Here is a 56,806-nt window from a genome sequence, read left to right as displayed (position 1 = left end):
TGTACTTCGAGGTCGGGCCGCTTCTCGATGACGGCTACCACGCTGTCGCATCCGCGTACCAGGCTGTCTCGCTGTTCGAGGAGGTGTGGGCGGTAGCGGCAGATGACTTTCGGCTCGAGGTCACCGGCTCGGTGGATGTCTCAGCGGTCCCGCTCGATGACCGAAACCTCGCCCTGCGGGCTGCACGCATCCTCGCGCAACACACCGGCTACGAGGGCGGCGTTCACCTCACGGTGGACAAGCACGTCCCCGTCGCCGGGGGAATGGGCGGCGGTTCGGCGGATGCCGCCGCTGCCTTGGTCGCGTGCGATGCGCTGTGGCGCACCGACGTGGGATCGGCCGAACTGCATCGGCTGGCTGCCAGACTCGGCGCCGACGTCCCGTTCGCCCTGATGGGAGGAACCGCTGTGGGCCTGGGTCGGGGGGACCGGCTCAGTCCCGCGCTCGCGACCGGTCGCTTCGAGTGGGTCATCGCGCTCGCCGATGGCGGACTGTCCACCCCTGCGGTGTACAGCGAACTCGACCGGCTTCGCGCGCGGGCCGTGTCGGCGGGGCATCCGTCGACGGGCGCGATCCCGCTGGACCGCATCTCCGGGGCTCGCGACGATGACGCAGACCCGGCCGTCGGAACGGGTGTGCTGCACGCTCTCCGCGCCGGCGATCCCGAGGAACTTGCGGCTCACCTGCACAACGATCTGCAGGAGGCGACGCTGTCGCTCCGGCCCGAGCTGCGTGATGTGCTCGAACTGGGGGAGCGGTCGGGAGCTCTCGCGGGGATCGTGTCGGGGTCGGGCCCCACCACCGCGTTCCTCGCCGAAGATCTCGAGTCGGCCTTGGAGCTACAGGTGACCTTGTCTGCCGCGGGGTACACAGCCCTCCACGCTCACGGACCCGTACCCGGCGCACGTCTGATCTGATCTGACCGGGGCGCCGGCGCTTCTGACGCGCGGCGGACACTACCGCCGGATATTCGCTTCGTCCGGAACCGCCCCAGTGTCCCAGGCCTCCGGTAGCGTGATTCGAAGCCGAATCGGCGGTCCCCGACGAACGGAGAACCATGAAGGCTGTCATCGACAACGTCGTCATCGCAGAGGCGTCTCGCGATGATCTCCTCTCGATCGAGGGAAATTGGTACTTCCCGCCGAGCAGCATCGCAGACGGTGCGCTGGTCGAGAGTCCGACGCCCTACACGTGCCCGTGGAAGGGCGTGTGCCAGTACTACGACATCGTCGCCGACGGAGTCACGCACGCCGACGGGGCGTGGGCCTACCCGACGCCATACCCGAGCGCGTTCGATCGCGTCGGGGCCGACTTCTCGGGCTATGTCGCCTTCGGGAAGGATGTGTCGGTCATCGACTGACCCGGTGCCGCCGTGATCATCTTCGACGACGTCACGAAGCAGTTCCCCGACGGAACCCGCGCTGTCGACGGGTTCAGTCTGACCCTCCCCGCGCACAAAACGACGGTTTTCGTGGGCTCCTCCGGATGCGGCAAGACGACTCTCTTGCGCATGATCAACCGCATGGTGGAGCCGTCGCACGGTGTGGTGACCATCGACGGTGAGGACATCGCGGGCAAAGACCCGGTCAAGCTGCGCCGCGGCATCGGTTACGTGATGCAGAACTCCGGCCTGCTGCCGCACTACACCGTCATCGACAACATCGCGACGGTCCCCGTGCTCCAGGGAATGTCTCGCGCGGCCGCGCGCAGCCGTGGGCTCGAACTCATGGACATCGTGGGTCTGGACCGATCGTTCGCCAAGCGCTACCCGAGTCAGCTCTCGGGCGGGCAGCAACAGCGTGTGGGGGTGGCGCGGGGACTCGCGGCTGACCCCAACATCCTGCTGATGGACGAGCCCTTTGGAGCCGTCGACCCGATCGTGCGTGCGGAACTGCAGCAGGAGCTGCTGCGACTTCAGGACGAGGTCGACAAGACCATCGTGTTCGTCACGCACGACATCGACGAGGCGTTTCTGCTGGGCGATCAGGTCGTCATCCTGGAGAAGGGCGCTCATATCGCCCAGGTCGGCACGCCGAGTGAGATCCTCGAGAATCCGGCATCCGAGTTCGTGGCGTCGTTCATCGGCGCCGACCAGGGCAAGCGCTCGCTGCACCTGAAGAAGACCGCTACCGGCACGGCTGTGATCGACGGACAGGGGCGCACGCAGGGCATGCTCCGTGACCCGGATGAGAGCACGCGAGGCGTACCGTCGTGACCTGGGTTCTGGACAACCTCGATCTGATCCTCCAGCTGTCGGTGGAGCACCTCCGCCAGTGTCTGATCGCGATCCTGCTCGGGTTCGTCCTATCGATTCCACTGGGCTTCCTCGCCTGGCGGTTCCGACTTCTTCGTGGCACCGTCGTCACGATCACGGGATTGATGTATACCATCCCCTCGCTCGCGCTGCTGTTTCTGCTTCCCGCAGTCTTCGGCTACGTCGCGTTCAGCGATCTGAACCTCATTCTCGCGTTGACCCTCTACGCGATCGCGCTTCTCGTGCGGTCGGTCGTTGACGGACTCAACTCGGTCGACGAGGGGGTACGAGGCGCATCGACGGCCATGGGTTTCTCCGGGGCGCGTCGCTTCTTCGCGGTTGAGCTTCCGCTGGCGGGTCCGGTCATCCTGGCGGGCTTGCGGGTTGCGGCCGTCAGCACGATTGCGCTCGCCCCGGTCGGGATCCTCGTCGGTGTCTCGAATCTGGGATACCTGTTCACCAACGGCCTGCAGCGCCGCATCATCCCGGAGGTCCTCGCTGGCGTCGTCGCTGTCGTCATTCTTGCGCTCCTGATCGATCTCGTGCTGGTCGTGATCGGGCGGGTGCTGATGCCGTGGACGCGCCGCACGCGGAGACGGCCTCGCGCAGCCTCATCCGCTGTCCCGGCGGAGGCGAACGCATGAACCTCCTCATCGACGCCTGGGCCTGGATCATCGCGCCCGAACAGTGGACGGGCCGATACAGCCTCCCGACGCTGCTGCTGGAGCAGCTCGGGTACACCTTCGCCGCCGTCGGAATCGCGGCTCTCATCGCCGTGCCGATCGGCTGGGCGATCGGACACACGGGGAAAGGACGCGAGGTCGCCGTTGCGGTTTCCGGCGCGGCGCGCGCGATTCCCTCGTTCGGACTGCTGATTCTTCTTGTTCTGGTCATCGGCGTGACGCGTCGCGCCGAAGCTGCGCTGATCACGTTCGTCCTGCTCGCCATCCCCTCCCTGCTCGCCGGCGCCTACACCGGCCTGCAGGCCATCGATCGGGCCACGATCGACGCGGCGCGCGCCATGGGCATGACTCGCTGGCAGGTCCTGTGGCGCGTCGAGGTTCCGCTGGGTCTGCCGCTGTTGGTCGGGGGCCTTCGCACCGCAACGCTGCAGGTCGTCGCAACCGTCACGATCGCCGCCTACGTGAACCTTGGCGGGCTCGGATTCCCGATCATCCAAGGCCTTCCGCTGCGCGCGTTCGATCAGGTTCTGGCCGGATCGATTCTCGTCGCCCTCCTTGCCCTGATCCTCGACGGGCTGCTCGCGCTGCTGCAGCGCGCTGCAGTGCCGCGCGGGCAGCGCGCCACAAGAACCCGGCGCCCGTCAGCCGACCCCGAACCGCGGTCCGACAAGACACCGCCCGGGATTCGCGCCGCCGTGGCATCCAGCCCGTCCGCCTGACGCACCACCAAGACCCCGCACCACCAGATAAGAAAGAGGCACCATGACCACCACACGCACCCTCCGCGCCGCCGCGCTCGCCGGCGCCGCCGCGCTGCTGCTGGCTGGCTGCGCTTCGGGCAACCCGCTCGAAGAGCCCACCGACGGTAGCGGCAGCGGCGAGATGGCATCCGACACGATCGTCGTCGGCTCGCAGGCGTACTACTCCAACGAGATCATCGCCGAGATCTACGCGCAGGCGCTCGAGAACGCCGGCTTCGATGTCGAGCGTCAGTTCAACATCGGCCAGCGGGATGCCTACATCCCCGCGCTCGAGAGCGGCGAAGTGACGCTGTTCCCGGAGTACAGCGGAAACCTTCTGCAGTACTTCGACCCCGAGACGACTGCTCGCACGGCCGACGAGGTGTACGCGGCGCTGCCTGACGCGCTCCCGGAAGGACTGGTCGTGCTCGACCAGTCCAGCGCGACCGATCAGGACTCGTATACCGTCACGTCGGCGTTCGCTGACCAGTACGGTCTCGTCTCGATCGCTGATCTCGCGAGCGTCACCGAGCCCCTGACGCTCGGCGGCCCGCCGGAGCTGGCCGAGCGTCCCTACGGGCCGACGGGGTTGGCTGACGTCTACGGTATCGACGTCGGGTTCTCGGCCACGGGTGACACAACGTTCGAGGACCTCGAAGCGGGCACGATCAACCTCGCCAACATCTACACTGCCGACCCGCGCATCCAGACTGCGGGCCTGGTCGTGCTCGAAGATCCCGAGGGGCTCTTCCTTGCCTCGAACGTCGTCCCCGTCGTGAACGCGGATGTCGCTGACGAGATCGCCGACGTCATCAATGCCGTCAGCGCCGCCCTCACCCCCGAGGGTCTTGTCGCCTTGAACGTGCAGAGCACCGTTGACGAGATGTCGCCCGCCGACATCGCGTCGCAGTGGCTGCAGGAGAACGGCCTGAGCTAACGAACCCCAGCGACAACGAAGCGGCTGCTACCCGAGCGAGGGTGGCAGCCGCTTCGGCGTTCGGTGGGTGGTGGGTCAGCGGCCGAACAGGCTCGCGAAGAATCCCTTCGACGGCTCGTTCTCGTGTCCAGCGCAGCGCTGGGCTTTGGGGACGCCGGCGAGGGCCTGCTGCACGTGTTGGCCGCATCCGCCCCACGTGACCTTTCCGCACTTCCGGCACGTCGTTTGATAGCACATGGTGTCTCCTTCACTGGCTGCGCGGGCAGCACGAATAGCGGTCCGTCACGGTGACGGGCCGAGCGATGAGTGTCAGGTGATGCGGCTCAGGCGAGGGAGAGGAAGAGCTTCTCCAGCTCCTCCTGCGTCAGGCCCTCGGCCTCGGCGGTGCCGTCCGGGTCGGCGACGCAGTCACGCATCGCGGCCGAGATGATGGCGAACCCGGCGCGGTCCAGCGCGCTGGTGACGGCGGAGAGCTGCGTCACGATGTCGCGGCACGTGTCGCCGGCCTCAACGGAGGCGATGACCGCGTTCAGTTGCCCCTGCGCGCGCTTGAGCCGATTCGTGATGCGCTTGCGCGTTGCCGCCTGCTCCTCGGGGGTGCCGGTGATCATCATGCGTGGACCTCTTCTCTGACAAGGATGCTGGCGGCCTCATCGCCCCACCACTGGCGGAGGGTCTGCGTCCCGCCCGACAGGGAGAGCGCGTCAAAGCCGTTGCCTACCAGGATGCGGTAGGCGATGTTCGATCGGACACCCGCCGCGCACAGAGCCGCGATCGGGCGACCCTGCGCGGCTTCGCGCACCTCGTCGAGGCGCTCGCGCAGTTCGGTGTGTGGAATGTTCAGTGACCCCTCGATGTGGCCGCTGGTGTATTCGCGGGGCGTGCGGACATCGAGGATCAGTGCGGTGTCCCGCATCTGGTCGAGCTCGTCGGCGTACCAGAGCTTCAACCTGCCGTTCTCGACGTTCTCGGCGACCATACCGACGAGGTTCACGGCGTCTTTGGCCTGGCCATACGGCGGGGAGTAGGCAAGATCGAGATCCATGAGGTCGGTCGCGGGCAAGCCGGCGCGAATCGCTGTGGCCAGCACGTCGATGCGCTTGTCCACGCCCTCGTAGCCCACGGCCTGCGCGCCGAGGATTCGCCCGTCGCGCTTCGAGATGTGCACGATCAGGTGCACGGTCGAGGCGCCGGGAAAGTAGCCGGCGTGCTGCATCGGGTGCAGGTGGATCGTCGTGTAGTCGATCCCTGCCGCATCCAGGCTCGCGCGGTTCGCGCCGGTCATCGCCGCTGTGATCTCGCCGACCCGCACGATGGCGGTCCCCACGGGCTGCGGGATGGGACGGCCCCCGGCCATACCGAAGATGTCGTCGGCGATGAGCCTCCCGGCGCGGTTGGCTGGGCCCGCAAGCGGCACGGGACGCTGGATGCCGGTGACGGCATCCGTACTGATGACCGCGTCGCCGGCAGCCCACACTCCGTGGGCGGAGGTGCGCCCGCGATCATCGACGACGATGGCGCCGCGAACGGTCTCGATCCCTGCCGCCTCGACGAACCCGGTATCGGGGCGAACGCCCACGGAGAGGACGACGAGGTCGGTCGGGATGCGCGTGCCGTCCGCGAGGATCACCACATCCTCGGTGTCGCCGACCTCGACGCTCTCGGCAGCGACACCGGCGTGAACACGGATGCCGAGTTGACGCAGTTGCGTCGTCACGACCGACGCCATCTCACGCTCGAGGGGAGGAAGCACGTGTGGGGCCAGCTCGACGACGTCGACCTCGAGTCCGCGGTGACGCAGGGCTTCGGCGGCTTCGAGGCCGATGAACCCGGCGCCGAGCACGACCCCACGTCGAGCACCGTCATCGACCCACTTCTTCAGCGTTACGGCGTCCGCCACGGTGCGAAGTGTCCGCACTCGCGGTGAGTCGAGCCCGGGGAGCGGCGGCCGGATGGCAACGGCGCCGGGTGCGAGCACGAGTGCGTCGTAGGACAGTTCGTCGACGCCGGATGCTGACGCGACAGTGACGGTCTTCGCCGTCGTGTCGATCGCTGTCACGTCGTGCCCTGTCCGCACGTCGAGGTTCAGGCTCGCGCGCAGCGTCTTGGGAGTGTGCAGGAGGAGCGACCCCTCGTGGGGGATCTCGCCGCCGACGTGGTACGGGAGGCCGCAGTTCGCGAACGAGACTTCGGGGCCGCGCTCGAGCACGATGATCTCGGCTGACTCGTCGTGACGGCGGGCGCGGGCGGCCGCGCTCATCCCAGCGGCCACGCCGCCTACGATGACGATGCGCATTGAGCACTCTCTTTCTTGCGGGGGAGGGTGCTCCGAATATACCCCTAGGGGTATCAGGAATGCAATTCGCCTGACCTCTCGGCGGCGATCTGCGCAATCCTCTCGACGACGATCCGAACGCCGCGCCGTGCCCCGGTGTCGCGGCGGGTCAGCAGGTCGACGTGGCGTCCAAGCCTCACGTCCTCGATCGGCAGCAACACCACCTGATCGGCGAAGGAGGGGCCGAGACCCGTGTATCGCGGTAGGAGACCGATCGTGTTCGTGCGAGCGATGATCGCCGCGGCGACGTTGAACTCGTTGACCCGGTGCGCGATTCGCAGGGGCCTGCCTGTGCTCGCCGAGACTGCCTGCGCGAGCAGTGGCTCCAGGGGAAAGCCCTCGTGCGCCGCGGTCCACACCTCGTCGACGACCTCGGACAGGCGCACCGACGAACGCGTTGCGAGGCGGTGCGACACGCTCACTGCCACATCGAGCGGCTCATCCATCACAGGAATGGCGTTCACGCGCGCACTCTGCCAGGGCGCCGACCCGAGCGGTCGGTGGGCGATCACGATGTCGTAGTCGGCGGCGAGGAGCGGAAACTCCTCGGTCGACACATCCTCGTCCCGGACGTGTACCTCAGGACCCGAGGGATCTGACGCGGATTGCTCGATGAGGGCGGGAAACCACGCCAGAGCCGCGCTGTGGAAGGCGGTCACTGTCACCGCCTCGTTGCTGCGGGAAAGAAAATCGTCGACAGCACCCTCGGTGCGCGCGAGCGCGGCGAGAACATCTTCCGCCGCATCCGCTACCCGCGCACCGGCGGCGGTGAGGGCCAAGACGCGACCGCGTTGCTCGGTGAGCGCGATAGGGGTCGCTCGCTGCAGGGCGGCCAGCTGTTGTGACACAGCAGAGGGGGAGATGTGCAGAGCGTGGGCGACGGCCGTCACCGATCCGCGGTCGCGCAGCTCCCGTAACGTTCGGAGATGATGCACGTCCATTAAGCAATGCTTACACATTGTTGAAACAAGCTCCCGTTGTTCTGAACTGAACGCACGGGAGAGGGTGAGCTCATGGTTCCTCATCGATTCGCGCCCGATGCCGTGTTGCTCGCCGTAGCGATCGTCTGGGGTGGTAGTTACCTCGGCGCGAAGGATCTCGCTGAAGCGTCGTCCGTCGCTGCGGTCCTGTGTCTGCGCTTCCTGCCGGCGGCATTGGTCCTGCTGGCTGTCGTGACGTGGCGCCGCCAACTTCGCGTGTTGGGAACCGTCGCGGCGCCGGGGGTGATCCTCGGTATCGTGCGGGCAGCGACAATCGCCCTGGAGACGATCGGGGTGACTCTCACCAGCGCCACCAACGCCGGTCTTCTCATCGGCCTATCGGTGCTCATCACCCCCGTCATCGAGTCCGTCGTCACTCGCCGGGCTCTGTCGGTCCGGCTCATCGCCTCCGTGTTGCTCGGCGTTGCCGGTGTCACTCTGCTGGTCGGGGGGTCGGGTCTGTCAACGCCCAGCGTGGGCGACATCCTCATCCTGTCCGCAGCCCTCACACGCGCAGCTCTCGGGGTGGCGGGCGCGCGCTTCGCGGTGTCGGGGGCGCGCGTCGTGCCCCTGACGACGATCGAGCTGGCTCTCGGCGCGCTGGTATTCACACTGTGGGGTGCGGGTCCCGCCCTCGCGAGCCTTCCTCAGTTCACGCCGGGAGACTGGGCTGTTGTCGCGTATCTCAGCGCGGGATGCACCCTCATGGCATTCCTCGGGCAGCTCTGGGCCACCAGCCGCACCTCCGCGACGCGCGCCAGCATTGTGCTGGGGACTGAGCCCGGCTGGGCTCTTGCGATCGGCGTCTTCGTCGCAGGCGACACACTGGGCGCCACAGGCATTGGCGGAGCCGCTGTGCTCCTTGCCGCGCTCATATGGGGAGCACACGCCGAGCGCCGGTGGCGCGAGCGCGGCATCCGGGAAGGTTCACCTGTCGGCCCGGCTGCGACGATGCCCGCGGAGCCAGCACGACGTGCGCCCTCGTCCAGCGCACCGTAGCGATTCGCGGGTGAGCCTCGGCTACTGCGTCGCCTCACCAAGCTCGTACCAGCGAGCCTCGAGCTCGGACTGCTCGGTCTCAAGGGCGCCGATCCGCTCCATCTCGCGCCCCAGACCGACATAGTCAGACTGGTCGTGGTCTGCCAGCGCTGCTCGCGCGCCGGTGATCTGCTGCTCGAGCTTCTCGAGCCGTCGCTCGATCGACGCAAGCTCCTTCTGCGCTGCGCGAAGATCGGCTCCCGCAAGAACCGGCTTCGCGCTGCTGGCCCGCTCCGCATCCGCCGTGGCTCGCTCCGTCGGGGTGGCAACGGTCTGCTCGCGCAGCCTCAGGTACTCGTCCACCCCACCCGGCAGGTGGCGCAATCGCCCGGAGCCGCCGGGGCCGGGAAGGATCGCGTACTGCTGATCGGTGACGCGCTCCAGGAAGTACCGGTCGTGCGAGACGACGAGCAGCGTGCCGGGCCACGAGTCGAGCAGGTCCTCCATCGCCGCGAGCATGTCGGTGTCGAGGTCGTTGGTCGGCTCATCCAGGATGAGGACGTTCGGCTGGTCGAGGAGGATCAACAGCAGCTGCAGCCTGCGTTTCTGACCTCCCGAGAGGTCGCGCACCGGCGTCGACAGTTGCACGGATGAGAAGCCGAGGCGTTCGAGCAGTTGGCCCGGCGTGAGTTCTTGCGCTTTCGAGCCGGAACCGATCATGTAGCTGGTGCGCAGTCGCCCGATCACGACCCGCACCGGATCGGCCAGGTGCTCCTCGAGTTCGTCGAGGCGCTGCGTCAGGGTCGCCACGCGCACGGTCTTGCCGCGCTTGACTCGGCCGCCCGTGGGAGCGACGCTGCCGTCGACGAGTCCCAGGAGCGTGGACTTACCGGCGCCGTTGACGCCGAGGATTCCGGTGCGCTCGCCGGGGGCAATGCGCCACTCGATGTCGCGAAGGATCTCGCGGCCATCGAAGCTCACCGAGGCATCCAGCAGATCGACGACGTCTTTGCCCAGGCGTGTGACCGCCAGTGACTGCAGTTCGGTGGAGTTGCGGATCTCGGGCACGTCCGCGATGAGGGCGTTGGCCGCGTCGATCCGGAACTTCGGCTTCGAGGTGCGGGCCGGGGCCCCGCGACGGAGCCACGCGAGCTCCTTGCGCGCGAGATTCTGTCGACGTGCCTCGATCGCGGCAGCCTGGCGATCGCGTTCGACCCGCTGCAGGATGTAGGCCGCATACCCTCCCTCGAACGGTTCGACGATCCTGTCGTGCACCTCCCACGTGAGAGTGCACACCTCGTCGAGGAACCATCGGTCGTGGGTCACGACCAGCAGCGCCCCGGCGTTCGCTGCCCACCGCTTCTTCAGATGTGCGGCGAGCCACGCGATCCCCTCGACATCGAGGTGGTTGGTCGGCTCGTCGAGGATCAGGATGTCCCAGTCGCCGATGAGGACTGCGGCGAGGGCAACGCGGCGGCGCTGACCACCCGACAGTGTCGAGAGGGGGGCGTCCCAATCGAGGTCGGTCACCAGGCCCGCCAGCACGTCGCGGATGCGGGCATCGCCCGCCCACTCGTGCTCGTCGAGGTCGCCGACGATCGCTCGTCCCACCGTCTGGTCGTCGTCGAGGGTGTCCTGCTGGTCCACGACACCGATGCGGGTACCGCCGCGCACCGTGACCTTGCCGGCATCCGGTTGCAGGCGGCCTGCGATCATGGCGAGCAGGCTCGACTTGCCGTCGCCGTTGCGGCCGACGATCCCGATCCGGTCGCCCTCCGCGATGCCGAGCGTGACGGAGTCGAAGACCACTTTCGTGGGGAACTCAAGGTGCAGCGCCTCAGCGCCGAGAAGATGTGCCATCCCCTCCAGGCTAGGCGCCGTGCGGAGTTCAGCCGCGCGTCAGTACCAGAAGCTCAGCCGCGGGGCGCCCACGGTCTGGAACACGCGCGCAATCCGGGCCGGATCGTCAGCATCGACTCGGCCCGCGCGGGCGAGGGTCGACACCGACACACCTCCCAGGAACAGGGATGACAGCTCACGCACGCCGAGCCGCAGCAGGGGCACACCGGGCGGGGGAGTCTCGACAGCCTCAACCGACGCGCGACCCTCGGCATCCGTCGTCAGCACGAACGTGCCACCCGCGATACCCAGCGGGTCGTCAACCTCGAGCGCTATCGTGTCGGCGGTCCCGAAGCGTCGGCTCGCGAGCGCTGCCGGCACATCGAGGATGCGGACGTACTGGTGGTCTGTGACCGTGATCTTCGCCGCCCGCTGGTCTGCGATCATCCACCACAGCGGCTCGTCGATGGCAAGCTCCGACGCACGCAGAATCGCGATGAGATCCATCTCGAGGAGGAACCGCCACAGGGCGGCGTACGCCTCGTCGGTCGCGGCAAGCAGCCACGACAGCTCGAGCGTGGACTCGCTGAAGTCGTGCGGGTTCTCGACGACGCGGTAGACCGCAAGCCCATCAACGTCACCCGCGGGCGAGCGGTACTGGATGGTGCGTAAGCGCTCGGCCTTCTCGGCATCGGGGCTCGTGCCGAAGAATCGATTGAGATGGCCGCCGGGAAGCGCGATCTCGCCGGGGGAGGTGTTACGCACTCGCTCGTGGAGGGCTTCCGCGACCTGCCGTGCTTGTTCGCGGGATACGAAGTCCACGCGCCCAGGTGCTTCGGGCCCGATCCACCCGGCCCGGCGCGTGCGAATCTCCCAGTTCGCCACCGCGGCAGCCGCACCGAACCCGAACCTGCCGTAGATGGTCGACTCGCTGACGGTCAGCACGGCAACGGGCAGACCGAGCGAGGCGGCGGTTCGCAACTCACCAGCCATGAGCGAACGGAGGATGCCGCGCCGACGATGGGTCGGAGCCACGGTCACCGAGCTGATCGCGCTGGCTGTCACGGTGCCGCCCGGCACGGTGAGCTCGGTCGCCCACGATGCGAAGGTCGCGACCGGAATCTCAGGTTGCGGCGAGCTGGAGTCATAGACGCCGAGCTTGCGGCGGTGCGCGGTGTGACCGACGAAGGCCTCGCGGCGAACCTCGCTCGGCTCGTCCTCCAGAAACCCACGGGCTACGGCTGACAACCACGCATCGTTGTGTGCTCTGGAGGCGCTGCCCACAGCGACCACCGTCAGGCCGTGCTGCGCAAGAGATTCCGACATTGCCGCATCGAGGGGCGCGTCGTGGAAGAACTGCACATGCTCACTCGTCATGCCTCCACGCTACGCGGAGTGGAGGACATCCCCCTGCGCTGCAGCGCAGGGGGGGGCTCAGTGGAAGGCGTACTCGAGGATCGCGACGAAGACACCGAGAAGGGCGGTGCCGATCGCGCCGAGGATCCGGATGCTCCAGTGGGCGCCCGTGCGCGAGAAGGCGATGTAACCGAGAAACGCCAGCACCGCCATGGTGGCCCATACCGCGTAGTCGGCAGCGTCGACCGCCGGCTGGCCCTGCGCACCGGCAACGAGCATGGCAATCGCCGGCAGGACAGCCGCCCAGAGCATGCCCGCCGAGTGGGAGAGGGCGTAGCGGATCGCGAGACCCAGGCGGTGCTTGCCGTGGTCGGCGAGAGTGTGGGCGAACACATGCGCGATGAAGAAGACGACGAGCGTGCTCGACGCGGTGAGAACCACGGTCGGCACGTCGTCCTCATGGTCAGCGCTGATCATCAGCAGCGCTGAGAACACGATGAGGCCGTAGATCGCAGCGGGGGAGCGGAACCGTGCGTCGAACCACGCGTGCCATCGCGGGTGCTCGTCGATCGGTTCAGAGGCGCGTTCGGTGTCTGTCATGTGTCGAACCCCAGGGAAAGTTTGCGCAGCAGGGCTGCGAGTCGGTCGCGGTCGGCGCGGGAGAGGCTGTCCAGGAGTACCGCTTCGGCATCCACGAGGCGCGTGATGGCGGCATCCACCCGTGTCCGTCCCTCCTCCGTGAGCGTCACGAGGATGCCGCGCCCGTCGCCCGGATCGGACTCGCGACGCACCAGGCGGCGCCCTACGAGCCGGTCGATGCGGTTGGTCATCGTGCCCGACGAGACAAGTGTCTGCTGCAGCAACTGCTTCGGGCTGAGCTGGAACGGCTCGCCCGCCCGTCGTAGTGCCGACAGGACATCCCACTCCCACGGCTCGAGCTCGGAACGGCGGAAGGCCTCCCGGCGCGCCCGATCGAGGTGCCGGGACAGGCGGTCGACCCGCGAGAGAACCTCGAGGGGAGAGAAGTCCAAGTCTGGCCGCTGGGTACTCCACGCGCCGACGATGCGGTCGACTTCGTCGGATTCAGCGGGCACTGAGCCATTATCTCGGCAGCAGGTCATTGTCGCGGGTGGCAGAGCCGTTATCCCGGCTGACACGTCCTCTGGCAGACTGGAACGCGGCCGCGTCACGCGCCGGTCCGCCGTGGTGTAATGGCAGCACGACAGCCTTTGGAGCTGTGAAGTCTAGGTTCGAGTCCTGGCGGCGGAGCATGGCTGAGAACCCAACCCCCGTCGCCGTCGTCATTCTGGCGGCAGGCCAGGGGACCCGGATGAAGTCCGCCACCCCGAAGGTCCTTCACCAGATCGGTGGGCTTCCGCTGATCGGCCATGTGTTGCGTACCGCGTCGGCACTGGCCCCGGCGCGCGCTGTCGTCGTGGTCCGTCACGAGCGCGATCTCGTCGCGGACGCCGTCACTGGCCTGCTTCCGGGAGTCGATGTCGTCGACCAGGACGAGATTCCCGGCACCGGTCGCGCAGTGGAACTGGCGCTTGCCGCGCTCGATGGATTCGACGGGGACGTGCTGGTGCTGAGCGCCGATGTGCCCCTGGTCGAGGTCAGCGTCGTCGAGGGGCTGCTCGCCCGCCATCGTGCAGCGGCGGCGGGTGCGACGCTGCTGTGCGCGACGCTCGATGACGCCACGGGGTACGGTCGCGTCATCCGCGGTGCCGACGGGGAGGTCGACCGCATCGTCGAACAGAAGGATGCGTCACCCGACGAGCTCGCTGTGCGGGAGATCAACACCGGCATCTACGTGTTCCGTGCCGCGCAGTTGCGCACGAGCCTTGCCTCCGTCGGTACGGCCAACGCCCAGGGTGAGAAGTACCTCACTGACGTCATCGGCATCCTCCGCGGGGCAGGCGAGGTCGTCGCGGCATCCGAGGCTCCTGCGGCACAGGACGCGCTCGGCGTGAACGACCGAGTGCAGCTGTCGGAGGCTGCGCGCACACTCAACGCGCGGACCGTGCGTCGCTGGCAGCTCGAAGGTGCGACGATCCTCGACCCGGCATCGACCTGGATCGATGTGACGGCCAGTCTCGCTCCGGATGTCACGGTGCTGCCGAACACGCATGTCCTGCGCGCCACGACCGTCGAGCGCGGCGCGACGATCGGCCCTGACACCTCACTCGTTGACTGCGAGGTGGGGGAGAACGCGACGGTCACTCGCACCGACGCGACGCTGGCTGTCATCGGACGAGGCGCGACGGTTGGTCCGTTCGCGTATCTTCGCCCCGGCGCGACCCTGGACGCGCAGAGCAAGGTCGGCACGTTCGTCGAGATCAAAAACTCCACGATCGGTGAGCGAAGCAAGGTTCCGCACCTGTCCTACATCGGTGACACCACGATCGGGCGCGGCGTCAACCTGGGCGCCGGGGCGATCACCGCCAACTACGACGATCTCGCCAAGCACCGCACCGAGATCGGTGATGAGGTCCACTCCGGGTCGCACAACGTCTTCGTCGCGCCCGTTAGGATCGGAGACGGTGCGAAGACCGGCGCCGGTGCCGTCATCCGCAAAGATGTCCCTCCCGGTGCGCTGGCTCTGAGCGTTGCCCCTCAGCGCAACATCGAGGGATGGGTCGAGAACAACAGACCGGGAACAGCCGCCGCCGAGGTAGCTGCGCGTGCCCGGTCCGCACAGGAAGCGGACGATGGCGAGCAAGAACAAGACGGTTGATCTCGACAGGGACAGCGGTATCGCTCCCGGCCTGGTCGCCAAGACCAAGAAGCGCCTGGTCGTTGCAACCGGCCGCTCGCACCCGAGCCTTGCCGACGATGTTGCGACGGCGCTCGGCACGAATCTCGTCCCGACGGAGTACCGCACTTTCGCGTCCGGCGAGATCCTGACACGCTTCGAGGTCTCGATCCGCGGCTGCGACCTGTTCCTGATCCAGTCCTTCGGCCCGCCCGTCAACGAATGGATGATGGAGCTGCTGATCATGCTGGATGCTGCGAAGCGGGCCTCCGCGAAGCGGATCACGGTCGTCGCGCCCTACTTCCCGTACTCCCGGCAAGACAAGAAGGGGCGCGGGCGTGAGCCGATCAGCGCTCGCCTCGTCGCGGACCTGGTCAAGACGGCAGGCGCCGACCGCGTCATGAGCGTCGATCTGCACGCCGCTCAGATCCAGGGCTTCTTCGACGGTCCCGTCGATCACCTCTTCGCCAAGCCTGTGCTGCTGGAGTACTTCGAAGAGAACCTCTCGCCCGAAGACCGCGCCAAACTCACCGTCGTCTCGCCGGACACCGGACGCGTCCGCGTCGCCGACACGTGGTCGGACAGCCTGGGTGCGCCGCTGGCGATCATCCACAAGCGGCGCGACCCGAACGTGGCGAACCAGGTCACCGTCAGCGAGATCGTCGGCCAGGTCGAAGGCCGCGTCTGCCTCCTCGTCGACGACATGATCGACACCGGCGGCACGATCGTCAAAGCCGCGCAGGCCCTGAAGAAGAGCGGCGCCGAGCGTGTCATCGTCGCGGCAACCCACGCCGTGTTCAGTGATCCGGCCAGCGAGCGGCTGCAGGATGCGTCCATCGATGAGGTCGTGGTGACCGACACGATTCCGATCCCCGACCGAAAGCGCTGGGACTCCCTCACCGTGCTTCCGATCGCGCCGCTGCTGGCGCGCGCGATCCGCGAAGTGTTCGAGGACGGCTCGGTCACGAGCATGTTCGACGGCGCGGCCTGAGCCGACATCCTTGCGCGTTCGTCGCCGCCTCAAAGCCTATGCATAGGCATGAAAGCGAAGATGGCGGAGACGATCCCCAGGAAGGATGCTCATGATTCGCACCCCCTCCCGCCCGGTACGCGTCGGCGTCGCCCTCGTCGGCGTTGCCGGTGCTCTGAGCCTTGCCGGCTGCGGCACGGCAGCCGACACCGGATCTGCGCAGACGGGTGCCGGAACAGCCGACACGAGCTCGGGATCGAGCTCTTCCGGCGGCTACGCGGATGGCACCTACACCGCGGAGGGGTCGTACGCGACGCCTGAGTCGGTGGAAACGGTCACGGTGACGCTGACGATCGCCGACGACATCGTGACGGATGTCGAGGTCACGGGTGACCCGCAGGCGCGCGAGTCCGAGCAGTATCAGTCACAGTTCATCGGCGGCATCAGCGACGAGGTCGTGGGCAAGAGCCTCGACGACGTCTCGGTCAGCCGGGTGTCGGGATCCTCGTTGACCAGCGGTGGTTTCATGCAGGCCCTCGAGCTCATCAAGTCCGAGGCTGCCGCCTGATCTTGTCGATCTGATGAGACACGAGGCCCGTGCGAACGGGGAGCCAGCGGGGGGTTGGCGCTTCGAGGCGACCGGCACGCAGTGGATGATCGACACTCACGAGCCGCTCACGGACGGGGAGCGCGCCGCCGTGCGCGCGCTGATCGAGGACTTCGATCGGGAGTGGTCGCGCTTTCGCGAGGACTCCACGGTGAGCGCGCTGGCGTCGGGTGGCTCGCGTGCTCTTCCCCCTGACGCGGAGGTGATGTTCGCTGTCTACGACGACCTCGGCGCGGCAACGGATGGGGCGGTGAACCCGCTCGTGGGGGTCTCGCTCGAAGCCCTCGGTTATGACGCATCGTATTCGCTGCGTCCGAGCGACCCCGTCAGCGCCCCACGCGACTGGCGTCGAGTCATCTCCACCGGCGATGGTGCGCTCACGGTCTCGCTACCGGCGCTCATCGATGTCGGCGCGATCGGAAAGGGTCGCCTCGTCGATCTCGTCCTTGAGTACCTCGAGGATGCCGAGCGAGCCTCCCTCACTGTCGATGCTGGCGGTGATGTCCGTTGCTCGGGTTCGCGTGAGCGGATCGGACTCGAGCATCCGTACGATTCGACGCGGATCATCGGTGTCGTTGATCTCGAGGATGCGGCGCTGTGTGCCTCGGCGACGAACCGGCGTGCCTGGGGCGACGGCCTGCACCACGTCCTGGACGCTCGGACAGGCGTGCCGGTTCGAACCATCGCAGCGACCTGGGCTGTTGCCCCGACGGCGATGCTGGCTGACGCGGCGGCTACCGCCCTGTTCTTCGATGGCGGCGCGGAACTCGCGTATCGGTGGGGCGTCGAGTGGGTGCGGATGACGACGACCGGACGTGTCGAATGGTCTCCCGGATTCGGGACAGAGCGGTGTAGGGCAGAGTTGTTCACATGATCGGATGGCTGACCGCAGGGTGGAATCGTGTGTTCGCGGTGCTCGGCAAGGTCTCGATGTATCGCATGGTCTTCCTGGCACTCCTTGCCCTGACCGTGGTCGCGTTCGGAGTCTCGTTCTTCGGACTGGTCGCTCCCAGCCCGCTGGAGTTGCTCGCCACCCTCGCGGTGCTTGCCGTCGCGTGCGGCATCGTCGATGTTGTCGCGCACCGGATCATCGGGCAATCGCTCCGGCTCGAGTCCTCGGTGATCACCGCGTTCATCCTGCTGTTCGTCCTGAGACCCACGCTCGAACCGGCAGCGCTGGTGGGCATCGCGCTGGCAGGGGCCGTGGCAGCGGCATCCAAGTACCTGTTGGCCTGGCGCGGCCGCCACATCTTCAACCCGGCCGCGGCTGGCGCCGCGGTGCTCACGGTCGTGAGCATCTGGATTCCGGCGCTCGGTGCCTCGGCGTGGTGGGTGGGAACGCCAGTGCTCGCAGCCCCCGTCGTCGTTCTCGGTCTGGCGGTGCTGTGGCGCACCGAGAAGATCCGCGTGGTCCTCGTGTTTCTGCTGATCGCCGTCGCAGTCGGCTTCGTGCGCACGACGATCCAGTACCAGACGGCGGGTCTCGCGGTCGATGCGCTGACGATCTTCTGGTCGCTGCTGTGGTCCTCGCCGTTCCTGTTCCTCGGTGTGTTCATGCTGTCCGAGCCGCTGACGCTCCCGCCTCGGCGCTGGCAGCAGTTCCTCGTCGCGGGTGTCGTCGGCGTTCTTGCCGGGTGGCCGATCTCTCTCGGTGAGATCACCCTCGGCCAAGAGCGCGCGCTGTTGGTGGGGAACCTCGTTGCCTTCGCGTTCTCGGTGCGTGCTGCTGTTCGGCTGACCCTGGACTCGCGCGAGATGATCACTCCGACGGTACGGATGCTGACCTTCACCGCCAAGCGCCGCATCCGTTTCCTTCCCGGGCAGTACCTCGAGCTCGACGTGCCGCACCGCAGGCCTGACGCACGCGGTACGCGCCGTGAGTTCAGCATCGCGTCCGCGCCGGAAGACCTCCCGACGATCCGTATCGCCTTCCGGGAGTACCCGGAGGGCTCGGGCGGACCTGCGCCCAGCTCGTACAAGCGCGCGCTCGCGGAGGTCGACGCGGGAGCATCCCTGGCCGTCACCGGAATCTGGGGAGACTTCGTGCTGCCGAACCGGGCTGACAGTCAGCTCCTCATGGTCGCCGCCGGAATCGGCATCACGCCGTTCGTGTCGCAGCTGCGCCATCTTCACGCGAGCGGGCAGGGCCGAGACATCGTTCTGGTCTACGTCGCCTCCGAGGCTGCCGAGCTCGCCTTCCGTGACGACATCGCGGCATCCGGGGTGCCCGTGGTCGTCTTCACGCGTGATGACCCGGGACCGCTGCCTGCGAACTGGCAGTGGGCGCGCGGTGTGCGCCTGGACGCGCCCGGCCTGCTGCAGGTCGTCCCCGACCTGCATGCCCGGCACGCTGCGATCTCGGGCCCGCCCCGCCTGATCGCCGACCTCGCGCCGGCTCTCGAGCGGGGAAAGTCGGTCACAACCGACGCTTTCAGCGGCTACTGAGCGGCACCCGTCGGAGCCGCATCGGTGAGGCCGGCGCCGGCTCGACCCAGGTCTTCAGGAAGCGGAAGGCGCACGGTGAACGTCGTGTCCCCGGGGCGGCTCTGCACCGAGATCTCACCGTGGTGAGCGTGCACGATCGCACGCGCTATCGAGAGGCCGAGCCCGGTTCCACCGGTTTGCCGGGCGCGTGATCTGTCGGCGCGCGAAAACCTCTCGAACAGTTCGTCGGCGATGGCGGGCTCGATCCCCGGCCCGTTGTCATGGACACGGATCACCGCGGTATCCGTCTGAGACTCGCTCTCGGCCGCGTCCTCGCGACCGACCGAGAGGGTGACCTCGGTCCCCGCGGGGGTATGAGTCCGTGCGTTTGCGAGCATGTTCACGACCACCTGCTGCAGCCGGGCGGAGTCGCCGGGCACCGTCACCGGCTCCTCGTCCACCTCCAGCAGCCAGACGTGCTCAGGACCTGCGACCTGCGCATCGCCGAGCGCCTCGACGGCAAGCTGCGTGAGATCCACGACCCCGTAGACGAGCTCTTGGCCCTCGTCGAGTCGCGCGAGAAGCAGAAGGTCTTCCACAAGCCGCGTCATCCGCAACGACTGCGCCTGAATCCGAGACAGAGCCGATTCTGTGGACTCGCTCAGCTCGGGGTCGCGCAGCGACAGTTCCGAGTAGCCGCGGATCGAGGCGAGAGGTGTGCGCAGCTCGTGACTGGCATCTGCGACAAACCGTCGCATCCGCTCCTCGTTGCGCTGGCGCGCCTCCAGCGACGCGTCGACGTGGTCCAAGAGGGTGTTCAGGGCATGGCCGACGCGCCCGATCTCGGTGTGCTCGTCGGTTTCCGACTCCGGCACCCGATCAGCGATCGAGACGGCACCCTCGGCCATCGGCATGCTCGCGACGCGCTCAGCAGTATCGGCTACCACGCGAAGCGGCCGCAGACTCCGCCGCACGATCACCGTCACCGCAAGCCCCAGAAGCACCAGGCCGCCCGTGGTCAGCAGCGCGACGGTCGTCGCGATCTGCGCGAGCGTCGCCGTCACCTGGCTGACCGGAAGGCCCGAGGCTATCGCGAAGCTGCCCCCACCGAGTGCGACCATCCGGTAGGTGCCGACGCCGTCGATGGTGATCTCGCGAACGGGGCCACCCTCGCCCGGCTGGATCAGCTGCTGCACGATCTGGTCGACCTGCGAGTCATCGAGAGTTGTCACGGTTCCGGCAGCATCGACATACCCGCCCGTGACGGATCCGAAGGCTGACTCGATGACGATGAGAAAGCCCGGCTCGAACGGTCCCGAAGCCAGGAGGGCCGCGGCATCCTCGGTGCCCGCGGCAACCTGGGGCGCGTCGTGGACGGTTCGCAGCGCCTTCGCGGTGGCTTCGGTGACCTCGTTATCGAGGTTCGACTGCAGAATCGAGCCGAGGATCGCTCCCGTGGCGATGCTGACCGTCGCGAAGATCAGCGCCACGACGGCAACGATCGTGACGACCAGGCGCCCCTCCAGACCCCACGGTCGCCATCCGCGCCGGTGAGAATCACTCACTGTGTCGGCGCCTTGATCATGTAGCCCACGCCACGCACGGTATGGATCAGCGGCTCCTTGCCCTGATCGATCTTCTTGCGCAGGTAGGAGATGTACAGTTCCACGACGCTGGATCTGCCACCGAAGTCGTAGTTCCAGACGCGATCAAGGATCTGTGCTTTGGACACGACGCGGCGCTGGTTGCGCATCAGGTAACGCAGCAGCTCGAACTCCGTTGCCGTCAGTTCGATCTCGTCGCCGCCGCGCTCGACTTCGTGGCTGTCCTCATTCAGAGACAGATCGGCCACGCGCAGAATCGGCTCGTCCTCGCTCTGCGTCGCCGTACCCGCGCGGCGCATGAGACCGCGAAGTCGTGCGACGACCTCCTCGAGACTGAACGGCTTCGTCACGTAGTCGTCGCCGCCTGCGGTGAGTCCCGCGACCCGGTCGGAGACGGCGTCCTTCGCGGTCAGAAACAGCACCGGCACGTCGTTGCCCGACTGTCGCAGCCGATGCAGCACCGCCATTCCATCGAGGTCGGGCATCATGATGTCGAGCACCATCGCATCGGGTTCGAAGTCTCGGACTGCCTGCAGAGCCTCGAATCCGGATGCCGCGGTGCGAACATCCCAGCCCTCCATGCGCAGGGCCATCGAGAGCAGATCGGTGAGCATCTGCTCGTCATCGACGACGAGGATGCGGACGGCTGCGCCGTCGGGTCGGCGCAGGGCGGGGGCCGGAGATGTCATGGACTCATTGTGATGCTCCAGCTATGGGTTTCCTATGGAGAAAGTTATGCGCCGTCTGTGAAAGTCGCGCTCACTCCTCCGTCTCGCGCGGTGCGCGATCCATAGGTTCGCCATAGCGATCCCTTCTCGGCCTCATCAGCGTCGTCCCTACCGTCGTGCCGAAGGCTGCACACAGGAGCTGAAGGAGACCCATGTACTGGACTTATCTGCGTCGCGAACTCGCTGGACGCAAGAAGCAGACGATCATCGTGGCGGTGGGCCTCGCCGTCGCGATCGCTCTCGTCATCGTCGTCAACGCTCTCTCTGCGGGAGTCCGCGACGCACAAGCGCAAGCGCTCGAGTCCGTGTACGGCGTCGGCACCGATCTCACGGTGACGGGGGCCGCTGCGGAACCGGGCGAGGGCGGTGGTCAGCGCTTCGAGTTCGACAGCGAAGCCGGCCAGACCGAGGACGGGACCACATCGGTGTCGCAGTCGCGCCTCACGGCAGACTTCATGCGCGGCACACTGGGTGCCTCGACAGTCGAGAGCGTTGCATCCCTCGACGGGGTTGCTGCAGCATCCGGCGCGCTTTCGCTCACGAACATCACCTTCATCGGTGAGATGCCCGACAGATCACAGATGCAGCAGGGGGGACCGGGTGAATCGGGTGAGCCGCCGTCGGGCGGCCCGGACGGCGCCGGCGGCAGTGCCTTTGATCTCAACTCGTTCACCGTCCTCGGGATCGACCCTGATGACACGGCTGTCGGGCCGCTGTCGGCGGTCGAGGTTTCGGAAGGCCGTGCACTGACTGCTGACGACGCGGGGGAGCTCGTCGCTGTTGTGGACGCGACGTATGCGACCACCAACGAGATCGCCGTCGGGGACACGATCGATGTCGGCGGCTCCGACGTCGAGGTCGTCGGGATCATCACCTCGACCTCGAGCGACGCCGACACCGCGGCCAACGTGTACATCCCGCTCGATGTCGCACAGTCACTGGCAGGGCTCGAGGACGTCGTGTCGACGGTCTACGTCCAGGCGACCTCGGCCGACCAGATCGAGGCGGTCCAGGCAGAGATCGAGGGAAGCGTCGCCGACGTCACCGTCAGCTCCCAGTCCGATCTGGCATCGACAGTCTCGTCGTCCCTCTCGAGCGCCTCATCACTCATCACGAACCTCGGAACATGGCTGTCGATCCTCGTGCTCGCCGTCGCACTGGCGCTGGCCGTGCTCTTCACGATCTCGGGCGTGACACGGCGCACCCGGGAGTTCGGAACCCTCAAGGCGATCGGATGGTCCAACGGCCGCGTGGTCGGGCAGGTAGCCGGTGAATCGGTGATTCAAGGTCTGATCGGTGGTGCCATCGGCCTGGCGATCGGGCTTGCGGGGATCGGGATCATCAACCTGATCTCACCGACGATCTCCTCGACGTCCTCGACCACCGGTCAGGGCGGACCCGGCCAAGGAGGCGGTCCGATGGGCGGAGGGTTCGGAGGGATGGCGCAGCAAACGGCAACGGATGTCGTTCTTCACGCTCCCGTCACGCTCTGGGTGGTAGCTGCGGCGGTCGGAATCGCCATCGCCGGAGGACTGATCGCCGGTGCCTTCGGTGGTTGGCGTGCAGCCCGGCTGAGCCCCGCCGAAGCACTGCGGTCGGTCGGCTAGGCACATGAACACTGTCGCGAACGAATCTGTCACGAACGAACAGGAGAACTCCATGAGCATGATCCACCCCGCGCCGGCATCCGTCGACGCAGCCGCATCGTCGCCGATATACGCCTTGCAGGCGGTCATCCGCGAGTACCAGCAGAAGAACCGGAAGATCCGCGCCCTGGCGGGCGTCGATCTCGAGATCCGCGAAGGAGAATTCGTCACCATCCAGGGTCCGACGGGCGGGGGAAAGTCCACCCTCCTGCAGATGCTGGGTGCACTCGACCGGCCGACCTCGGGTGCCGTCAAGCTCGGGGATGTCGATGTGGCGAAAGCCTCGAACGCGAAACTCGGACGTGTCCGAGCCACCGAGGTGGGTTTCGTGTTCCAGGGGTTCAACCTGATTCCGACGCTCACCGCGCACGAGAACGTGGATATGGGACTCGAGCCGCTCGCTCTGACCGGTGCTGATCGAGCCAGCCGCGTCACCGAGGCGCTTGCCCAGGTCGGCCTGGCCGAGCGCGCCGACCATCTGCCGGGCGAGCTCTCGGGTGGGCAGCAGCAGCGCGTCGCGATCGCCCGCGCTATCGCCAAGCGCCCGCGGGTGCTCCTGGCTGACGAGCCGACGGGAAACCTGGATGAGCACATGCGTGACGAGATCCTGGAGCTGCTCGAAGGGCTCAACCGGGATGGCCTGACCCTCATCGTGGTGACGCACGATTCGGCAGTCGCCCGCCGCGCTCATCGGCGCCTGCGTCTTGAGAAGGGGAGTGTCCGCGAGATCTGACGGTACTGCGCGAACGAAAGGCCGTGACCGAGGCTGAGTCGGTCACGGCCTTTCGGCGCTCGGTGAGGTCAGTGGGTGTCGACGGCCTCGATCTCGCTGCGGTCGCCCGACCACAGCGTGTGGAACGTGCCCGCGCGGTCGATGCGCTTGTAGGTGTGTGCTCCGAAGAAGTCACGCTGACCCTGGATGAGGGCAGCCGGCAGCCGCCCCGCCCGCAGCCCGTCGTAGTAGGCAAGCGAAGACGAGAACACCGGAGCGGGGATGCCCGCCGCGGCCGACAGGGCGACGATGTTCCGCCACGCGTTCTGAGCGCCGGTGAGGGCATCCACGAAGAAGGGGGCGGTCATCAAGACCGGCAGATCGGGGGTCTGCGCGTACGCCTCGGTGATGCGGTTCAGGAACCGCGCACGGATGATGCACCCGCCCCGCCAGATCGCCGCCACGCGGCCGAGATCGATGTTCCAGCCGTAGTGCGCAGCGCCGGCACGGATGATGTCGAATCCCTGCGAGTACGCGACGATCTTGGATGCGTACAGGGCGCGACGGACCTGCTCGATGAACTCTTCGGGCTCGTCCATGAGCGCGACCCCGTCGCTCGTGTCGGGCCCAGGCAGCACTCCGGCGGTGGCCCGCTGTTCGGGGTGCGACGAGAGCGAGCGAGCGAACACCGCTTCGGCGATCCCGGATGCCGGCACGCCGAGGTCGATGGCGGTCTGTGCAGTCCACCCGCCGGTGCCTTTCGCACCGGCCTGGTCGAGGACGATGTCGACGAGCGGCAGGTTGGTGTCGCTGTCGACCTGGCGCAGCACCTCTGCGGTGATCTCGATCAGGTACGACTCGAGTTCGCCGCGGTTCCACTCGGCGAACACGTCGGCGATCTGTGCGGGGGAGTACCCGGTCGCGTGGCGGATGATGTCGTAGGCCTCGGCGATCACCTGCATGTCGGCGTACTCGATGCCGTTGTGGACCATCTTGACGAAGTGACCGGCGCCGTCGTGCCCGATGTGGGTGACGCACGGTTCGCCTTCGGCGACCGCGGCGATGCTCTTGAGGATGGGGCCGAGCGTGACCCACGACTCGTCCGATCCGCCGGGCATCAGCGACGGGCCGAGGAGTGCGCCTTCCTCACCACCGGATACCCCCATTCCGACGAAGTTGATGCCCGTCTCGCGGACAGCCTTCTCGCGGCGGATGGTGTCTGTGAACAGGGCGTTGCCACCGTCGACGATGATGTCGCCGGGCTCGAAGACGCGCAGAAGCTCGTCGATGACGGCATCCGTGCCGGCGCCTGCCTTGACCATGATGATCGCGGTTCGGGGCGTGGTGAGAGACGCTGCGAAGTCCTCGTACGAGAACGTGGCGACGAAGCCTGCTTCGGGGTGCTCCGCGACCAGGTGCTCGGTCTTCTGCGCGCTGCGGTTGAAGATCGCGACGGTGTTGCCCTCGCGGCTGGCGAGGTTGCGCGCGAGGTTGGACCCCATGACCGCGAGCCCCACGACTCCGATGTTCGCTGTCGCGGTGCTCGTCGCTGCCTGATCCGTCACGTTCACTCCCTGGGCGTCTGCGGGTGGTTGCCGCAGTCAGCCTAAGGGAACGTCGCGTCTCACTCCTTGCGGTAAGCCGAGCGGCCCATCGACCAGAAGGCCGCGACGACACCGACGAGGGTGCCGAGGGTGAGGATGCCGATCACGGCGACGAGAATGTTCGAGGTGACCTGGGCGTCCATCATTCGTCCTTGCTCTCGGGAAGCGGGCCCGTCACGGCCCGTCACCATCGTACCCGGGCCGCTGGTAGACTTGCGGACTGTACTTCGGCGAGGGATGCTCGCGCGTGCGTCCAGCACTGCTCACGGCATCCGTTATCGACGAGGGTGTGCGGCCTCACGGTTCCTCACGCGCTCGCGGTTGAGTCGAACCCCCTGACGTCCGGGCTGAGATCAGCACCCGGTCTCTGCCCAAGGAGAATGCACATGTCTGAAGACACCACCGTCCACGCCGAACTGCGCGAAAACTTCGGCAAGGGCTTCGCCCGCCGTCTGCGCGCCGCTGGCAAGATCCCCGCCGTGCTGTACGGCCACGGCACCGACCCGGTGCACGTCGCGCTCCCCGGCCACCAGATGCTGCTGCTCGTGCGCCACGCGAACGCCCTGATCGAGCTCGACATCGCCGGCAAGTCTCAGCTTGCGCTCGTAAAGGACGTTCAGAAGGACCCGGTGCGCCAGATCATCGAGCACCTCGACCTCGTCGTCATCAAGAAGGGCGAGAAGGTCCAGGTCGACGTTCCGGTTGTCGTCGTGGGCGAGTCCTTCTCGGGCACCATCGTGAACCAGGACGCAACGAGCGTCTCGCTCGAGGTCGAGGCCACCCACATCCCTCAGCACGTCGAGGTCGATGTCGAGGGCCTTGAAGAGGGCGCGCGCATCACCGCCGGCGAACTGGCACTCCCCAAGGGTGCGACGCTGGTCACCGACCCCGAGGTGCTTGTCGTTGCGATTTCGGTGCCCGCTGCCGCCGCCGCCGATGAGGCTGCCGCCGAGGACAACGCTGCCGCTGACGCCGGCGAGGCCGAGGACGCTGCGACCGAGTCGGAGTAATCCGACAGGCTGAGCGAGCCGGGAGGGCGCTGCCGTGAGCGACGCATGGCTCATCGTGGGCCTGGGCAATCCCGGCTCGCAGTACGAGCGCACCCGCCACAACGTCGGGCAGCTCGTCGTCGATGAGCTCGCGAATCGGCGTGGCGAGGGCTTTCGCTCCCACAAGGCGAACGCGCGCGTCGCTGAAGGGTGGCTGCGTCCGGGCGGACCCAAGCTCGTACTCGCCAAACCGAACACCTTCATGAACGTCTCGGGGGGACCCGTCGCAGGACTCGTGCAGTTCTACGGGATCCCCCCGCAGCGTGTCGTCATCGTTCACGACGAGCTCGACATCCCGTTCGACGCCGTGCGGCTCAAGATCGGCGGCGGGCACGGCGGTCACAATGGGGTGCGGGACGTCGCGAAGGCCCTGGGTACCCCGGACTTTCCACGGGTGCGCGTCGGAATCGGTCGTCCGCCGGGGCGCCAGGATCCAGCGGACTGGGTGCTGCAGCAGTTCCCTGCTTCTGCCCGGGAGGAACTCGCTCTCGCTGTCTCGGATGCCGCCGATGCCGTCGAGCGACTCGTTGATGAGGGTCTGCTCGCGGCGCAACAGGTTCACCACGCTCCTCGCCCCTGACCCGGGAAGGCTGGCGGGCGGCCTAGAATCATCCGGTGGCTTTTCCCGGGATCTCGCGCGCCCTCGACCGCTCCGAGCACTTCCGGGATGTGGTTGCGGCGGCTGCCGTCGATGCCGACGTCTCGGTTGTCGACGGCCTGGATGCCCCGCTGCTGAGCGCTCTCGTTCGTCGGCGCCGGGACGCGGGCAAGCCGCCTGTGTTGCTAGCGATAGCCCCGACCGGTCGCCGGGTTGAGTCGCTGATTCCGGCACTGCGGGCCCTTCTTCCCGAAGCGGCGGTGCTGCCCTTTCCCGCGTGGGAGACCCTGCCGCACGAGCGGCTGAGCCCCAGTCCTGAGACGGTTGGACGCCGGCTGGAGACGCTCGCCCGTGTCGCATCCTCTGCTGGGGCGCAGCCGGTCGTCGTCGTCGCGTCGGTGCGCGCGGCGCTGCAGCCGCTGGCCGCGGGGCTTGCCGCGGTCGAACCGGTGCGGCTGCGTGCCGGTGAACGCGGCCACGATCTGGCGGTGATCGTCGAGCGGCTGGTCGAACTTGCCTACCACCGTGTGGATATGGTCTCGCGTCGCGGCGAGTTCGCGGTGCGCGGCGGCATCCTGGATGTGTTCCCGACCGTCGCCGACCATCCGTATCGTGTGGAGTTCTTCGGCGACGAGGTCGAGCAGATCCGCACGTTCTCGGTCGCTGACCAGCGTTCCCTGCCTGGCGCGGTCGAAGCCGTCGATCTCCTTCCCGGGCGCGAGCTCCTGCTCACAGCCGATGTTCGCGCTCGTGCACGGCAGCTGGCCGCGGAGTTCGCGGGGCTGCAGGGGATGCTCGAGAAGATGGCGGAGGGGATCCCTGCCGAGGGGATGGAGTCGTTGACGCCGGCGCTCGTGCCGCGGATGGCGACACTCGTCGACTATCTGCCCGAGGGATCCGCCGTTGTCCTCGTGGACCCCGAGCGGTCCCGCACGCGGGCACGGACTCTCGCCGAGACCAACCACGAGTTCCTGGAAGCCGCGTGGAGCGCAGCGACGGCTGGTGCGAGCACGCCGGTCGATCTCGGAGGGGGCGACTTTCTGACGATTGCCCAGTTGCGGGCGGCGGTTCACGATCGCTCCGGCGTGTGGTGGACGCTGAGCCCCTTCGACTCGGGAGCCGCCGACGCGGCAGCCGAGGGGCTGCTCGCGGACGACCTCGATGACATGCTCGGCGATGCGCCCGTGAGGATTCCCGCACGGCCGGTGCCGTCGTTCCACGGCAACGTCGAGGGGGCCACCGCCTATGTCGGGGAACGGGTTGCCGCAGGCTGGAGCGTTGTCGTCACGGCATCCGGCACGGGACTGGTCGAACGCGCCCGCGACGTGCTCGCCGACCGCGAGATCGCGGCGGCCATCATTGACGATGCGGATGCCTCGCCCGAGCCCGGCCGCGTCTTGCTCGCGGTGGCCCAACTCGAGCGCGGGTTCGAGCTCGAGGACGCCCAACTGGCTGTGCTCACGGAGTCCGAGTTCTACGGACGCACGATTGGCGGCGACAGCCGTGTCGTCAAGAAGCTCGCGTCCAAGCGCCGGAACGTCGTCGATCCACTGCAACTGGCTCCCGGCGATCACGTGGTGCACGCCACGCACGGGATCGGACGGTTCGTCGAGCTCGCCAAGCGCGAGGTGTCGTCGGGTGGCCGCAATCCGGTCAAGAGCGTGCGCGAGTACGTCGTGCTCGAATACGCGCCGTCCAAGCGCGGGTACCCCGGCGACAAGCTCATGGTGCCGACCGACCAGCTCGATCTTCTTTCGCGGTACGTGGGCGGTGAGGCGCCGACCCTCTCGAAGATGGGCGGCAGCGATTGGGCGCAGGCGAAGGGCCGCGCGCGCAAGGCGGTGCGCGATATCGCCGTCGAACTCGTCAAGCTCTACTCGGCGCGGATGGCTGCGAAGGGTCATGCCTTCGGACCCGACACGCCGTGGCAGCGCGAACTCGAAGAGGCATTCCCGTTCGCCGAGACGATGGATCAGCTGCAGACCATCGACGAGATCAAAGCCGACATGGAGCGGCCGATCCCCATGGACCGACTCTTGTCGGGGGACGTCGGCTTCGGCAAGACCGAGGTTGCCGTGCGGGCCGCGTTCAAGGCGATCCAGGACGGCAAGCAGGTCGCGATGCTCGTGCCGACGACGCTGCTTGTCAAGCAGCACCTCGAGACGTTCACCGAGCGCTTCGCAGGCTTCCCCGTGAAGGTCAAGGCGCTCTCGCGCTTCCAGACCGACAAGGAGGCGCGCGAGACTCTCGCCGGCCTCACCGATGGCACCGTCGACATGGTCATCGGCACGCACCGGATCCTCACCGAGAAGGTGATCTTCAAGGATCTCGGCCTCATGATCATCGACGAGGAGCAGCGGTTCGGTGTCGAGCACAAGGATGCCCTGAAGAAGCTCAAGACGAACGTCGACATCCTCGCGATGAGCGCGACGCCCATCCCTCGAACCCTGGAAATGGCGGTGACCGGCATCCGGGAGATGTCGACGCTGCAAACACCACCCGAAGACCGGCATCCGATCCTCACCTACGTCGGCGCCCGCAACGACAAGCAGATCGCGGCAGCGATTCGCCGGGAGCTGCTGCGGGAAGGTCAGGTCTTCTACGTCCACAATCGCGTGAGTTCCATCCAGCGGGTCGCGAGCGAGCTGGCGGAGCTCGTGCCCGAGGCGCGGGTCGTGGTCGCTCACGGGCAGATGGGCGAGCACCAGCTCGAGCAGGTCGTCGACGACTTCTGGGAGCGCAAGGCCGACGTGCTCGTCTCGACGACGATCATCGAGACCGGCCTCGATATCGCCAACGCCAACACGATCATCATCGACCGGGCCGACAAGTACGGACTCTCGCAGCTGCATCAGCTGCGTGGGCGCGTGGGACGCGGTCGTGAGCGGGCCTATGCGTACTTCCTGTACGACGACGCGAAGCCACTCTCAGAGACCGCTGCCGACCGTCTCGAGACGATCGCTGTCAACAACGATCTCGGCAGCGGCATGCAGGTCGCGCTCAAGGACCTCGAATTGCGCGGGGCTGGAAACCTCCTCGGTGCCGAGCAGGCGGGCCACATCGCAGGGGTCGGGTTCGACCTGTATCTGCGGATGATCGGTGAGGCTGTCGCGACCTTCCGCGGCGAAGACGTCGAGGGTCCGGCTGAGTTGCGGCTCGAGCTTCCCGTGCAGGCCCGGATCCCCGAGGACTACATCGACAGCGAGCGGCTCCGGCTCGAGGCTTACCAGAAGCTCTCTGCCGCGGCATCCGCGACGGCCAAGGATGACGCGATCGACGCCGTCATCGAGGAGCTCACCGACCGCTACGGCGAGCCCCCGGCGGAGGTCGCGGGGCTGCTTTCGATGGCGCGGCTGCGGCGTCGCGCCGCGCGCGCAGGCCTGACGGATGTCGTCGCGATGGGGCCGAACCTGCGGATCGCGCCCGCGCGCCTGGCGGATTCGATGCGCGTGCGCCTGCAGCGGCTGTATCCCGCAGCCAAGCTGTTGGCCGGTGGCGAGGCTGTCGTCGTGCCGTTGCCCCGCGCTGGCGGTGAGCCAGTGGCAGAAGCCGACCTCATCGCATGGGTCGACACGCTTCTCGGTCAGCTCTGGCCCGAGCCCGTCGCCGCTGACACTGGCGCTCCGGCAGTCCAGGACTAGGCGGGCGGGAGGATCTGGCCGATCGGCTCGCGCTTCTCGGCCTGGAATCGGTCCTCCGTGCGACCGCGCGCCCAGTACCCCGAGAGCGAGACCTGTCCCCGCTCGAGCGCGTGCTCATCGAAGAACACGCGCCGTAGTTCCTTCATCGCCTCGCGCTCGCCGTGGGCGAAGACCTGTACGCGGCCCTCACGCCAGGTGATCGTCCGAACGGCGTCAGCCAGTGCCGATACCGCGTGATCGGGGTTGGTGATCCAGACGAGGTCGACACCGGCGGGGTGATCGAGATCAATGAAGTCCGCGTCGGTGTCGACTTCGATGATCGCCGTGCCCGTTGCATGGGCGGGGAGGGCGTCGAGAGTCGCGGCGATGGCGGGCACGGCCGAGAGATCGCCCGCGAGCAGGTGCCAGTCGGCGTCCAGGTCGGGGGAGTATCCGCCACCCGGACCCATGAGACTGATGGTTGCGCCAGGTTTCACGGTCGCCGCCCAAGGCCCCGCGAGCCCCTCGTCCCCGTGGATGACGAAGTCGACGTCGATCGCCTGTGCGGCATGGTCGACACGGCGCACCGTGTACGTCCGCGTCACCGGGTGGGACTCGGGCTCCGGAGTCGTGAACTTCAGCTTCACGTACTTGTCTGTATCGGGCCTGTCGTGGAACTGTGCGAAGCCGGGCCCGCCGAGGCGGACGCGCACCAGGTGCGGGTTCAGCCAGGTCGTCTCGAGCACGGTGAACTCGATCGTCGGTCGGGGCGCACGGGTCGTGGTTCGGGAGGAGAGTGCCATCCCCTCCACGGTAGACCCCGCTCGCAGCATCCCGGGGCATCAGGGCGTGCCGAGCGCGGTACGCTGACACCGATCGAGGAGGATCGATGCGGTTCGAGCACCTCGGGGCGCAGCCCCGCATCCACACCACCGCCGTCGTCGCGCCGAGCGCGGTGATCTCGGGCGACGTCACCATCGGCGCGCATTCGCAAGTCCTGCACGGCGCCGTCATCACCGCCGAGGGCGGTGCAATTACGATCGGCGAGAGCGTCATCGTGATGGAGAACGCGCTGATCCGGGCAAGCGCGACAGATCCCGTGCATATCGGGGACCACGTGCTGGTCGGGCCGATGGCCAGTATCTCGGGAGCGACCGTAGCTGATGAGGTGTTCCTCGCCACGGGAACGCGCGTCTTCAACGGTGCGCGAATCGGCGAGCGCAGCGAGGTTCGCATCAACGCTGTGGTGCACCTGCGCACCGTTCTTGCCGCGGACACGGTCGTGCCGATCGCGTGGGTTGCCGTCGGAAACCCGGCGCAGCTCTACTCGCCGGACCGGCACGACGAGATCTGGGACGCGCAGAAAGAGCTGGACTTCCCGGGTTACGTGTTCGGGCTCGACCGCGAGACACCGGATCTGATGGTCCAGCTCACGGAGCGCTACGGACGAAGCCTCGCCCGGCACGCCGACGACACTCGCCTCGATTGAGCGGTCAGTCCCAGTTCACGCCGCACTCGCGGCACAGGAACACGACGGCATCCTGGACTTCGATTTCGTCCTGCACTTCAGCCCGCCGCTCGAACTCGATGGCAAACCATGCGACGTCGTCGACGCTGACGTCATCGGTGCCGCACAGCGGGCAGGTCTCCGTGGTCGCGATCGCCATGCCCAGACGCTAACCCTGCCCACTGACACGGATGGCAGCGACGCGCGATCCGCGCAGGATCATCCCGTGTTCTGCAGGCCCGCAGCGACCCCGCTCACCGAGAGCAGCAAGAGGCGCTGCTGATCGGGATCGGCGGGGGAGTCGGATGCCGCGGCGTCCCGAAGCCCGCGCAGCGCCCGCAGCTGAAGCAGCGACAGTGCGTCAACATACGGGCTTCGCAGTTTCACGGCACGCTGCAGCACGGGTTTGTTGGCGAGCACCTCGTCGCCGCCGGTGAGTCTGATGACCCAGGATCGGGTCAGCGCCATCTCATCGAGCACGAGACCGGCGAGGTCGTCGCGGTCACCGAGCTCGAGATATCGGCGCGCGATGCGGGGGTCGGTCTTGGCAAGGCTCATCCCGACGTTGTCGATCATGGTTCTAAAAAGCGGCCACTGCTCGTAAGCCTCGCGCAGCAGCTCCTCGTCGCCGACGGCATCCAGCGCGGTCCCCAGGCCGAACCACCCGGCGAGGTTGATGCGCGCCTGCGCCCAGGCGAACACCCACGGGATGGCGCGGAGGTCAGCGAGCGACTCGACCGACAGGCCGCGCCGCGCGGGACGGGAGCCGAGGGCCAGCAGTCCGATCTCTTCCATCGGGGTGACCTGCGCGAACCACGGCGCGAATCCGGGGGCTTTGACCAGATCGAAGAAGCGCTGACGGGATGCGGCATCCAACGTCGCTGCCACCTCGGCGAACTTGCGAGCAGCGCCCGAGTTGCGCCGCTCGATCGAGGGCGCGGATGCCAGCAGCACAGCGGCGGCGACCTGGTCGATGTGGCGCATCGCGATCTCGGGGTCGCCGTAGCGGGCGAAGATCACCTCGCCCTGCTCGGTGAGCTTGAAGCGGCCGTCGACCGAGTGCGGTGGCTGAGCAAGGATCGCGGAGTTCGCCGGCCCGCCGCCGCGACCGAGCGCACCGCCGCGACCGTGGAAGAGCGTGAGTTCGATCCCTTCGTCCTTGGCCCAGGCGGCGATCTCAGCCTGTGCCTCGTACAGCGCGAGTGTGGCGGCGACCGGGCCGACATCTTTCGACGAGTCGGAATAGCCGAGCATGACCTCCAGGCGCCGACCGGTGCGCTCGAGGCGATCCGCGAACTCCGGGTGCTGCACGATCTCTGCGAGGATCCCGGGCGCTGCCTGCAGGTCGGCGAAGGTTTCGAAGAGGGGGATCACGTCGAGCGCCGGCGTCCGCCCGCCCTCGCCGACCGCGTAACGGGCCAGGCGGTGGACGTTGGCGAGATCCTCGGCGGACTGCGTGAACGACACGATGTAGCGGCCCGCTGCTGCCGGTCCGTACCGCTCCTGCAGGAAGGCGATCGTGCGGAAGACCTCGAGCACCTCGTCGGCCTGCTCGGAAAGTTCGCCGGTCGATCCGGCAGCCGCATCCAGCTCCGCGAGCACCTTTGCGTGCACGGCCGAGTGCTGCCGCACCTCGAGCTCCGCGAGGTGGAATCCGTAGGTCTCGACCTGCCAGATCAGCTGCTGCAGGTGCCCGTAGGCCTGGCGGGCAGCTCCCGCCGCGACGAGCGAGTCCTGAACCGTGCGCAGGTCGGCGAGGAGCTCGCTCGGCTCACGGTAAGCAAGATCGGCATCCCGCAGGCGCGTCGCGTCGATCTTGCGCGCGAGCATCAGCAGGATGCGGCGGTGCGGCTCATTCGGCGATCGCTTCGCGATCTCGGTAGCCGCCTCTTCGTCTGCGGCCTTCAGGCGCTTCCAGAGGGCCAGCAGTGCGTCTGAGGGCGGTGTCGTGTCGGCATCCAGGGTGAGTGTCCGCCCGATGCGCTGCGTCGTGCGCTCGAGCCCCAACAGGATGTGTTCGGCGGCGATGCCCGCCGCTTTGCGGGTCACGGATGCCGTCACGAACGGGTTCCCGTCGCGGTCGCCGCCGACCCACGACCCCACACGCACGAAGGGGGTTACCAGCGGTGCGCGACCGCCCGCGTTCGTGCCCTGCAGCATGTCATCGAGGCGCCGATACACGGCGGGGACCACGGTGTAGAGCGTCTCGTCGAAGATCGCCATGACCGAGCGCACCTCGTCGACCGGCGACGGCTTCTCGGGGCGAAGCGGGGCCGTGCGCCACAGGGTGTCGATCTCTTCGACCATGCGCCGTTCCAGACGCGCCGGGTCGTTGCCATCGCGCAGGCGGTCGTCGTGCTCCTGCAGCAGCCCCGCGAGGCGGCGGATGCTCGATGAAATCGCCCGGCGACGCGCCTCGGTGGGGTGCGCCGTGAAAACGGGGTGGAAGCGCAGCGCCTGCAGGCGGGTGAGCGCGGCATCCTCACCGACTTCGTCGGCAAGGCGCGCGTAGGCGGCCTCGATCGAGTCGGCGGCGCCTTCGCTATCGGGGCGACCGTCGCGCTCGCGCACGATCCGCACCCGCTGGTGCTCTTCGACAAGGTTCACGAGGTGGAAGTACGCGGTGAAGGCGCGGGCCACCTCGTGGGCACGTTCGATCGAGAATGACTCGGCGACCTCGGTGGCGTGCGCGAAGGCCTCGGGCGTCTCATCCGTATAGGCCTGGATCGTCGCGAGGCGCAGGCGCTCGACATCCTCGAACAGTCCCGGCGACCCGCTCTCGCGGAGTACTTCACCCAGCAGTGAGCCGAGCAGGCGCACATCGGCGCGCATCTGTTCCGGGATCTCCTGACCCGCTTCGTATCGGCCGACAAGGTCGATGGCTTCGGTCCGGGTCAGTTCGTACATGGATTCCACCGTAATGGCCAGGTGTTTCATCAAGGTGACGGGTGACGACTCGTGACAGGGCGCGATCCGAGCCGTCTTCGAGGCGCACTGCGCCCCGCCGGTAGGATAGGGGCTGGAGAGCCGGGAAGTCTGGTCGGCATCGGCTGCCGCATCCCCGAAAGGACTCCATGTCGTTGCTTCGCTCTGCGCGCTTTCCCGCCATCATGCTGCTGGTTGCAGCCGCCGCGGGACTCATCATCGCGAACTCTCCGATCGGCCATAGTGTGCAAGACCTGCAGCACACCTATGTCGGCATCCCCGGTGTCTTCGAGCTCTCGGTGGGTCATTGGGTCGCTGACGGGCTCCTTGCCCTGTTCTTCTTCGTCGTCGCCGTCGAGTTGCAGTTCGAGCTGACCAACGGGCAGCTCAACTCCGCCCGCAAGGCGCTGCAGCCGGCGATCGCTGCGGCCGGCGGGGTGATCGTTCCGATCGTCGTCTACCTTGCGTTCGCGTGGGGCACGGAGTCTGCTGACGGGTGGCCGATCCCCACCGCGACAGACATCGCTTTCGCCCTCGGTGTTCTCGCCGTCTTCGGTCGGGGCCTTCCCTCGGGCGTGCGGATCTTCCTGCTCGCCCTCGCGATCCTCGACGACATCGTCGGCATCATCTTCATCGCTGTGCTTTTCACCGATGGTGTGAACATCGCGCTCCTTGCGGCAGCAGCAGTACTCGTCGTGCTCTTCGGGTACCTGAGCCGCAAACTCGACACCCGGGCGCGCCCCGCGGTCATCCCCATCCTCCTCGTGCTCGCGGTTGCGACCTGGGTTCTCGTCTATCTCTCGGGCGTTCACGCCACCATCGCCGGCGTCGCCCTGGGGCTCGCGATGGCGCAGCAACCGGCGCTTCACACCCGGCATGCGATGGAGCCGTGGGTCAACGGCATCGTGCTGCCGCTGTTCGCCTTTTCGTCGGCTCTTGTCATCATCCCGGCGGTGTCGATCGACGAACTCACGCCGGCTTTCTACGGCATCCTGATCGCGCTCCCCGTCGGGAAGATTCTCGGCATTTCGCTGTTCGGGTGGATCTCACAGCGGGTCGCGCACGACCCCGCGATGCCACGGCTGCCGATGGCTGACCTCATTGCCGCCGGCGCGCTCGGCGGCATCGGGTTCACCGTGTCGCTGCTGTTGTCCGAGCTCGCGTTCACAGGCAACGACCTCCTCACCGACGAAGCAGTGCTCGGCGTGCTCTCGGGCTCCTTGATCTCCGTCATCATCGCCGGCATCCTCGTGTCGGCGCGTGCCCGTCACTACCGCCGGCGGGCAAGCGGTGCCGCCATTGAGTCGAGTGAGGCAGCGACGTCATGACACACTCCGTCGAGCCCTCGTCCGTCGATCCGCTGCGCCACGCTGCCGACACGATGCGAGCGGTGCGCGACAGGTGTGTCTGGACGCAGCAGATCGATCATCGGGCACTCGTGCCCTACCTCGTCGAAGAGAGCGCCGAACTGATCGATGCTGTCGAGGTGGGGACGCGCGCCGATCTGCGCGAGGAACTGGGCGACCTGCTGTGGCAGGTGCTGTTCCACGCCGAGATCGCCTCGCGCGACAGCGACGATCCCTTCGACATCGATGATGTTGCCCGCACCCTCACCGACAAGATGGTGCGCCGGCATCCGCACGTGTTCGCCGGCGAGACTGCCGACACGCCTGAGCAGGTTCTCGTGCTGTGGAACGCCGCGAAGGCCGAAGAAAAGCGCAGTCGCACGAGTGTGCTCGATGGCGTGAGTGAACGGATGCCGACCCTGGCACTCGCGCAGAAGCTGGTGGGCAAGGCCTCCTCGCTGCCGGCATCCGTGGCGCCGACGGTGGGCGAGGCCGGTTCGGACGATCCCGCCACACCTGCCTCCGAAGCCGAACTGGGCGACGCGCTCCTCGCCCTCGTCGCGGCCGCCCGTGAGCACGGTTGGGATGCGGAGCGCGCACTGCGCCAGCGGCTGCGCACGCTCTCGGAAGAGATCCGGGCTGCCGAAGCGAAGCTCGCCGACCTGGAAGAATAGGCCGGTGCCACCCGTCACCCCGCCGCGCGGCATGCGCGATTTCCTCCCCGCCGACAAGGCTCGCCGCGAGCGCGTGCTCGCCGTCATCCGGCAGCGCTACCGCGCCCATGGCTTCGATGAGATCGAAACCCCGGTGGTCGAGGACTACGAGCGGCTGCACGCCGGTATCGGTGGAGACAACGAGAAGCTCGCCTACAACGTCCTGCGGCGCGGACTGGATGCTGACGGCATCCGTGCGGCAGCCGACGATCCTGCGGCGCTCTCGGATCTGGGGCTGCGCTACGACCTGACAGTGCCGCTTGCACGGTTCTATGCGAGCCACCGGGCCGAACTTCCCGGGGTGTTCCGTGCCGTGCAGATCGCGCCGGTGTGGCGAGCAGAGCGGCCCCAGAAGGGGCGATACCGCCAGTTCGTGCAGTGCGACATCGACATCATCGGCGATGCTTCCTCGCGCGCCGAAGCCGAGCTCATCACCGCGACCCTCGACGCGCTGGATGCCCTCGGGCTCGAGGGCGGCATCGTCCGCGTGAACGACCGCCGCCTGTTGGACGCGATGCTCGACCACTTCAGCTTTCCCGAGGCAGAGCGACCCGGCGTCCTCATCACGATCGACAAGCTCGACAAGATCGGTGCCGCCGGAGTCGCGACCGAGCTGCGTGAGCGCTCGGCTGCACCCGAGGCCGTCGATGCCTTTGCGGAGTTCCTGGCGCGCGAGAAGGGCGCGGTGAACGGATTCGACGACGAGCAGATCCGTGCCGCGCTGCCCGACGGACTCGAAGGAGAGGCGATCGGCGCGCTCGCCGCGATCGGTGAGGCGGTCGCGGCAGCGCGCGGGGGAGAGGCGCCGCTCGTGTTCGACCCATTCCTCGTGCGCGGTATGGGCTACTACACCGGCACGATCTTCGAGATCGCCCACCCGCTGGTGTCCTACTCGCTCGGTGGTGGAGGACGCTACGACGGCATGATTGGCAGGTTCCTTGGCCAGGACGTTCCCGCCGTCGGGTTCTCGCTCGGCTTCGAGCGGCTGGTCGACCTCGTCGCCGACGCGGCCGATGACGACATCCACGCCGTCGTGCTCGTTCACGATCGCGAGGTCGAGGTCGCCGAGCTGATCGCCCTGAAGTCAGCTCTCGTGGCGCAGGGGAGTCGCGTGCGGCTCGAGCAGCGTCCGAAGAACCTCAAGCCGCTGCTCGAGCGGGCGACCGAAGACGGGTATACCCACTTCGCGGCAGTTCGCCCGGGATCCACGGTCGACACCCTCGAGATCAAGCCGCTCGGCTGATTCTTTCGGCGCTCATCCGTTCACCCGCTCGTCAACGGCGATTCAGATCGAGCGGATCAAATTGCCGCATGAGCCGGATCACGACCGGAGTGCTCTGGGGAGCTGCCGTGGTGGGCGCTGTTGCGACAACGGCACTCGCCACGCGCGCACTGCTCGATCGCCAGGCCGCGCAGGCCCGGCGACTCATCGGCAAGCCGCTGGGCGAGGATGCGCTCGAGGCGGACCGCGTGTGGCGCCGCAAGCTCGAGGGTGACCCGATCGAGCTTCTCGTGCTGGGGGACTCGATCGCGGCGGGACTCGGCGCGCAGCGGCGCAAGGAGACGCTCGGCGCGCGTCTGGCGATCGGACTCGCGAAGAAGGCGAAGCGCCCCGTGCGACTGCGCACCGCGGCGGTCGTCGGCTCGGAGTCTTCGGCCCTGGGCGCTCAGCTCGACGAGCTCGCTGATGACTATCGGCCGGATGTCGCCGTCATCGTCGTCGGCGGCAACGACATCACGCACCGCGTCGCCGTCTCCACCGCGGTGCGGCACCTGGTTGTGGCGATCGAACGGCTGCGGGCCCGCGGTGCGCAGGTCGTGGTGGGAAGTTGCCCAGACCTCGGGGCGCTACGGCCCGTGCCGCAACCGCTGCGATCGCTGGGGTCGCGGATGTCGCGCCAGCTCGCCGACGCTCAGGAGGACGCGGCGGTCGGCGCCGGCGCGTACGCCGTGTCACTGCGTCACGCCGTCGGACCCTTCTTCATCTCCCAGCCCGATGAGATGTTCAGTCTGGACCGCTTCCACCCGAGCCCGCTCGGGTACCGGCGCACCGCCGAGGCCCTTCTTCCGGCGGTTGCGGGAGCGCTGGGCTATGGGAGAACGAGCGCAGCGACCCGGTATCCGGTAGTGCAACTGATGCCCGCGTCGGGATCCTGACCGTCGCCTCCGATCTCTATATTTGTAGTTGTTCTACTTGAACTATAATTAATGGATGCTCCTCCGGATTGATCCCTCGCGGGATACCCCGCTGTGGGAGCAAATCGCTGGATCCGTCCGGGCGGAGATCGCCGGAGGGCGCCTGCGCGCGGGCGACCGGCTGCCGTCTGCGCGTGAGGTCGCAGCATCGCTCGATCTGAACCTGCACACCGTTCTGCGGGCCTATCAGCAGCTGCGTGACGAACGGCTCGTGGATCTGCGCCGCGGACGAGGGGCCCTTGTCACGGATGCCGCATCCGGGCTGCGTGACCTGCAGCGCGAGGTCCGCTCCCTCGCCGAGAGTGCCCGCCGGCGGGGAATTGCGCCCTCGGCCCTCGCCTCCCTGCTCACCGATGCCGATCCTCGCAGCTCTGCAGATAACTCGACCGATTCTTCCGAGGAGGAGATCCGATGACCGACTCACTGTCCGACCTCGCGCGTGCCCGGCGGGCCTTTATCTGGTGGGCGCTCATCGTCCCCCTCACGCTGACCGTCATCGCCGTTGTGGTTCAGGTGCTGGCCATCCCCGCGCTGCCCGATCCGGTCGCGGTGCACTGGGGCGCCTCCGGTGAACCGGACGGCTTCGCAGCGCCGTGGGTCGTCCCGGTTATCAGCGCAGCCGTCGGAGTGGGCCTCACAGCGCTCTTGGGTGTCTTCGCCTACGCGGGAGCACGACAGGGGGAGTGGGGTCCGACGCTTCGCTTCCTCGGCGCGATGACACCCGCCGCTGTGGCCGGCGTCCTCATGCTCGCCACCTGGTCGGTGCTGGGTCAGCGGGGGCTCGCGTCCGGGACCGATGCACCGAACATTGTTCCGGCCGTCGTAGCTGCGGCGGTGACGGGGTTGGTGCTGGGACTGGTCGGATGGTTCGCTCAGCCCGCCGTCACAGTCAGCGGGGGAAACGCCGCGCTGAGCGATGACGGCACTCTCGCACCGCTTGCACCGACCGAGCGCGTCTTGTGGCTGAGGAGCGTCACGATGTCCATGCCCGGCATGATCGCGTTGTATGCCCTCGTGGTGGTGATGCTAGGCGGGGCGATGGTGAGCTTCCTCACCTCAGGGAGCGCCGCAGTGATCCTTCTGATCGTGGGGCTGATCGTGGGCGCGCTCGTCGCCGCAACCACGATGTTCCGGGTGCGGATCGACGACCAAGGTCTGCGTGTCACGAGCTACCTCGGCATTCCGCGATTTCGGATTCCTCTGGGTGAGGTGAGTGCCGTGCACGCCGTCTTCGTCAGTCCCCTGGCGGACTTCGGCGGGTGGGGTGTGCGCTTCGCGATCGACGGACGTCGCGGTGTCGTTCTTCGGCGTGGCGAAGCACTCGAGGTGACACGGCGCAGTGGCCGCGTCTTTGTCGTCACCGTCGACGACGCCTCGACAGCCTCAGCGCTGTTGAATGCGCTGCGCCAGCGCGCTGCCGAGAAGACGATCTGACGATCGATGGGCGCGAGGGCACGTTCCCGGGAGATGTGCCTGCGCGACCCGTTGACCGCACGAGCCGGGCACGGTTGGCTGATGCCATGCCAGATCCCACCCCGGATGCGTGGACGCGCGTCGATCACTACTTGACCGAGACGCTCGTCGACCAGGATGCTGCGCTCGATGCCGCACTGGCAGAGCAGGGCCGCGCGGGGCTGCCCGCCATCGAGGTTGCCCCCGTGAACGCGAAACTCTTGCACCTGCTCGCCCGGATCGCCGGCGCCCGCAGGATTCTTGAGATCGGTACCCTCGGCGGCTATTCCACGATCTGGCTGGCCCGCGCTGTGCCGAACGGCGGAACGGTGGTCACGATCGAGGCCGAGCCGCTCAACGCGTCAATCGCGCGGGCCAACCTCGACCGTGCGGGCGTCGGGGATCGCGTGGACGTCCGCGTCGGGCGGGCCGCAGAGGTCCTGCCGACCCTTGCGGGCGACGATCCCTTCGATCTTGTCTTCATCGATGCCGACAAGGAATCCAACACGGTGTACCTCGACTGGGCGGCGCGCCTCGGGCGTCCGGGAACTGTCGTCGTCGTCGACAACATCGGCCGATCGGGCCAGGTCGCCGATCCTCACGACACCACGAGTCAGGTCGTCGGTACCCGGCAGGGGCTCGAGATGCTCCGCGAGGACCCGCGGTTCGATGCGACAGCACTGCAGACGCTGGATCGCAAAGGATGGGATGGGATCGCGCTCGCCGTCGTGGTCTGAGCTTTTCTCCGTCCGCGCGGGCCTGTGGCGCGGCATCCGTCGTCACTAGACTCGATGTCGGACCGACGACGCTCCGACACAACCCTCCCAAACAAGGAGTCCTTTCGTGGCATTGATTGAGGCTGTAGGCGCGCGCGAGATTCTCGATTCGCGCGGCAACCCGACCGTCGAGGTGGAAGTCCTCCTCGAAGACGGCACCGTTCAGCGGGCGGCCGTCCCGTCCGGTGCATCCACCGGCGCATTCGAAGCGTATGAACTGCGTGACGGCGACAAGAGCCGGTACGGCGGCAAGGGCGTGCTCAAGGCCGTCGCTGCCGTCATCGACGAGCTCGGGCCGGCGCTCGAGGGTGTGGATGCCAGCGAGCAGCGCATCGTCGACGAGATTCTCATCGAGACCGACGGAACCGACAACAAGTCGCGGTGCGGCGCCAACGCGATCCTCGGTGTGAGCTTGGCTGTCGCCAAGGCCGCGGCCGACAGCGCAGACCTGCCGCTGTTCCGCTACCTCGGTGGACCCAACGCGCACGTGCTGCCCGTTCCGCTGTTCAACGTCATCAACGGCGGCGAGCACGCCGACAACGGCATCGACTTCCAGGAGTTCTTCCTGGCACCCATCGGCGCCGAAACGTACGCTGAGTCGCTGCGCTGGGGCACCGAGACCTACCACGTCCTCAAGGGCGAGCTGAAGGCTGCGGGCTTCGCTACCGGCCTCGGCGACGAGGGCGGGTTCGCGCCCGACCTGCCCAGCAACCGCGAGGGCCTGGACTTCCTCATGAAGGCGATCGAGAAGGCCGGCTTCACTCCCGGCAAAGACATCGCCGTGGGTCTGGACGTTGCGGCCACGGAGTTCTTCTCCGACGGCGTCTACACCGTTGAGGGCAAGCCGTGGACGGCAGCTGAGCTCACCGACTACTTCGCGGACCTGGTCGCGAACTACCCGATCGTCACGATCGAGGATGCGCTGGCCGAAGACGACTGGGACGCCTGGAAGGCGCTCACCGACGCGATCGGTTCGAAGGTGCAGCTGGTCGGTGACGACCTGTTCGTGACCAACCCGAGCCGCCTGCAGCGGGGCATCGACCTGGGCGTTGCCAACGCGCTGCTCGTGAAGGTCAACCAGATCGGCACGCTGTCCGAGACCCTGGATGCCGTTGCCCTTGCCACCTCGAACGGCTACCGGTCGATGCTCTCGCACCGTTCGGGCGAGACGGAAGACACCACGATCGCCGACCTCGCGGTGGCCGTGAACTGCGGTCAGATCAAGACCGGTGCGCCTGCTCGCAGCGAGCGCGTCGCGAAATACAATCAGCTTCTGCGCATCGAAGAAGAGCTCGGCGACGCGGCGGTCTTCGCCGGTCGTGGAGCCTTCCCCCGTTTCACAGGCTGATGCGCTCGAACTGACCTGACGAGAGGGGAGCCGTGATGACCAGTCCGGCTCCCCGTTCTCGTTCTCCCCGTGCTCGCTCGCCACGCCGCGTCGACGTGCGGGGCTGGCTCGGCGGCATCCGGCTCTCGGGCTTCATGGTGATCATGCTGGGGCTTGTGGTCCTCGCAGCTTTCGTGTTGGTTCCCACCGTCGGCACCTACCTGGAGCAGCGTCAACGGATTGTTGCACTCGAGCAGGCAGTGCAGGTGACCGAGGACCAGATCGCTGCCCTTGAGACCGAGAAGGACCGGTGGCAAGACCCGGCCTACATCACGACCCAGGCCCGCGAGCGGCTGTACTACGTGCGCCCCGGTGAGGTTGTGTACCTCGTCGACAACGACCTGCCTGATTCGGCGATACCCGCCGAGCAGGCGCCGGTGAGCGACGAGGTGGTGCAAACCACGACCGACTGGATGTCGCAACTGGTGCGCTCAGTGACGGCGGCGGGGCTTGCGAAGACGGCTGCGCTTCCGGTCATCGGTGTTCCCGATCCCGATCCGTCGCCATCCGGTTCCCCAGTCGCGCCGTGACAGCGGGCGGCAGCGAATCGCCGACCGATCCACGTCGCACCGGGACGCGCAGCCGGACTTCAGGAGCGGGTCGGTAGCCTGGAGGGGTGTCCAGGCCTCCGTTTGCTCCCGTCACCGAGGCTGAACTCGCCGTTCTGCGCGAGCAACTGGGTCGCCCGGCTCGGGGGGTGCTCGGGATCGCCGCTCGCTGTGCGTGCGGGAACCCCACCGTCGTCGCGACGGCGCCGCGGCTTCCCGATGGGACCCCGTTCCCGACGTTCTACTATCTGACGCACCCGGGGGCCACGGCGGCCATGTCGGCGCTTGAGGCCGATCACACCATGCATGAACTCGCCGACCAGCTCGCGACAGATGATGAGATCGCGGATGCGTATCGCCTCGCGCACCAGAGCTACCTCGATGACAGAGCTCGCTACGGAGACCCGGAGGAAATCGCGGGGATCTCGGCGGGCGGGATGCCGACGCGGGTGAAGTGCCTGCACGCCGTGCTGGCGCACTCGCTCGCGGCGGGCCCGGGGGTGAACCCGATCGGGGACCGGGCGCTCGCGCTGTCGGACTGGTCTCCGGCTCGGTGCGTGTGCGCTGACCCGGGAGCTGCCATCCGGCCGCTCGACGCGGTTTCCGAGGAGCTGGCGTGAGCGCTGTGGCGGGGGCAGAGCCCCGTCGTCTTCGTCGGTTGACGGCCGTCACGCTCGCCATCGCGGGCCTGATCGTCTTGCCTGGCTTCACGGTTACGCCCTCACCCTCGCCATCTGATCCCGACCCGCTCCGCGCGGCGGAGTACTGGCTCGACGATTACGGCATCCGCGACGCCTGGAAGACCTCCACAGGTTCGGGAGTGCGGATCGCGGTCATCGACACCGGCATCGGCAAAGGCCCCGTGGAGTTCTCGGGCGTGGTCGGGGGCACGGATGTCTCGGGTCTTGGATCACCAGACGGGCGCACCCCCGTGGGAGCCCGCGACCCCGATCACGGCAGTTGGGTCGCGTCCCTCGCCGCCTCCCGCGGAACAAGCCCGGTGACGGGCATGCTCGGCGTGGCTCCGGATGCCCAGCTCCTCTCGATCTCCGTGGGATTCGGTGTGTCGGCATCCGTCCCCTTCGCCGAACAGATCGCCCAAGCGATCTATTGGGCTGTCGACAACGGCGCTGACATCATCAACCTGTCGTTCACCACCAACACCCCTGACTGGGATCGCAGCTGGGACGATGCGTTCATGTATGCCTTCGAGCACGACGTGGTCGTCGTGGCTGCCGCAGGAAACCGGGGGAGCGGGACGGGAGTTGTCGGTGCACCGGCGACGATCCCCGGTGTCCTCGTCGTCGGTGGGGTGGATCCGCACGGGCGGGCAAGTCGAGAGGCCTCGACGCAGGGCATCACGATCGCCGTGGCTGCTCCCAGCGAGAACCTCCTCGGGGTATCCGCGGACGGCAAGGTCGTCGAGTGGGATGGCACGAGCGGCGCAGCGCCCATCGTGGCAGGTATCGCGGCACTCGTGCGGTCTGCGTATCCCGATATGGATGCCGATGATGTCATCAATCGCATCATCCGTACCGCGACGCCGCCCGCCGGAGTGACAGACCTGCCCGACCCGCTCTACGGCTACGGTCTGGTGGATGCCGAGGCCGCCGTGACGGCATCCGTACCCGCAGTCAGGGAGAACCCGCTCGGGAGTCTGGCCGAGTGGATCACCATCTATCGGCGAGCCAACCTCGTGCCCGATCCCGAGCCGACGGTTCCCCCCGCCGCGGTCGAACCCTTGCCCCCCGTGGAGCAGCAGGCTGCGGCTTCGCCCCTTCTGCCGAGCACCGAGTCGCTGCTCTACGGGACGGTCCCGCTCGCGGCGGGCACCGTCGCGGCTATACTGGTGGCGCTCGGCGTCACTGCTGCTGTCCGACGCGTCCGATTGGCGCCCCGCGCCCCCCGCCGCTGAAACATCTCAGGAGTTCTCCCATCGTGAGCAACACCACCCCCAGGATCCTTATTGTCGGCGGAGGGTATGCCGGCTTCTACACGGCCTGGAAACTCGAGAAGCACCTTCGCCGCGGCGAAGCACAGGTCACGATTGTCGACCCACTTCCGTACATGACCTACCAGCCGTTCCTTCCCGAGGTGGCTGCGGGCTCGATCGAGGCCCGCCACTCGGTGGTGTCGCTGCGTCGTCATCTCAAGCGCACGCGCGTTGTGACGGCGAAGATCACCGGTATCGACCACGCCAACAAGGTGGCGACGGTCACCCCAACGCTCGGCGAGCCCTGGCAGGAGGAGTACGACCAGATCGTCGTCACCGCCGGCGCCGTCTCGCGGACCTTCCCGATCCCCGGAATCGCCGACAACGCCATCGGTCTGAAGACGATCGAAGAGGCGGTCGCCATCCGCGACAAGCTGTTCTCGAACTTCGACAAGGCAGCGACCCTTCCTCCCGGCCCCGAGCGGGAGCGCCTGCTCACGGTCGTCGTGGTCGGCGGTGGGTTCGCGGGCATCGAGGTTTTCGCTGAGCTTCGCTCGATCGCATCCGCACTGCTGAAGAAGTACCCCGAGCTGAGCTTCGAGGAGACTCACTTCCACCTCGTCGAGGCGATGGGCCGAATCATGCCTGAGGTGTCGCTCGAGACCAGCAAGTGGGTCATGAAGTCCCTCGGTGAGCGCGGCGGCGCCGTGCACCTCGACACACAGGTGACCGGAGCGGTCGGCGGCAACGTCGAGCTGTCTACCGGCGAGGTCATTCCGAGCGACCTGATCGTCTGGACCGCCGGTGTCATGGCCAACCCGACTGTCGTCCGCGGCAGCGACCTGCCCGTCGAGGAACGTGGTCGCATCCGCACCCGTGCCGACCTTCGTGTCGGCAGCGAGGACGAGATCGTCGAGGGTGCCTGGGCTGCGGGTGACGTGGCCGCAGTGCCCGACCTGACCGGTGGCGGCGTTGGCGGCTACTGCGTCCCGAACGCACAGCACGCCGTGCGTCAGGCCAAGCTCATGGCGAAGAACATCACCGCGGTCCTGCGCGGCGAGCTTCCCGTCGAGTACGTGCACAAGAACCTCGGCGCTGTCGCAGGCCTTGGCTTGTACAACGGTGTCTTCCAGTCGGGCAAGCTTGCGCTCAAGGGCTTCATCGCCTGGCTTGCGCACCGTGGCTACCACGGCCTGGCGATGCCGTCGTGGGAGCGCAAGTGGCGGGTCATCTGGGGTTGGTGGAACAACCTCTGGCTGGGTCGCGACATCGTGAACCTGTCGACCGTCCAGCACCCGCGGTACGTGTTCGAGGAGTTCGCGGCACGCCCGAAGCCTCCGGCTGCGTCGGCGGTGCCCGCCAAGGAGCCCGCGGGCACCAAGTCCTGACACAACCCGTCGCCGGCGCCCCTGCGGGGTAGCGTGGGAGCGCCGACAACGGCGCCCCCGTAGCCCAATGGCAGAGGCAGGCGACTTAAAATCGCTCAAGTGTGGGTTCGAGTCCCACCGGGGGTACGAGGCACGGTGCCGCGCGCAGCGCGGCGGCGTGCCTCGTCGCTTTGGTGGGCGAGACTTACACTCGGGCCCACGCCGCCGGTGGCTCCGCGCGCTGCGGAGCGGCGCGTGGAGTGGCGGTGGGGCGGGGTTCGAGTCCCACCGGCACGAGCTGTCGAGGATCCGTGAGCATGTCGGCGGCGGGCGTATGGATTCCGTGAGGATCGTCGACCCCGCTGCGGGGGAGCGGTTGCATCTGTTGAGCGCCCGTCATCCGACGGCGCAACAGCAACCTCGGGAGTCCCTGTGCTCGACGTCATCTCTGTGGCCGCGACGCTGGCGCTGTTCGCGCTTGTCGGCCTGATCGCGAAGGGGGTCGAGCGGCTGATCCGGCCGTCTTCGGACCCTGCTCCAACCCTGCCGATCGCAGGTGAGCGCCGATGATCGTGTTCTCTGTGCTGGCCGTCACGCTCGCTGTGGCTTCGCTCATCTATCTCATCGTTGCGCTCCTGAACCCGGAGAGGTTCTAAGGTGGACGCTTCGACGATCTGGGCAGGCATCCTTCAGATCTGCACCGTGCTGCTGATCCTCGCCCTGCTCTACCGCCCCCTCGGTGACTGGATAGCCCACACCTACGCGTCGACGAAGGACTGGCGCGTCGAACGAGGCGTGTACCGGCTGATCGGAGTCGATTCGCGCTCTGAGCAGACATGGCAGGCCTACACGCGGGGCGTTCTCGTCTTCTCTGCCGTCGGCGTTCTCGTCGTCTACGCGATGCAGCGTTTCCAGGCCGTATTGCCCTACTCGCTGGGTCTTCCTGCCGTGCCCGAGGGGCTGGCCTTCAACACCGCTGTCTCGTTCGTGACCAACACGAACTGGCAGTCGTACTCACCCGAGACGACCCTGGGCTACACCGTCCAACTCGCGGGACTCGCGGTTCAGAACTTCGTCTCGGCGGCTGTCGGCATTGCCGTTGCCGTCGCTCTCGTGCGTGGACTCGCCCGCCGTGGCTCGCCCACGATCGGGAACTTCTGGGTCGACCTCATTCGCGGCATCACTCGGCTGCTGTTGCCGCTGGCCATCGTTGCTGCAATCGCGCTCCTGACTGCCGGCGTCGTTCAGAATTTCGCGGGGTTCACGGCCGTGGACACGATCGCCGGAGCGACTCAGACGATCCCGGGCGGTCCGGTCGCTAGCCAGGAAGCCATCAAGGAGCTCGGCACCAACGGTGGGGGATTCTTCAACGCCAACTCGGCACATCCGTTCGAGAACCCGGCGCCGTGGACGAGCGTGTTCGAGATCCTGCTTTTGCTCGCGATCCCTGTCGCGATGCCTCGAGCCTTCGGAAAGATGATCGGCGACAACCGCCAGGGATACGCGATTCTCGCGGCGATGAGCGTCATCGCGATCGTCTCGATCGCCGTCTTGACGTGGGTGGAGTCGCTCGGTCTGGGTAGTGCTCCGCAGCTTGCCGGAGCGGCGATGGAAGGCAAAGAGACCCGGTACGGGATCTGGGGATCGACGCTCTTCGCCGGCGCAACGACCCTCACGAGTACCGGCGCTGTCAATTCGATGCACGATTCCTATACCGCGCTAGGCGGCATGATCCCGATGATCAACATGATGCTCGGCGAGATCGCGCCCGGCGGCGTCGGATCAGGGCTCTACGGAATGCTCGTGCTCGCAGTGATCGCCGTGTTCGTCGGGGGCCTGCTGATCGGACGCACCCCAGAGTACGTCGGCAAACGCATCGGGCCGACGGAGATGAAGCTTGCGAGCCTGTACATCCTCGTGACACCGACCCTCGTCCTGTCCGGCCTCGCACTGAGCTTTGCGATCCCGGCAGTGCGAGCGGATGTCGAGTCCACGTCGATCTGGAATCCCGGCGTCCACGGACTCAGCGAAGTCATCTACGCCTTCACCTCGGCAGCCAACAACAACGGCTCCGCCTTCGCAGGTCTGACGGCCAACACGCCGTGGCTCAACGCGGCACTGGGCACCGCGATGCTGCTCGGCAGATTCATCCCCATCGTTCTCGTGCTCGCACTGGCGGGAACCCTTGCCTCGCAACAGCGCGTGCCCGAGACGGTCGGGACACTCCCCACCCACCGACCGCAGTTCGTCGGTCTCCTCGTTGTCGTGGCAGTGGTGGTCACGGCACTCACCTACTTCCCCATACTCACGCTGGGACCCCTGGCGGAAGGGCTTGTCTGATGTCCAGTACCACCCACGAACACACACCAGCGATTCGCGGTGATCAACCCGAGCACCCTGGGAGCTCGCGCGTGCTCAGCGGCGCCCAACTGGTCTCCGCGCTGCCCGGCGCGTTGCGAAAGCTCAACCCCGCGGCGCTGTGGGGTAACCCCGTCATGCTGCTGGTCTGGGTCGGTGCAGCCCTGACGACCGCCATCGCGATCGCGGAGCCGTTCCTCGGCGGGCCCGAGGCATCCGGCGGAACTCCCGTGCCCCTCGGGTTCACATGGGCGATCGCGATCTGGCTCTGGCTGACTGTCCTGTTCGCAAACCTCGCGGAATCCGTTGCCGAGGGACGCGGCAAGGCGCAGGCGGCAACGCTGCGGCGCACGCGGACCTCGACGATGGCGCGGCGAGTCAGCGACTATGACTCCGTGTCGGATGCTGCGGCCGAGCGCGCGTCGACGGTGGAGGTCTCGTCGGCAGAACTCACGCTCGGCGATGTCGTCATCGTCGCGGCAGGGGAGCTCATCCCCGGCGACGGTGACATCATCGCGGGGATTGCGACAGTCGACGAATCTGCGATTACCGGAGAGTCAGCGCCTGTTGTGCGCGAATCGGGTGGTGATCGCTCTGCCGTCACCGGCGGTACCCGCGTGCTTTCCGACCGGATCGTCGTGAGAATCACATCGAAACCCGGTGAGACATTCGTCGACCGCATGATCGCGCTCGTAGAGGGAGCCGCGCGTCAGAAGACACCCAACGAGATCGCCCTGAGCATCCTGCTGTCGAGTCTGTCATTCGTGTTCGTCATGGTCGTGCTGACCCTCAACCCGATCGCGTCGTACGCTGCCTCTCCGGTATCGATCACGGTCCTCGTCGCGCTCCTGGTATGCCTCATTCCGACGACGATCGGGGCGCTGCTTTCGGCGATCGGTATCGCCGGGATGGACCGCCTCGTGCAGCGCAACGTGCTGGCCATGTCGGGTCGGGCAGTCGAAGCGGCTGGGGACGTCACCACCCTCCTGCTCGACAAGACGGGCACGATCACGTTCGGAAACCGCCGCGCAACCCACACCTCGCCCCTCGACGGCGTGTCCGATGCTGACCTCACCCGGGTCGCGGCGCTCTCGTCGCTGGCGGACCCCACTCCCGAGGGCGCTTCGATCGTCGGCCTCGCCGTGGCCCGTGGCATCCGAGTTTCCCTCCCGGAAGGCGCGACTGTGGTTCCTTTCTCGGCGCAGACGCGGATGTCGGGGCTCGACCTTGCAGACGGGACGCTGGTGCGAAAAGGCGCCGGAAGCGCCGTGCTGGCGTGGCTCGATCAATCCGGTGCGGCGCCCGACACACAGGCACGCGCGCAGGTCGCTACCGAAGCCGACCGCATCGCAGCGTCGGGCGGAACCCCGCTGGTCGTGGCGACCCTGACGGGCACGGTGGGAACGGTTCTGGGCGTTGTGCACCTGAAGGATGTCGTGAAAGAGGGTCTGCGCGAACGGTTCGAGGAACTTCGCGCGATGGGTATCCGTACCGTGATGATCACGGGAGACAACCCCATCACCGCGGCGGCGATCGCGCGGGAAGCGGGGGTCGATGACTTTCTTGCCGAGGCGACTCCGGAAGACAAGCTCGCTCTCATCAAGCGGGAGCAGGCCGGTGGGCGTCTGGTCGCGATGACGGGGGATGGCACCAACGATGCTCCGGCGCTCGCGCAGGCTGATGTCGGGGTTGCGATGAACACCGGCACCTCGGCGGCGAAGGAAGCCGGCAACATGGTCGACCTCGACAGCGATCCGACCAAGTTGATCGACATCGTCCGTATCGGGAAGCAACTGCTTATCACGCGCGGTTCGCTCACGACCTTTTCGCTTGCCAACGACATCGCGAAGTACTTCGCGATCATCCCGGCGATGTTCATGGGTGTGTTCCCGGGCCTCGCGGCCCTGAACATCATGCAACTGAGCTCACCGGCCTCGGCGGTGACGAGCGCGATCATCTTCAACGCGGTCGTCATCGTCTTTCTCATCCCGCTCGCACTGCGCGGTGTCACCTACCGGCCGGCGTCGGCATCCCGCGTGCTCAGCCGAAACCTGCTCATCTATGGCCTGGGCGGCGTGATTGCCCCGTTCATCGGGATCAAGCTGATCGATCTCGTCATCAGCCTCGTTCCTGGCTTCTGATCACCCCTGGGAGAAACGCAATGTCAACCAGTCACACCACGCGAGCAACCCTTCGCCAGGCGGCAGTCGCGATCCGCGCGATGCTCGTCTTCACGGTCGTGCTCGGTGTCGGCTATACGGCTCTCATCACGGGAATCGGTCAGCTCGCCTTCCCCTGGCAAGCAGGAGGTTCGCTGGTGACCGACAGGTCCGGCGAGGTCGTCGGCAGCGCGCTGATCGGTCAATCGTTCACGGATGCCGACGGTAACCCCCTTCCCGAGTACTTCCAGTCGCGGCCCTCCGCTGCCGGCGACGGGTATGACGCGGGCGCCTCGAGCGGCTCGAACTGGGGTCCGGAGAATCCTGACCTCATCGAGGCCATCGCTCTGCGCAAAGCCTCAATCGCCGCTTTCGCGAACGTCGCCGAATCGGAGGTCCCCGCCGATGCCGCGACCGCGAGCGCGTCGGGGCTTGATCCCCACATCAGTCCTGCCTACGCCGAGCTTCAAGTGGCGCGTGTCGCTGAGGCGCGCGGGCTACACGAGCGCGAGGTTTCAGCGCTCGTGTCGCAGTACACCGAGAATCGAGACCTCGGGTACCTCGGCGAACCGAGGGTCAACGTGGTGGCGCTGAACCTCGCCCTCGATGCCCTCGACCCATGAGCACGGATGCAGAAACTCGTGAGGACGGATGCGGAAACTAGGGTGATCCCATGAAGCGCGGATCGTTGCGGGTCTTGCTGGGCGCCGCGCCCGGTGTCGGCAAGACCTACGAGATGCTCGAGGAAGGTCGACGACTGTTGAGTGAGGGACTCGACGTCGTCATCGCCATCGTCGAAACCCACGGTCGCGCCGCCACCGCTGCCCTGACCGAGGGGCTTGAGGTCATGCCGCGTAAGGCGGTGAACCACCGTGGCACCGCGTTGACCGAGATGGACCTCGAGGCAGTGTTGAGTCGCCAACCGGCCGTCGCATTGGTCGACGAACTCGCTCACACCAACGCGCCCGGCTCTGTCAACGAGAAGCGTTGGCAGGATGTGGAGGTCCTGCGCGCAGCGGGAATCGATGTGATCACGACTCTCAACGTTCAGCACATCGAGTCGCTGGGCGGTGTTGTCGAGAAGATCACCGGTGTCGTGCAACGCGAGACGGTGCCGGACGCCGTGGTGCGCGACGCCGACCAGATCGAAGTCGTCGACCTCGCTCCGCAGACGCTGCGCGATCGCCTCGCCATGGGTGTCGTGTATCCGGCCGAGCGCGTCGATGCCGCGCTCTCCAACTATTTCCGCCTCGGGAACCTCACGGCGCTGCGTGAACTCGCCCTGCTCTGGCTCGCCGACGAGGTTGACAGTGCCCTGCAGTCCTACCGTCAGGAGCACGGGATCAGCGGGACCTGGCAGGCGCGCGAGCGCGTCGTGGTCGCCATCACAGGCGGGCCGGAGGGGGAGACTCTCATCCGTCGGGGCGCAAGGATCGCTGCTCGCTCTGCCGGGGGTGAGATGCTCGCCGTGCACGTGAGCAGCCAGGACGGTCTTCGCGGCGCGGTTCCCGGCGCGCTCGAGGCGCAGCGAACCCTCACCGAGAGCCTCGGGGGGACCTATCACCAGGTTGTCGGCGACGACATCCCAACGGCGCTGGTGCAGTTCGCTCGATCCGTCAACGCGACCCAGCTGGTCATCGGTGTCAGTCGGCGCGGTCGACTCGCGTCGGCGCTGACCGGGCCGGGGATCGGGGCAACCGTCATTCGTGAGTCCGGTGACATCGATGTTCACATGGTCACTCATGCCGCCGCCGGTAGCCGGTTTTCGCTTCCCCGGCTGAAGGGTGGGGCGCTGAGCATCCGCCGCCGCATCCTGGGTTTCGCGCTCGCCGTCAGCGGTGGCCCACTGCTCACCTGGCTGCTGACTGCGATCCGGGATCAAGACAGCATCACTGCCGATGTGCTTGCCTATCAGCTGCTCGTCGTCGCTGTGGCATTGGTCGGGGGAATCTGGCCGGCTGTGTTCGCCGCGATCATGTCGGGACTCACGCTCAACTTCTTCTTCGTCGAGCCGTTGTACACGATCACGATTGCGGACCCACGTAACGCCTGGGCCCTCGTCCTGTACGTGATCATCGCGATTCTCGTCAGTCTCGTCGTCGATCGAGCGGCTCGTGCGGCGCGTCATGCCAGGCGCGCGACCGCCGAAGCCGAGCTCATCGGGACTGTCGCGGGCTCGGTCCTGCGCGGTCAAGGCGCCGTTCCGGCCCTCGTTGCACGTGCGCGTGAGGCGTTCGGGATGTCGGGCGCCCGCCTCGTCGCCGAATCAGGCGACGTGCTCGCAACCGACGGCGAGCCGCTGCTGAACGGGCGTCACAGTGACGTGCCTATCGGCGAGCGCGCGACGTTGGAACTTCATGGCGGCGATCTTGACGCATCGGAGCGGCGCCTCTTGGGTGTTGTGGTAGCCCAGCTGGATGCCGCGCTCGAGCAGACAGCACTTCAGGAGACCGCCCGGGCAGCCGACATCCTTGCCGAAGCCGATCAGGTCCGCAGCGCCCTCCTCTCAGCGGTGAGCCATGACCTTCGTCGTCCCCTCGCTGCCGCGCTCGCCGCTGTCGGCGGGCTTCGCACCGCGGGCGCCGCGCTCGGTGAACAGGACCGCGCTGACCTGCTGGACACTGCCCTCGAGAGTCTCAACACCCTCTCGCGGCTTCTCACGGACTTGCTCGATGTCAGCCGGATCGAGGCCGGAGCACTCGCCGTCTCGCTGACGTCGACGGATGTCGGAGACGTCGTGCTCGCCTCACTCGACGAACTCGGCCTGGGCCCGACCGAGGTAGAGCTCGCTCTGGATGTCGAGGTGCCGGACGTGCTCGCCGACCCGGTGTTGCTGCAGCGCGTCGTCGTCAACCTGCTCACCAATGCGCAGCGTCACTCGCCGGTCGGCACCGCGGTGAGAGTGACGACCAGCGTTCTCGGTGATCGCGTTCAGGTGCGGGTCATCGACCGTGGTCCTGGCATCTCGACGGATCGTCGATCGGACATGTTCACGCCGTTCCAACGGCTGGGCGACACCGACAACACGACGGGGCTCGGGTTGGGGCTTGCGCTCTCTCGCGGTTTCACCGAGGGGATGCGCGGGACCTTGATGGCTGAGGACACCCCGGGCGGGGGCCTGACGATGGTGGTGGAGCTTGGCACCGCGCCTATGGTCGGGGATGACGATGCGGCTGTCGCCGAGCGGAGGGGTGTGGCGTCGTGAAGGTCCTGGTCGCAGACGACGACCCGCAACTCGTGCGGGCCGTGCGCATCACTCTCGCCGCGCACGGTTACGACGTCGTGGCGGCGCCAGACGGACCGGCGGCAATAGCGCTCGCCGCCAAGGAGCACCCCGACGTGATCATGCTCGATCTCGGGATGCCGCACCTTGACGGGGTTGGGGTCATCCACGCCATTCGCGGCTGGAGCGAGGTGCCGATCATCGTCGTGTCGGGACGTTCGGGTTCCGCCGACAAGGTCGAAGCGCTGGATGCCGGCGCAGACGATTACGTCACCAAGCCCTTCCAGATCGATGAGCTCCTCGCACGCCTGCGCGCACTGACACGACGGTCATCATCGGCACCGGCGGGCGAATCCGTGGTGCGTTTCGGGGATGTCGAGGTCGATCTGTCAGCCAAGAGTGTTCGGCGCCGCGGCTCCCGTGTTCATCTGACTCCGACCGAATGGCGGATGCTCGAGTTCCTCGCCCGAAACCCCGGAAGCCTGGTAACACGGCAGACGCTACTGAAGACCCTCTGGGGGACCGAGCAGGTCACCGATACCGGCTACCTGCGTCTCTACATCTCGCAGCTGCGCAAGAAGCTGGAGGTCGACCCCGGCCACCCGGTCCACCTGTTGACTGAATCGGGTATGGGCTACCGACTCAACCTTGAGGGGTAAGCGCCCGCGACCAGGCCCGTTCGTTGTGCAGTTGCCCGGTCTGCTGGAAGAGCCGCACCTGATGGGTGTTCGCTAGCGCGTCTGCAAGTTCGTACCTGTCGGCAGGCTCAAAACCCAACTGCTGCCAGAACGGGCCAGAGCGACGGCTGAACAGCCACGCACGTTTCGCGCCTCCTTCGGCTGCCCGAGCGAGAGCGAAGCGTGCGAGGGCCTTTCCGCGGCCGCGGGAGCGAACTGGACTGGCTACGGCAACACTCCGAATGAGCGCGTGGTCACCATCTCCGCTGAGCTCGTAACCCGTGCTTCCGACGATTTCTCCGGCGGTGTCTCACTCGACCCAGATTTGTACTCCCGGTTCATCGATGCCGCTGATCGTCAAGTCTGCTCCGGCCAGGAACGTCGTCAGATCCGCCATATCACGAGCGAGGCACGGGCTCAGGTTCACTCGCCAAGTCAATCACTCGTGGCTCGTGAGGCCCGGGGTCTGAATGTCGTACCCCCCTCGTAGTGTCGGGGGTATGCAAGCGGTTGGTGCGGGTGATTCGGGTCAGTGGCCCGATGGTCCGGATGCTGACGCGTTCCTCTACGAACAGGATGTGCGGGAGTGGGATGCGGAGGTGGCCGGGTGGGTGCCGCCGCGTCCGGATGCTGTCGCCCTGGTGCTGGAGGCGTCTGATTTGGAGGCGGTGTTCGCTGGGCAACGGTTCGCCAGGGTCGATGACCTCCGCCTTGAGGCCCTGGATGATGTCACCCGGTATGGGGGTGGGTCCCGGGAGCTGGTGATGCGCTCCCTCCGCCTCGAGCTCGCCGCAGCGTTGCGGGTGACGGAGAACGCGGCGGGCATGATGCTTGCCCGCGCGGAGTCCCTCGTCCACTCGTACCCGACGGTGTTGGAGTCGCTCTCCCGTGCGGGGGTGACCGTGCGGCATGCGGAGATCCTGGTCGATGACCTGGACGGGTTGGACCCTGATCTTGCGGGACGGTTGGTGGGGCGGGCGTTGGGGCTTGCGGAATCGTTGCCGGTGGGGTCGTTCCGGCGGGCGCTACGCCGCCTGATCGACCGGGAAACCGCCCCCACGCTCACGGAACGTCACCAGGCCGCGGTGCGGGGGCGGCGGATCGTGGTGGAGCCGGTGGGGGATTCGATGTCGTGGGTGCACGCTTTGGTCCCGTCGGTGGAAGCCCACGCGATCTTCGGGCGGGTCACGCAGAAAGCGGTGGTGATCCGTGACCACGACCGTGGAACCACCCGCGGTGGGGAGCGGGGGGATGGGTCGGAACGGTCGTTGGATGAGATTCGTGCTGACGTGTTCTGCGACCTCCTCATCGATGGGACAGTGCCTCAGCACCCGGAGCAGGCGCGGGGGATCCGCGCGACCGTGGTCGTCACCGTCCCCGCCCTGGCGCTCCTCGGTGTTGAGGGTGTGACGGATCCGGCGGAGGTGGAGGGGGTCGGTCCGATCCCGATCGACACCGCCCGGGAACTGGCAGGTGGCGCCTCAGGGTGGATGCGGGTGCTCACCCACCCCGAAACCGGGGCCGTGGTCTCGGTGGGGCGCACAAAGTATCGGCCACCACCGGAGCTGACGAAGCTCGTGAAGTGGCGGGCTGACCGGTGCATGGGCCCGGGATGCGGGAAACCCGCCTCCCAGTGTCAGATCGATCACTCGGTGCCGTGGGCTGACGGTGGCGAAACCTCGGTGACGAACACGGCACCGTTGGGGCTTGTCAAGTCTTCTGTGTAAGCGGGTTGGTGTTGGTGGTTAGAGGTAGGGGGTGATGCGGTCGGGGTAGGCGAGTGCGAGTTGTTCGAGGGCTTGTTTCCAGTTCGTGGTCAC

Annotated in this window: 54 protein-coding genes and 2 tRNA genes (1 of these 56 cut by a window edge); 40 read left to right on the top strand and 16 right to left on the bottom strand. The window is 67.2% G+C overall.

Going from position 1 to position 56,806, the window contains the following annotated elements; all coding sequences use genetic code 11:
- The 6 genes from BGO47_RS04320 to BGO47_RS04295 all read left to right on the top strand — a co-directional run.
- Positions 1-917, top strand: partial view of a 4-(cytidine 5'-diphospho)-2-C-methyl-D-erythritol kinase gene (locus BGO47_RS04320; protein ID WP_292708910.1) — the 3' portion only. The gene continues 58 nt to the left of window position 1, outside the view; 917 of the gene's 975 nt are visible here — the last part of the coding sequence; its start codon lies off the left edge, out of view; it ends in the stop codon at positions 915-917.
- 140 nt (positions 918-1,057) lie between these two features.
- Complete coding sequence (locus tag BGO47_RS04315) at positions 1,058-1,360, top strand: DUF427 domain-containing protein (protein WP_292708908.1); 303 nt, start codon at positions 1,058-1,060, stop codon at positions 1,358-1,360.
- 12 nt (positions 1,361-1,372) lie between these two features.
- Positions 1,373-2,215 (top strand): ATP-binding cassette domain-containing protein, encoded by an 843-nt coding sequence (locus BGO47_RS04310; RefSeq protein WP_292708906.1) that lies wholly within the window; start codon positions 1,373-1,375, stop codon positions 2,213-2,215.
- Positions 2,212-2,898: an ABC transporter permease gene (locus BGO47_RS04305; protein WP_292708904.1), complete on the top strand. Its 687-nt coding sequence runs from the start codon at positions 2,212-2,214 to the stop codon at positions 2,896-2,898. Before BGO47_RS04310 ends, BGO47_RS04305 begins: the two co-directional genes overlap by 4 nt.
- Positions 2,895-3,656, top strand: a complete 762-nt coding sequence (locus tag BGO47_RS04300) for an ABC transporter permease subunit (RefSeq protein WP_292708901.1) — start codon at positions 2,895-2,897, stop codon at positions 3,654-3,656. The genes BGO47_RS04305 and BGO47_RS04300 overlap by 4 nt, the downstream gene beginning before the upstream one ends.
- Before the next feature lie 43 nt (positions 3,657-3,699).
- On the top strand, positions 3,700-4,614 hold the full coding sequence (locus BGO47_RS04295) for an ABC transporter substrate-binding protein (protein WP_292708899.1): 915 nt from the start codon (positions 3,700-3,702) through the stop codon (positions 4,612-4,614).
- A 75-nt stretch (positions 4,615-4,689) separates the two neighbouring features.
- Here the strand turns inward: BGO47_RS04295 and BGO47_RS04290 are convergent, their stop codons facing one another.
- The 4 genes from BGO47_RS04290 to BGO47_RS04275 form a co-directional block, all read right to left on the bottom strand.
- Positions 4,690-4,851 (bottom strand): hypothetical protein, encoded by a 162-nt coding sequence (locus BGO47_RS04290; protein ID WP_195691894.1) that lies wholly within the window; start codon positions 4,849-4,851, stop codon positions 4,690-4,692.
- 86 nt (positions 4,852-4,937) lie between these two features.
- Positions 4,938-5,228, bottom strand: a complete 291-nt coding sequence (locus BGO47_RS04285) for a metal-sensitive transcriptional regulator (RefSeq protein ID WP_195691893.1) — start codon at positions 5,226-5,228, stop codon at positions 4,938-4,940.
- Positions 5,225-6,910, bottom strand: coding sequence for an FAD-dependent oxidoreductase (locus BGO47_RS04280; protein ID WP_292708893.1), 1,686 nt, complete (start codon positions 6,908-6,910; stop codon positions 5,225-5,227). The genes BGO47_RS04285 and BGO47_RS04280 overlap by 4 nt, the downstream gene beginning before the upstream one ends.
- A 53-nt stretch (positions 6,911-6,963) precedes the next feature.
- The gene (locus BGO47_RS04275; protein ID WP_292708891.1) at positions 6,964-7,890 is read right to left on the bottom strand and encodes a LysR family transcriptional regulator; all 927 of its coding nucleotides are present in this window, start codon (positions 7,888-7,890) and stop codon (positions 6,964-6,966) included.
- Between the two features lie 72 nt (positions 7,891-7,962).
- On the opposite strand from BGO47_RS04275, the gene BGO47_RS04270 reads away from it, so the two are divergent.
- The gene (locus BGO47_RS04270; RefSeq protein WP_292708889.1) at positions 7,963-8,928 is read left to right on the top strand and encodes a DMT family transporter; all 966 of its coding nucleotides are present in this window, start codon (positions 7,963-7,965) and stop codon (positions 8,926-8,928) included.
- Between the two features lie 21 nt (positions 8,929-8,949).
- On the opposite strand, the gene BGO47_RS04265 is transcribed toward BGO47_RS04270, so the two are convergent.
- From BGO47_RS04265 to BGO47_RS04250, 4 genes are read right to left on the bottom strand one after another with little or no spacing between them, the layout of a single operon-like run.
- Complete coding sequence (locus BGO47_RS04265; protein ID WP_292708887.1) at positions 8,950-10,767, bottom strand: ABC-F family ATP-binding cassette domain-containing protein; 1,818 nt, start codon at positions 10,765-10,767, stop codon at positions 8,950-8,952.
- Positions 10,768-10,806: 39 nt separating this feature from the next.
- Positions 10,807-12,123: a GNAT family N-acetyltransferase gene (locus BGO47_RS04260; protein WP_292708885.1), complete on the bottom strand. Its 1,317-nt coding sequence runs from the start codon at positions 12,121-12,123 to the stop codon at positions 10,807-10,809.
- Positions 12,124-12,180: 57 nt separating this feature from the next.
- The gene (locus BGO47_RS04255) at positions 12,181-12,702 is read right to left on the bottom strand and encodes a hypothetical protein (protein WP_292708883.1); all 522 of its coding nucleotides are present in this window, start codon (positions 12,700-12,702) and stop codon (positions 12,181-12,183) included.
- A complete protein-coding gene (locus tag BGO47_RS04250) occupies positions 12,699-13,196 on the bottom strand; it encodes a MarR family transcriptional regulator (RefSeq protein WP_292708881.1) in 498 nt (165 codons plus the stop codon). The genes BGO47_RS04255 and BGO47_RS04250 overlap by 4 nt, the downstream gene beginning before the upstream one ends.
- A 103-nt stretch (positions 13,197-13,299) precedes the next feature.
- Here BGO47_RS04250 and BGO47_RS04245 point away from each other — a divergent pair.
- The 6 genes from BGO47_RS04245 to BGO47_RS04220 all read left to right on the top strand — a co-directional run bounded on the left by BGO47_RS04245 (position 13,300) and on the right by BGO47_RS04220 (position 18,879).
- Positions 13,300-13,371: transfer RNA gene (locus BGO47_RS04245), tRNA-Gln, on the top strand.
- 1 nt (position 13,372) lies between these two features.
- A complete protein-coding gene (glmU, locus tag BGO47_RS04240) occupies positions 13,373-14,839 on the top strand; it encodes a bifunctional UDP-N-acetylglucosamine diphosphorylase/glucosamine-1-phosphate N-acetyltransferase GlmU (RefSeq protein WP_292708879.1) in 1,467 nt (488 codons plus the stop codon).
- Positions 14,814-15,848: a ribose-phosphate diphosphokinase gene (locus BGO47_RS04235; RefSeq protein ID WP_292708877.1), complete on the top strand. Its 1,035-nt coding sequence runs from the start codon at positions 14,814-14,816 to the stop codon at positions 15,846-15,848. Before glmU ends, BGO47_RS04235 begins: the two co-directional genes overlap by 26 nt.
- Before the next feature lie 91 nt (positions 15,849-15,939).
- On the top strand, positions 15,940-16,395 hold the full coding sequence (locus BGO47_RS04230) for an FMN-binding protein (protein ID WP_292708875.1): 456 nt from the start codon (positions 15,940-15,942) through the stop codon (positions 16,393-16,395).
- 85 nt (positions 16,396-16,480) lie between these two features.
- Complete coding sequence (locus BGO47_RS04225) at positions 16,481-17,308, top strand: FAD:protein FMN transferase (protein WP_292708873.1); 828 nt, start codon at positions 16,481-16,483, stop codon at positions 17,306-17,308.
- Positions 17,305-18,879 (top strand): flavodoxin reductase, encoded by a 1,575-nt coding sequence (locus BGO47_RS04220; protein ID WP_292708871.1) that lies wholly within the window; start codon positions 17,305-17,307, stop codon positions 18,877-18,879. The genes BGO47_RS04225 and BGO47_RS04220 overlap by 4 nt, the downstream gene beginning before the upstream one ends.
- Here the strand turns inward: BGO47_RS04220 and BGO47_RS04215 are convergent.
- Both BGO47_RS04215 and BGO47_RS04210 read right to left on the bottom strand, forming a co-directional pair.
- Entirely contained in the window at positions 18,873-20,423 is a 1,551-nt protein-coding gene (locus tag BGO47_RS04215; RefSeq protein WP_292708869.1) for an ATP-binding protein, read from the bottom strand. The two genes, BGO47_RS04220 and BGO47_RS04215, sit on opposite strands and share 7 nt — an antisense overlap.
- Positions 20,420-21,151: a response regulator transcription factor gene (locus tag BGO47_RS04210; protein WP_292708868.1), complete on the bottom strand. Its 732-nt coding sequence runs from the start codon at positions 21,149-21,151 to the stop codon at positions 20,420-20,422. The genes BGO47_RS04215 and BGO47_RS04210 overlap by 4 nt, the downstream gene beginning before the upstream one ends.
- Positions 21,152-21,342: 191 nt before the next feature.
- Here BGO47_RS04210 and BGO47_RS04205 point away from each other — a divergent pair, with 191 nt between their 5' ends.
- Both BGO47_RS04205 and BGO47_RS04200 read left to right on the top strand, forming a co-directional pair.
- Positions 21,343-22,797, top strand: a complete 1,455-nt coding sequence (locus BGO47_RS04205; protein WP_292708866.1) for an ABC transporter permease — start codon at positions 21,343-21,345, stop codon at positions 22,795-22,797.
- A 52-nt stretch (positions 22,798-22,849) separates the two neighbouring features.
- Positions 22,850-23,569 carry an ABC transporter ATP-binding protein gene (locus BGO47_RS04200; RefSeq protein ID WP_292709204.1) on the top strand — a complete coding sequence of 240 codons (720 nt, stop codon included), beginning with the start codon at positions 22,850-22,852 and terminating at the stop codon, positions 23,567-23,569.
- A 68-nt stretch (positions 23,570-23,637) separates the two neighbouring features.
- On the opposite strand, the gene gndA is transcribed toward BGO47_RS04200, so the two are convergent.
- Both gndA and BGO47_RS04190 read right to left on the bottom strand, forming a co-directional pair.
- Entirely contained in the window at positions 23,638-25,113 is a 1,476-nt protein-coding gene (gndA, locus tag BGO47_RS04195) for an NADP-dependent phosphogluconate dehydrogenase (protein ID WP_292708864.1), read from the bottom strand.
- A gap of 59 nt (positions 25,114-25,172) precedes the next feature.
- Entirely contained in the window at positions 25,173-25,295 is a 123-nt protein-coding gene (locus tag BGO47_RS04190) for a hypothetical protein (RefSeq protein WP_267490521.1), read from the bottom strand.
- Positions 25,296-25,538: 243 nt separating this feature from the next.
- On the opposite strand from BGO47_RS04190, the gene BGO47_RS04185 reads away from it, so the two are divergent.
- The 3 genes from BGO47_RS04185 to mfd are packed head-to-tail and all read left to right on the top strand — an operon-like array spanning position 25,539 to position 30,440.
- Entirely contained in the window at positions 25,539-26,162 is a 624-nt protein-coding gene (locus BGO47_RS04185; protein WP_292708861.1) for a 50S ribosomal protein L25/general stress protein Ctc, read from the top strand.
- A 34-nt stretch (positions 26,163-26,196) separates the two neighbouring features.
- Positions 26,197-26,781 carry an aminoacyl-tRNA hydrolase gene (pth, locus tag BGO47_RS04180; protein ID WP_292708859.1) on the top strand — a complete coding sequence of 195 codons (585 nt, stop codon included), beginning with the start codon at positions 26,197-26,199 and terminating at the stop codon, positions 26,779-26,781.
- A 35-nt stretch (positions 26,782-26,816) separates the two neighbouring features.
- The gene (gene mfd / locus BGO47_RS04175; RefSeq protein WP_292708857.1) at positions 26,817-30,440 is read left to right on the top strand and encodes a transcription-repair coupling factor; all 3,624 of its coding nucleotides are present in this window, start codon (positions 26,817-26,819) and stop codon (positions 30,438-30,440) included.
- Here mfd and BGO47_RS04170 read toward each other — a convergent pair.
- Positions 30,437-31,222 carry a siderophore-interacting protein gene (locus BGO47_RS04170; protein WP_292708855.1) on the bottom strand — a complete coding sequence of 262 codons (786 nt, stop codon included), beginning with the start codon at positions 31,220-31,222 and terminating at the stop codon, positions 30,437-30,439. The genes mfd and BGO47_RS04170 overlap by 4 nt on opposite strands.
- 86 nt (positions 31,223-31,308) lie before the next feature.
- Here BGO47_RS04170 and BGO47_RS04165 point away from each other — a divergent pair, with 86 nt between their 5' ends.
- Entirely contained in the window at positions 31,309-31,908 is a 600-nt protein-coding gene (locus BGO47_RS04165) for a gamma carbonic anhydrase family protein (protein WP_292708853.1), read from the top strand.
- 4 nt (positions 31,909-31,912) lie between these two features.
- Here the strand turns inward: BGO47_RS04165 and BGO47_RS04160 are convergent, their stop codons facing one another.
- Together BGO47_RS04160 and BGO47_RS04155 are read right to left on the bottom strand one after the other, a co-directional pair.
- Complete coding sequence (locus BGO47_RS04160; protein WP_292708851.1) at positions 31,913-32,086, bottom strand: hypothetical protein; 174 nt, start codon at positions 32,084-32,086, stop codon at positions 31,913-31,915.
- Between the two features lie 59 nt (positions 32,087-32,145).
- Complete coding sequence (locus tag BGO47_RS04155; protein ID WP_292708849.1) at positions 32,146-34,833, bottom strand: phosphoenolpyruvate carboxylase; 2,688 nt, start codon at positions 34,831-34,833, stop codon at positions 32,146-32,148.
- A gap of 167 nt (positions 34,834-35,000) precedes the next feature.
- Between BGO47_RS04155 and nhaA the strand changes: the two genes are divergently transcribed.
- The 20 genes from nhaA (at position 35,001) to BGO47_RS04055 (ending at position 54,968) form a co-directional block, all read left to right on the top strand.
- Entirely contained in the window at positions 35,001-36,179 is a 1,179-nt protein-coding gene (gene nhaA, locus BGO47_RS04150) for a Na+/H+ antiporter NhaA (protein WP_292708847.1), read from the top strand.
- Positions 36,176-36,871, top strand: coding sequence for a MazG nucleotide pyrophosphohydrolase domain-containing protein (locus BGO47_RS04145; RefSeq protein ID WP_292708845.1), 696 nt, complete (start codon positions 36,176-36,178; stop codon positions 36,869-36,871). The genes nhaA and BGO47_RS04145 overlap by 4 nt, the downstream gene beginning before the upstream one ends.
- A gap of 31 nt (positions 36,872-36,902) precedes the next feature.
- Positions 36,903-38,153 (top strand): histidine--tRNA ligase, encoded by a 1,251-nt coding sequence (gene hisS, locus BGO47_RS04140; RefSeq protein ID WP_292709202.1) that lies wholly within the window; start codon positions 36,903-36,905, stop codon positions 38,151-38,153.
- Positions 38,154-38,221: 68 nt separating this feature from the next.
- Positions 38,222-39,067 (top strand): SGNH/GDSL hydrolase family protein, encoded by an 846-nt coding sequence (locus BGO47_RS04135; protein WP_292708843.1) that lies wholly within the window; start codon positions 38,222-38,224, stop codon positions 39,065-39,067.
- 55 nt (positions 39,068-39,122) lie between these two features.
- Positions 39,123-39,521 carry a GntR family transcriptional regulator gene (locus tag BGO47_RS04130; protein WP_292708841.1) on the top strand — a complete coding sequence of 133 codons (399 nt, stop codon included), beginning with the start codon at positions 39,123-39,125 and terminating at the stop codon, positions 39,519-39,521.
- Positions 39,518-40,540, top strand: a complete 1,023-nt coding sequence (locus BGO47_RS04125) for a DUF1648 domain-containing protein (protein WP_292708839.1) — start codon at positions 39,518-39,520, stop codon at positions 40,538-40,540. Before BGO47_RS04130 ends, BGO47_RS04125 begins: the two co-directional genes overlap by 4 nt.
- Positions 40,541-40,626: 86 nt before the next feature.
- Positions 40,627-41,295 carry an O-methyltransferase gene (locus tag BGO47_RS04120; RefSeq protein ID WP_292708837.1) on the top strand — a complete coding sequence of 223 codons (669 nt, stop codon included), beginning with the start codon at positions 40,627-40,629 and terminating at the stop codon, positions 41,293-41,295.
- A gap of 106 nt (positions 41,296-41,401) precedes the next feature.
- Entirely contained in the window at positions 41,402-42,682 is a 1,281-nt protein-coding gene (gene eno, locus BGO47_RS04115; RefSeq protein WP_292708834.1) for a phosphopyruvate hydratase, read from the top strand.
- Positions 42,683-42,717: 35 nt separating this feature from the next.
- Positions 42,718-43,251, top strand: coding sequence for a septum formation initiator family protein (locus tag BGO47_RS04110; protein WP_292708832.1), 534 nt, complete (start codon positions 42,718-42,720; stop codon positions 43,249-43,251).
- Between the two features lie 86 nt (positions 43,252-43,337).
- Entirely contained in the window at positions 43,338-43,889 is a 552-nt protein-coding gene (locus BGO47_RS04105) for a DUF501 domain-containing protein (protein ID WP_292708830.1), read from the top strand.
- The gene (locus tag BGO47_RS04100; protein ID WP_292708828.1) at positions 43,886-45,184 is read left to right on the top strand and encodes a S8 family serine peptidase; all 1,299 of its coding nucleotides are present in this window, start codon (positions 43,886-43,888) and stop codon (positions 45,182-45,184) included. Before BGO47_RS04105 ends, BGO47_RS04100 begins: the two co-directional genes overlap by 4 nt.
- A 23-nt stretch (positions 45,185-45,207) precedes the next feature.
- Positions 45,208-46,590 carry an FAD-dependent oxidoreductase gene (locus BGO47_RS04095; protein WP_292708826.1) on the top strand — a complete coding sequence of 461 codons (1,383 nt, stop codon included), beginning with the start codon at positions 45,208-45,210 and terminating at the stop codon, positions 46,588-46,590.
- Between the two features lie 53 nt (positions 46,591-46,643).
- A tRNA-Leu gene (locus BGO47_RS04090) sits at positions 46,644-46,716 on the top strand.
- Positions 46,717-47,001: 285 nt separating this feature from the next.
- Positions 47,002-47,139 (top strand): hypothetical protein, encoded by a 138-nt coding sequence (locus BGO47_RS04085; protein WP_292708822.1) that lies wholly within the window; start codon positions 47,002-47,004, stop codon positions 47,137-47,139.
- Positions 47,136-47,225 carry a K(+)-transporting ATPase subunit F gene (gene kdpF, locus BGO47_RS04080; protein ID WP_292708820.1) on the top strand — a complete coding sequence of 30 codons (90 nt, stop codon included), beginning with the start codon at positions 47,136-47,138 and terminating at the stop codon, positions 47,223-47,225. Before BGO47_RS04085 ends, kdpF begins: the two co-directional genes overlap by 4 nt.
- Position 47,226: 1 nt before the next feature.
- Positions 47,227-48,909, top strand: coding sequence for a potassium-transporting ATPase subunit KdpA (kdpA, locus tag BGO47_RS04075; protein ID WP_292708818.1), 1,683 nt, complete (start codon positions 47,227-47,229; stop codon positions 48,907-48,909).
- Positions 48,909-51,068: a potassium-transporting ATPase subunit KdpB gene (kdpB, locus tag BGO47_RS04070; RefSeq protein ID WP_292708816.1), complete on the top strand. Its 2,160-nt coding sequence runs from the start codon at positions 48,909-48,911 to the stop codon at positions 51,066-51,068. The genes kdpA and kdpB overlap by 1 nt, the downstream gene beginning before the upstream one ends.
- A gap of 20 nt (positions 51,069-51,088) precedes the next feature.
- A complete protein-coding gene (gene kdpC, locus BGO47_RS04065) occupies positions 51,089-51,709 on the top strand; it encodes a potassium-transporting ATPase subunit KdpC (protein WP_292708814.1) in 621 nt (206 codons plus the stop codon).
- 50 nt (positions 51,710-51,759) lie between these two features.
- Complete coding sequence (locus BGO47_RS04060) at positions 51,760-54,291, top strand: DUF4118 domain-containing protein (protein WP_292708812.1); 2,532 nt, start codon at positions 51,760-51,762, stop codon at positions 54,289-54,291.
- On the top strand, positions 54,288-54,968 hold the full coding sequence (locus BGO47_RS04055) for a response regulator transcription factor (protein WP_292708810.1): 681 nt from the start codon (positions 54,288-54,290) through the stop codon (positions 54,966-54,968). The genes BGO47_RS04060 and BGO47_RS04055 overlap by 4 nt, the downstream gene beginning before the upstream one ends.
- Here BGO47_RS04055 and BGO47_RS04050 read toward each other — a convergent pair.
- The gene (locus BGO47_RS04050; protein ID WP_292709200.1) at positions 54,952-55,281 is read right to left on the bottom strand and encodes a GNAT family N-acetyltransferase; all 330 of its coding nucleotides are present in this window, start codon (positions 55,279-55,281) and stop codon (positions 54,952-54,954) included. The two genes, BGO47_RS04055 and BGO47_RS04050, sit on opposite strands and share 17 nt — an antisense overlap.
- 205 nt (positions 55,282-55,486) lie before the next feature.
- Between BGO47_RS04050 and BGO47_RS04045 the strand changes: the two genes are divergently transcribed.
- Positions 55,487-56,713 carry an HNH endonuclease signature motif containing protein gene (locus tag BGO47_RS04045; RefSeq protein WP_292708808.1) on the top strand — a complete coding sequence of 409 codons (1,227 nt, stop codon included), beginning with the start codon at positions 55,487-55,489 and terminating at the stop codon, positions 56,711-56,713.
- The last annotated feature ends 93 nt before the right edge of the window (positions 56,714-56,806 follow it).

This window comes from Microbacterium sp. 67-17, from assembly GCF_001898325.1.
Lineage (GTDB): Bacteria > Actinomycetota > Actinomycetes > Actinomycetales > Microbacteriaceae > Microbacterium > Microbacterium schleiferi.
The sequence above is the reverse complement of the archived record's forward strand: the minus strand, read 5'-3'. Positions and strand labels throughout refer to the sequence as shown.

Excerpts from the sequence above, each read along its gene's own strand:
- BGO47_RS04135 (WP_292708843.1), top strand. The coding sequence starts at position 38,222 with ATGAGCCGGATCACGACCGGAGTGCTCTGGGGAGCTGCCGTGGTGGGC.
- BGO47_RS04260 (WP_292708885.1), bottom strand. The coding sequence starts at position 12,123 with ATGACGAGTGAGCATGTGCAGTTCTTCCACGACGCGCCCCTCGATGCG.
- BGO47_RS04125 (WP_292708839.1), top strand. The coding sequence starts at position 39,518 with ATGACCGACTCACTGTCCGACCTCGCGCGTGCCCGGCGGGCCTTTATC.
- BGO47_RS04160 (WP_292708851.1), bottom strand. The coding sequence starts at position 32,086 with ATGGCGATCGCGACCACGGAGACCTGCCCGCTGTGCGGCACCGATGAC.
- BGO47_RS04230 (WP_292708875.1), top strand. The coding sequence starts at position 15,940 with ATGATTCGCACCCCCTCCCGCCCGGTACGCGTCGGCGTCGCCCTCGTC.
- BGO47_RS04170 (WP_292708855.1), bottom strand. The coding sequence starts at position 31,222 with ATGGCACTCTCCTCCCGAACCACGACCCGTGCGCCCCGACCGACGATC.
- BGO47_RS04210 (WP_292708868.1), bottom strand. The coding sequence starts at position 21,151 with ATGACATCTCCGGCCCCCGCCCTGCGCCGACCCGACGGCGCAGCCGTC.
- BGO47_RS04130 (WP_292708841.1), top strand. The coding sequence starts at position 39,123 with ATGCTCCTCCGGATTGATCCCTCGCGGGATACCCCGCTGTGGGAGCAA.
- BGO47_RS04280 (WP_292708893.1), bottom strand. The coding sequence starts at position 6,910 with ATGCGCATCGTCATCGTAGGCGGCGTGGCCGCTGGGATGAGCGCGGCC.
- hisS (WP_292709202.1), top strand. The coding sequence starts at position 36,903 with ATGCGCGATTTCCTCCCCGCCGACAAGGCTCGCCGCGAGCGCGTGCTC.
- BGO47_RS04060 (WP_292708812.1), top strand. The coding sequence starts at position 51,760 with ATGAAGCGCGGATCGTTGCGGGTCTTGCTGGGCGCCGCGCCCGGTGTC.
- BGO47_RS04275 (WP_292708891.1), bottom strand. The coding sequence starts at position 7,890 with ATGGACGTGCATCATCTCCGAACGTTACGGGAGCTGCGCGACCGCGGA.
- nhaA (WP_292708847.1), top strand. The coding sequence starts at position 35,001 with ATGTCGTTGCTTCGCTCTGCGCGCTTTCCCGCCATCATGCTGCTGGTT.
- BGO47_RS04045 (WP_292708808.1), top strand. The coding sequence starts at position 55,487 with ATGCAAGCGGTTGGTGCGGGTGATTCGGGTCAGTGGCCCGATGGTCCG.
- BGO47_RS04315 (WP_292708908.1), top strand. The coding sequence starts at position 1,058 with ATGAAGGCTGTCATCGACAACGTCGTCATCGCAGAGGCGTCTCGCGAT.
- BGO47_RS04225 (WP_292708873.1), top strand. The coding sequence starts at position 16,481 with ATGATCGACACTCACGAGCCGCTCACGGACGGGGAGCGCGCCGCCGTG.
- BGO47_RS04200 (WP_292709204.1), top strand. The coding sequence starts at position 22,850 with ATGAGCATGATCCACCCCGCGCCGGCATCCGTCGACGCAGCCGCATCG.
- BGO47_RS04270 (WP_292708889.1), top strand. The coding sequence starts at position 7,963 with ATGGTTCCTCATCGATTCGCGCCCGATGCCGTGTTGCTCGCCGTAGCG.
- BGO47_RS04300 (WP_292708901.1), top strand. The coding sequence starts at position 2,895 with ATGAACCTCCTCATCGACGCCTGGGCCTGGATCATCGCGCCCGAACAG.
- BGO47_RS04205 (WP_292708866.1), top strand. The coding sequence starts at position 21,343 with ATGTACTGGACTTATCTGCGTCGCGAACTCGCTGGACGCAAGAAGCAG.
- BGO47_RS04110 (WP_292708832.1), top strand. The coding sequence starts at position 42,718 with ATGACCAGTCCGGCTCCCCGTTCTCGTTCTCCCCGTGCTCGCTCGCCA.
- BGO47_RS04120 (WP_292708837.1), top strand. The coding sequence starts at position 40,627 with ATGCCAGATCCCACCCCGGATGCGTGGACGCGCGTCGATCACTACTTG.
- BGO47_RS04145 (WP_292708845.1), top strand. The coding sequence starts at position 36,176 with ATGACACACTCCGTCGAGCCCTCGTCCGTCGATCCGCTGCGCCACGCT.
- BGO47_RS04185 (WP_292708861.1), top strand. The coding sequence starts at position 25,539 with ATGTCTGAAGACACCACCGTCCACGCCGAACTGCGCGAAAACTTCGGC.
- kdpC (WP_292708814.1), top strand. The coding sequence starts at position 51,089 with ATGTCAACCAGTCACACCACGCGAGCAACCCTTCGCCAGGCGGCAGTC.
- kdpB (WP_292708816.1), top strand. The coding sequence starts at position 48,909 with ATGTCCAGTACCACCCACGAACACACACCAGCGATTCGCGGTGATCAA.
- kdpF (WP_292708820.1), top strand. The coding sequence starts at position 47,136 with ATGATCGTGTTCTCTGTGCTGGCCGTCACGCTCGCTGTGGCTTCGCTC.
- BGO47_RS04235 (WP_292708877.1), top strand. The coding sequence starts at position 14,814 with ATGGCGAGCAAGAACAAGACGGTTGATCTCGACAGGGACAGCGGTATC.
- BGO47_RS04290 (WP_195691894.1), bottom strand. The coding sequence starts at position 4,851 with ATGTGCTATCAAACGACGTGCCGGAAGTGCGGAAAGGTCACGTGGGGC.
- BGO47_RS04220 (WP_292708871.1), top strand. The coding sequence starts at position 17,305 with ATGATCGGATGGCTGACCGCAGGGTGGAATCGTGTGTTCGCGGTGCTC.
- glmU (WP_292708879.1), top strand. The coding sequence starts at position 13,373 with ATGGCTGAGAACCCAACCCCCGTCGCCGTCGTCATTCTGGCGGCAGGC.
- BGO47_RS04190 (WP_267490521.1), bottom strand. The coding sequence starts at position 25,295 with ATGGACGCCCAGGTCACCTCGAACATTCTCGTCGCCGTGATCGGCATC.
- BGO47_RS04165 (WP_292708853.1), top strand. The coding sequence starts at position 31,309 with ATGCGGTTCGAGCACCTCGGGGCGCAGCCCCGCATCCACACCACCGCC.
- BGO47_RS04285 (WP_195691893.1), bottom strand. The coding sequence starts at position 5,228 with ATGATGATCACCGGCACCCCCGAGGAGCAGGCGGCAACGCGCAAGCGC.
- BGO47_RS04255 (WP_292708883.1), bottom strand. The coding sequence starts at position 12,702 with ATGACAGACACCGAACGCGCCTCTGAACCGATCGACGAGCACCCGCGA.
- BGO47_RS04265 (WP_292708887.1), bottom strand. The coding sequence starts at position 10,767 with ATGGCACATCTTCTCGGCGCTGAGGCGCTGCACCTTGAGTTCCCCACG.
- BGO47_RS04295 (WP_292708899.1), top strand. The coding sequence starts at position 3,700 with ATGACCACCACACGCACCCTCCGCGCCGCCGCGCTCGCCGGCGCCGCC.
- BGO47_RS04155 (WP_292708849.1), bottom strand. The coding sequence starts at position 34,833 with ATGTACGAACTGACCCGGACCGAAGCCATCGACCTTGTCGGCCGATAC.